At 65.5% G+C, this 57,671-nt stretch carries 43 protein-coding genes, 1 tRNA gene, 3 rRNA genes and 1 pseudogene (2 of these 48 running past the window's edge); 14 read left to right on the plus strand and 34 right to left on the minus strand.

All coding sequences use genetic code 11. The features are described from left to right. Together AC6JAM_RS00770 and AC6JAM_RS00775 are read left to right on the plus strand one after the other, a co-directional pair. Window positions 1-441: the 3' portion of an alpha/beta hydrolase gene (locus AC6JAM_RS00770; RefSeq protein ID WP_497933783.1), read on the plus strand. The gene continues 366 nt to the left of window position 1, outside the view; only the last 441 of its 807 coding nucleotides appear in the window; its start codon lies beyond the left edge, outside the window; the stop codon is at window positions 439-441. Next, window positions 428-1,054, plus strand: coding sequence for a hypothetical protein (locus AC6JAM_RS00775; RefSeq protein WP_497933784.1), 627 nt, complete (start codon window positions 428-430; stop codon window positions 1,052-1,054). Before AC6JAM_RS00770 ends, AC6JAM_RS00775 begins: the two co-directional genes overlap by 14 nt. Window positions 1,055-1,094: 40 nt before the next feature. Here AC6JAM_RS00775 and AC6JAM_RS00780 read toward each other — a convergent pair whose 3' ends face one another. Then, complete coding sequence (locus AC6JAM_RS00780) at window positions 1,095-2,183, minus strand: ROK family glucokinase (RefSeq protein ID WP_026266105.1); 1,089 nt, start codon at window positions 2,181-2,183, stop codon at window positions 1,095-1,097. 171 nt (window positions 2,184-2,354) lie between these two features. On the opposite strand from AC6JAM_RS00780, the gene AC6JAM_RS00785 reads away from it, so the two are divergent. Beyond that, window positions 2,355-4,163: an AMP-dependent synthetase/ligase gene (locus AC6JAM_RS00785; RefSeq protein WP_134164412.1), complete on the plus strand. Its 1,809-nt coding sequence runs from the start codon at window positions 2,355-2,357 to the stop codon at window positions 4,161-4,163. A gap of 66 nt (window positions 4,164-4,229) precedes the next feature. On the opposite strand, the gene AC6JAM_RS00790 is transcribed toward AC6JAM_RS00785, so the two are convergent. Next, window positions 4,230-7,628 carry a pyruvate carboxylase gene (locus AC6JAM_RS00790; protein WP_018771497.1) on the minus strand — a complete coding sequence of 1,133 codons (3,399 nt, stop codon included), beginning with the start codon at window positions 7,626-7,628 and terminating at the stop codon, window positions 4,230-4,232. Between the two features lie 302 nt (window positions 7,629-7,930). On the opposite strand from AC6JAM_RS00790, the gene AC6JAM_RS00795 reads away from it, so the two are divergent. Then, entirely contained in the window at window positions 7,931-8,749 is an 819-nt protein-coding gene (locus AC6JAM_RS00795) for a ParA family protein (RefSeq protein WP_056389727.1), read from the plus strand. Between the two features lie 74 nt (window positions 8,750-8,823). On the opposite strand, the gene AC6JAM_RS00800 is transcribed toward AC6JAM_RS00795, so the two are convergent. From AC6JAM_RS00800 to gcvH, 5 genes are all read right to left on the minus strand, one after another. After that, window positions 8,824-9,417 (minus strand): MerR family transcriptional regulator, encoded by a 594-nt coding sequence (locus tag AC6JAM_RS00800; protein ID WP_018763528.1) that lies wholly within the window; start codon window positions 9,415-9,417, stop codon window positions 8,824-8,826. A 234-nt stretch (window positions 9,418-9,651) separates the two neighbouring features. Beyond that, window positions 9,652-10,155 carry a bifunctional nuclease family protein gene (locus AC6JAM_RS00805; RefSeq protein ID WP_018771495.1) on the minus strand — a complete coding sequence of 168 codons (504 nt, stop codon included), beginning with the start codon at window positions 10,153-10,155 and terminating at the stop codon, window positions 9,652-9,654. After that, window positions 10,155-10,871: a transcriptional regulator FtsR gene (gene ftsR / locus AC6JAM_RS00810; protein WP_018771494.1), complete on the minus strand. Its 717-nt coding sequence runs from the start codon at window positions 10,869-10,871 to the stop codon at window positions 10,155-10,157. Before ftsR ends, AC6JAM_RS00805 begins: the two co-directional genes overlap by 1 nt. Window positions 10,872-10,894: 23 nt before the next feature. Then, entirely contained in the window at window positions 10,895-11,371 is a 477-nt protein-coding gene (locus AC6JAM_RS00815; RefSeq protein WP_018771493.1) for an FHA domain-containing protein, read from the minus strand. Between the two features lie 155 nt (window positions 11,372-11,526). Further along, window positions 11,527-11,913 (minus strand): glycine cleavage system protein GcvH, encoded by a 387-nt coding sequence (gcvH, locus tag AC6JAM_RS00820; protein WP_018763524.1) that lies wholly within the window; start codon window positions 11,911-11,913, stop codon window positions 11,527-11,529. A 168-nt stretch (window positions 11,914-12,081) separates the two neighbouring features. Between gcvH and AC6JAM_RS00825 the strand changes: the two genes are divergently transcribed. Together AC6JAM_RS00825 and AC6JAM_RS00830 are read left to right on the plus strand one after the other, a co-directional pair. Further along, complete coding sequence (locus tag AC6JAM_RS00825; protein WP_018771492.1) at window positions 12,082-12,951, plus strand: Fpg/Nei family DNA glycosylase; 870 nt, start codon at window positions 12,082-12,084, stop codon at window positions 12,949-12,951. Between the two features lie 152 nt (window positions 12,952-13,103). Further along, complete coding sequence (locus AC6JAM_RS00830) at window positions 13,104-15,047, plus strand: polysaccharide deacetylase family protein (RefSeq protein WP_497933786.1); 1,944 nt, start codon at window positions 13,104-13,106, stop codon at window positions 15,045-15,047. A 74-nt stretch (window positions 15,048-15,121) separates the two neighbouring features. On the opposite strand, the gene AC6JAM_RS00835 is transcribed toward AC6JAM_RS00830, so the two are convergent. The 10 genes and pseudogenes from AC6JAM_RS00835 to AC6JAM_RS00880 form a co-directional block, all read right to left on the minus strand. Next, window positions 15,122-15,198, minus strand: a tRNA-Pro gene (locus AC6JAM_RS00835). Between the two features lie 136 nt (window positions 15,199-15,334). Then, window positions 15,335-16,882: a ribosome biogenesis GTPase Der gene (gene der / locus AC6JAM_RS00840; RefSeq protein WP_018772027.1), complete on the minus strand. Its 1,548-nt coding sequence runs from the start codon at window positions 16,880-16,882 to the stop codon at window positions 15,335-15,337. Between the two features lie 10 nt (window positions 16,883-16,892). Beyond that, a pseudogene (locus AC6JAM_RS00845) lies at window positions 16,893-17,571 on the minus strand (lysophospholipid acyltransferase family protein). A gap of 31 nt (window positions 17,572-17,602) precedes the next feature. Further along, window positions 17,603-18,316, minus strand: coding sequence for a (d)CMP kinase (gene cmk / locus AC6JAM_RS00850; protein ID WP_018772025.1), 714 nt, complete (start codon window positions 18,314-18,316; stop codon window positions 17,603-17,605). Further along, window positions 18,316-19,425 carry a prephenate dehydrogenase gene (locus AC6JAM_RS00855; protein WP_497933787.1) on the minus strand — a complete coding sequence of 370 codons (1,110 nt, stop codon included), beginning with the start codon at window positions 19,423-19,425 and terminating at the stop codon, window positions 18,316-18,318. Before AC6JAM_RS00855 ends, cmk begins: the two co-directional genes overlap by 1 nt. A gap of 3 nt (window positions 19,426-19,428) precedes the next feature. Then, window positions 19,429-20,637 (minus strand): pseudouridine synthase, encoded by a 1,209-nt coding sequence (locus AC6JAM_RS00860; RefSeq protein ID WP_497933788.1) that lies wholly within the window; start codon window positions 20,635-20,637, stop codon window positions 19,429-19,431. Window positions 20,638-20,774: 137 nt separating this feature from the next. Further along, window positions 20,775-21,500 carry an SMC-Scp complex subunit ScpB gene (gene scpB / locus AC6JAM_RS00865; RefSeq protein WP_497933789.1) on the minus strand — a complete coding sequence of 242 codons (726 nt, stop codon included), beginning with the start codon at window positions 21,498-21,500 and terminating at the stop codon, window positions 20,775-20,777. Next, window positions 21,497-22,312, minus strand: a complete 816-nt coding sequence (locus tag AC6JAM_RS00870) for a segregation and condensation protein A (RefSeq protein ID WP_018772021.1) — start codon at window positions 22,310-22,312, stop codon at window positions 21,497-21,499. The genes scpB and AC6JAM_RS00870 overlap by 4 nt, the downstream gene beginning before the upstream one ends. A 7-nt stretch (window positions 22,313-22,319) precedes the next feature. Continuing rightward, window positions 22,320-23,219 carry a ParA family protein gene (locus tag AC6JAM_RS00875; protein WP_026266195.1) on the minus strand — a complete coding sequence of 300 codons (900 nt, stop codon included), beginning with the start codon at window positions 23,217-23,219 and terminating at the stop codon, window positions 22,320-22,322. A gap of 243 nt (window positions 23,220-23,462) precedes the next feature. Next, the gene (locus AC6JAM_RS00880) at window positions 23,463-24,809 is read right to left on the minus strand and encodes a C4-dicarboxylate transporter DctA (protein WP_018772019.1); all 1,347 of its coding nucleotides are present in this window, start codon (window positions 24,807-24,809) and stop codon (window positions 23,463-23,465) included. A gap of 158 nt (window positions 24,810-24,967) precedes the next feature. Here AC6JAM_RS00880 and AC6JAM_RS00885 point away from each other — a divergent pair, with 158 nt between their 5' ends. Together AC6JAM_RS00885 and AC6JAM_RS00890 are read left to right on the plus strand one after the other, a co-directional pair. Then, on the plus strand, window positions 24,968-26,602 hold the full coding sequence (locus tag AC6JAM_RS00885; protein ID WP_018772018.1) for a sensor histidine kinase: 1,635 nt from the start codon (window positions 24,968-24,970) through the stop codon (window positions 26,600-26,602). Then, complete coding sequence (locus AC6JAM_RS00890) at window positions 26,599-27,312, plus strand: response regulator (RefSeq protein ID WP_018772017.1); 714 nt, start codon at window positions 26,599-26,601, stop codon at window positions 27,310-27,312. The genes AC6JAM_RS00885 and AC6JAM_RS00890 overlap by 4 nt, the downstream gene beginning before the upstream one ends. A gap of 39 nt (window positions 27,313-27,351) precedes the next feature. On the opposite strand, the gene AC6JAM_RS00895 is transcribed toward AC6JAM_RS00890, so the two are convergent. After that, the gene (locus AC6JAM_RS00895) at window positions 27,352-29,256 is read right to left on the minus strand and encodes a propionyl-CoA synthetase (RefSeq protein WP_497933790.1); all 1,905 of its coding nucleotides are present in this window, start codon (window positions 29,254-29,256) and stop codon (window positions 27,352-27,354) included. Window positions 29,257-29,429: 173 nt separating this feature from the next. On the opposite strand from AC6JAM_RS00895, the gene AC6JAM_RS00900 reads away from it, so the two are divergent. The 4 genes from AC6JAM_RS00900 (at window position 29,430) to AC6JAM_RS00915 (ending at window position 33,718) form a co-directional block, all read left to right on the plus strand. After that, the gene (locus AC6JAM_RS00900) at window positions 29,430-30,086 is read left to right on the plus strand and encodes a GntR family transcriptional regulator (RefSeq protein WP_018772015.1); all 657 of its coding nucleotides are present in this window, start codon (window positions 29,430-29,432) and stop codon (window positions 30,084-30,086) included. Next, window positions 30,079-31,599: an MmgE/PrpD family protein gene (locus AC6JAM_RS00905; protein ID WP_223994707.1), complete on the plus strand. Its 1,521-nt coding sequence runs from the start codon at window positions 30,079-30,081 to the stop codon at window positions 31,597-31,599. Before AC6JAM_RS00900 ends, AC6JAM_RS00905 begins: the two co-directional genes overlap by 8 nt. Continuing rightward, complete coding sequence (prpB, locus tag AC6JAM_RS00910; protein ID WP_497933792.1) at window positions 31,600-32,502, plus strand: methylisocitrate lyase; 903 nt, start codon at window positions 31,600-31,602, stop codon at window positions 32,500-32,502. Window positions 32,503-32,578: 76 nt separating this feature from the next. Then, window positions 32,579-33,718 carry a bifunctional 2-methylcitrate synthase/citrate synthase gene (locus AC6JAM_RS00915; protein WP_018772012.1) on the plus strand — a complete coding sequence of 380 codons (1,140 nt, stop codon included), beginning with the start codon at window positions 32,579-32,581 and terminating at the stop codon, window positions 33,716-33,718. Window positions 33,719-33,790: 72 nt separating this feature from the next. Here the strand turns inward: AC6JAM_RS00915 and AC6JAM_RS00920 are convergent, their stop codons facing one another. Then, window positions 33,791-34,273, minus strand: coding sequence for an 8-oxo-dGTP diphosphatase (locus tag AC6JAM_RS00920; protein ID WP_018772011.1), 483 nt, complete (start codon window positions 34,271-34,273; stop codon window positions 33,791-33,793). A 347-nt stretch (window positions 34,274-34,620) separates the two neighbouring features. Here AC6JAM_RS00920 and AC6JAM_RS00925 point away from each other — a divergent pair, with 347 nt between their 5' ends. After that, window positions 34,621-35,037, plus strand: a complete 417-nt coding sequence (locus AC6JAM_RS00925; protein WP_018772010.1) for a hypothetical protein — start codon at window positions 34,621-34,623, stop codon at window positions 35,035-35,037. Window positions 35,038-35,084: 47 nt separating this feature from the next. On the opposite strand, the gene xerD is transcribed toward AC6JAM_RS00925, so the two are convergent. From xerD to AC6JAM_RS01000, 15 genes are all read right to left on the minus strand, one after another. Beyond that, window positions 35,085-36,098, minus strand: a complete 1,014-nt coding sequence (xerD, locus tag AC6JAM_RS00930) for a site-specific tyrosine recombinase XerD (RefSeq protein WP_056389686.1) — start codon at window positions 36,096-36,098, stop codon at window positions 35,085-35,087. Continuing rightward, a complete protein-coding gene (locus tag AC6JAM_RS00935) occupies window positions 36,098-36,757 on the minus strand; it encodes an NUDIX domain-containing protein (RefSeq protein WP_488314796.1) in 660 nt (219 codons plus the stop codon). The genes xerD and AC6JAM_RS00935 overlap by 1 nt, the downstream gene beginning before the upstream one ends. 27 nt (window positions 36,758-36,784) lie before the next feature. After that, window positions 36,785-38,590, minus strand: coding sequence for a CTP synthase (pyrG, locus tag AC6JAM_RS00940; RefSeq protein ID WP_497933796.1), 1,806 nt, complete (start codon window positions 38,588-38,590; stop codon window positions 36,785-36,787). A 28-nt stretch (window positions 38,591-38,618) separates the two neighbouring features. After that, window positions 38,619-40,358, minus strand: a complete 1,740-nt coding sequence (gene recN / locus AC6JAM_RS00945) for a DNA repair protein RecN (protein ID WP_497933798.1) — start codon at window positions 40,356-40,358, stop codon at window positions 38,619-38,621. 4 nt (window positions 40,359-40,362) lie between these two features. Next, window positions 40,363-41,388 carry an NAD kinase gene (locus AC6JAM_RS00950; RefSeq protein WP_142073643.1) on the minus strand — a complete coding sequence of 342 codons (1,026 nt, stop codon included), beginning with the start codon at window positions 41,386-41,388 and terminating at the stop codon, window positions 40,363-40,365. A gap of 13 nt (window positions 41,389-41,401) precedes the next feature. Beyond that, a complete protein-coding gene (locus AC6JAM_RS00955) occupies window positions 41,402-42,217 on the minus strand; it encodes a TlyA family RNA methyltransferase (RefSeq protein ID WP_056389681.1) in 816 nt (271 codons plus the stop codon). Beyond that, the gene (locus AC6JAM_RS00960; RefSeq protein ID WP_497933801.1) at window positions 42,217-42,528 is read right to left on the minus strand and encodes a hypothetical protein; all 312 of its coding nucleotides are present in this window, start codon (window positions 42,526-42,528) and stop codon (window positions 42,217-42,219) included. Before AC6JAM_RS00960 ends, AC6JAM_RS00955 begins: the two co-directional genes overlap by 1 nt. Before the next feature lie 9 nt (window positions 42,529-42,537). Continuing rightward, a complete protein-coding gene (locus AC6JAM_RS00965; RefSeq protein ID WP_056389678.1) occupies window positions 42,538-43,527 on the minus strand; it encodes an HAD-IIA family hydrolase in 990 nt (329 codons plus the stop codon). A gap of 5 nt (window positions 43,528-43,532) precedes the next feature. After that, window positions 43,533-45,455: a tetratricopeptide repeat protein gene (locus AC6JAM_RS00970; protein WP_497933803.1), complete on the minus strand. Its 1,923-nt coding sequence runs from the start codon at window positions 45,453-45,455 to the stop codon at window positions 43,533-43,535. A 454-nt stretch (window positions 45,456-45,909) separates the two neighbouring features. Next, window positions 45,910-46,026 (minus strand): 5S ribosomal RNA (gene rrf, locus AC6JAM_RS00975). Between the two features lie 172 nt (window positions 46,027-46,198). Further along, a 23S ribosomal RNA gene (locus tag AC6JAM_RS00980) occupies window positions 46,199-49,328 on the minus strand. 516 nt (window positions 49,329-49,844) lie between these two features. Continuing rightward, window positions 49,845-51,367, minus strand: a 16S ribosomal RNA gene (locus AC6JAM_RS00985). Together the 16S, 23S and 5S rRNA genes form the textbook arrangement of a ribosomal RNA operon. Window positions 51,368-51,863: 496 nt before the next feature. Beyond that, entirely contained in the window at window positions 51,864-53,177 is a 1,314-nt protein-coding gene (gene tyrS, locus AC6JAM_RS00990; protein ID WP_018771549.1) for a tyrosine--tRNA ligase, read from the minus strand. Window positions 53,178-53,211: 34 nt separating this feature from the next. Further along, complete coding sequence (locus AC6JAM_RS00995; RefSeq protein ID WP_497933806.1) at window positions 53,212-55,440, minus strand: HelD family protein; 2,229 nt, start codon at window positions 55,438-55,440, stop codon at window positions 53,212-53,214. Between the two features lie 81 nt (window positions 55,441-55,521). Next, window positions 55,522-56,181, minus strand: a complete 660-nt coding sequence (locus tag AC6JAM_RS01000; RefSeq protein WP_497933808.1) for a DNA-3-methyladenine glycosylase — start codon at window positions 56,179-56,181, stop codon at window positions 55,522-55,524. A gap of 128 nt (window positions 56,182-56,309) precedes the next feature. Here AC6JAM_RS01000 and AC6JAM_RS01005 point away from each other — a divergent pair, with 128 nt between their 5' ends. Beyond that, window positions 56,310-57,671, plus strand: partial view of an AlkA N-terminal domain-containing protein gene (locus AC6JAM_RS01005; protein ID WP_134166024.1) — the 5' portion only. 117 nt of this gene lie beyond the right edge of the window; 1,362 of the gene's 1,479 nt are visible here — the first part of the coding sequence; its start codon is at window positions 56,310-56,312; its stop codon lies beyond the right edge, outside the window.

Below are 57,671 nucleotides of genomic sequence, written 5' to 3' on the forward strand. Positions count from 1 at the left end.
GTGATTGACGATCCCCGGGCGTCGCTGGCCGGGCTCCTCAAACTGGTGCTGAAAAGCACCCCGTCCATCGGCAATGACATCCTCAAGGCAGGTGTGGACGAGGGCGCGTATGCCCGCACCCCTGTGGCCGCGGCCCATGAGCTCAACAAAATGTTCAAGGACACTGTCCGGCTCCTCCCACGGGTCACGGCACCTGTCCAGGTGTACCGTTCCGCTGTGGACCACGTGGTGTCCGATGCCAGCATGGATGTCCTCCGGCGGGGCCTGGCACACGCGCCCCTGGAAGTGGTCCGGCTGGAGAACAGCTACCACGTCGCCACGCTGGACAACGACGCCGACCGCATCTTCGAGGGGTCGGTGGACTTTATCCGCCGGGTGCTGGCATCCGGGCCCGCCAGCCCGGCCGGACCGGGACAGGAGGTCCGCAGTGAACAGGCCTGATTCGGAGCAGCCGGACCAGGGTGCCAACCAGGACGACGCCGTGTGGCTTGAGTTGGTGGCGCGGCTCGAATCGGACACCGTGGCCATTCGGCCCGACACTCCTGTATCCGGGGAGCAACCGCCCACCGGGATTGTGCCCAATGGAACTGTGCCCCATGGAACCGGGCACAATGAAACTGCGCCCACCGGAAGTGGACCTACCGCGCCCGAAACGCCTGGCCCGTCCTCCTTCCGCGACTTCGATCCCTTGGGCCTGGCCGGGAGGCCGCCGGCCGAACCGTCTGCGGCGCAGCGCCAGGCGTCAGGTGGGCCGGACGGTCCTACGGCAAGCGGGTCCCCGGAGGGACCGCGGGACTATGAGGTGGACGACGACGGCGAGGAGTTCGTGCCGGAGGAACCGCCCAGCCTGGCCGGCACCGATCCCCTGACCATGCTGGCCTGGCTCGGCGCCGTAGGTGGACCGGTGGCGCTGCTGCTGTCGGCAATGTTCTGGCGCACGGCGCCCCTGCTGGCCATCGTCGGCATTGTTGCCGTGTTCGTGCTGGGGACGGTGTACCTGATCATGAAGCTGCCCGAAGAAAAGAACGGCGACGACGACGGCGCGAGGGTCTAGCGCAGCTCCTCCTGGGCCACCGCCGGACCAGCCGCCGTCGTCAATTGCGGACGCGGCTGCTGACGCGCGAAAGGTCGGCCGCGCCGATGAGGCCGGCGTTGGGGCCCAGGGCCGCCAACTCGATCCCTGCGGCCGGGCGGAATCCGCGGCCCGTCAGGTTCCGCGCGAACGCTTTGCGGGCCGGCTCCACCAGCAGGTCGCCCGCCGAGCAGAGCCCGCCGCCGATAACGAAGAGGCCCGGGTCCAGCGCCGCCGCCAGGTTGGCCAGCCCCAGGCCGAGCCATTCGCCAACTTCCTCGATCAGCTCCCGTGAGGCCGGATCGCCGGCCAGGGCCAGTTCGGTCACGATGGCTCCGGTGATGGCCTCGGGATGTCCGCCCACGGCTGCCAGCAGGTCGTGGGCCACCGGCGAGTTCGACCGGGCCAGGAGCCTGGCTTCGCGGCCCAGGGCGTTGCCGGAGGCGTATTGTTCCCAGCATCCGCGGTTGCCGCATTCGCAGCGGTGGCCTCCGGGCATGATGATCTGGTGGCCGAACTCCCCTGCCACGCCGAACCGGCCACGTTCCACCCTGCCGTCCATCACCATGGCGCCCCCGATGCCGGTGCCCAGCGTGATGCAGACCAGCCGGTCCTCTCCCTGCCCGGCGCCAAAGCGCCATTCGGCCCAGGCCGCGGCGTCGGCGTCGTTGGTCAGCAACACCGGACGGCGGAGGAGCCGCTGGAGGTTCTCACGCAGCGGTTCGTTGCGCCAGGCCAGGTGCGGGCTGAAGAGCACGGTCCCACCGGCCAGGTCCATCCACCCCGCAGCACCGATGCCCACGGACCAGATACGGTGCCCCCGGCCGAGTTCCTCCACCAGTTCCACGATGACCTGCTCCACTGCCCGTGGGTCGGTGCCCGGGGTGGACCGGCGGGCTTCACTGAGGATCCTGCCTTCCGCGTCCACCACCCCGGCGGCCACCTTGGTCCCCCCGATGTCTATGCCGATGGCCAGCCCCTTGCGGCCAAGGCGAAGGTGCCCGCCCACACTTCCGTGCAACTGTCCGGCGCGGTACGTGGCGGGACGGCGGCGCCAGGGCGCTGGTCTTTTGAGGGGGCCGGCCTGATCGCCGGACGACGGTCCGTACATAGTGCACCATTCTAGGCGGGCGGAAGGATTGTCTTGACATACAGTCCCCCATGCAGCGCCCATTGACGGCTAAGTTACTCGCCAGTAGGTTTGTGTACTGCACAGTTACGGCAGGGGTACTAGTCTTTAGGCAAACCCCTGCGCGGGACTTCAGATATCAAAGGAGCTATAGTGCGCGAATTCAGTGTTCCGCCCCTGGTTGTTGTCCCTCCGGAAACCAACATCACCGACCTGGTGCTGCGGCAGGCAGCCAAGCCCAGCAACCCGGCACTGTTTTCCCGCCTGGACTCCGCAGGCTCGTGGCGCGACGTGTCCGCCACCGAGTTCCTCGCCGACGTGAAGGCGCTGGCCAAGGGGCTCATCGCCAGTGGGGTGGGGGCGGGCGACCGCGTTGGCATCATGTCCCGCACCCGTTACGAGTGGGCACTCGTGGACTTCTCCATCTGGTTCGCCGGGGCTGTGTCGGTGCCCATCTATGAAACCTCGTCCCCTTCCCAGGTTGCCTGGAACCTGGGCGATTCCGGCGCTGTGGCGGCATTCGGCGAGTCCGCCCATCACGAAAACGTCATCCGGCAGGCCGTCACCGCCGAAGGACTCACGGCAGTGCAGCATGTGTGGCAACTCGAGGGCCAAGGCCTCGACAGCCTTCGCGAGGCAGGCCGCGACGTCAGCGATGAAGAGCTGGAGTCACGACGCAGTGCAGCCGGCCTCCACGACATTGCCACGATCATTTACACGTCGGGCACCACAGGGCGTCCCAAAGGCTGCGAACTCACGCACGGCAACTTTGTGGAGCTGTCCGACAACGCACTGGCCATCATCGGTGAAATCGTCCACGAGAACGCCAAGACCATCATGTTCCTCCCGCTGGCCCACGTGTTTGCCCGCTTCATTTCGGTGCTGGCCATGGCGGCCGGTACCACCGTGGCCCACACTCCGGACATCAAGAACCTCCTGGCCGACCTGCAAAGCTACGAGCCGACATTCATCCTTGCGGTGCCCAGGGTCTTTGAAAAGGTCTACAACTCCGCGCTGACCAAGGCGGAGGACGGCGGCAAGGGCGCCATCTTCCACCGCGCCGCCGAAACTGCCATCGCGTTTTCCAAAGCCCGCCAGGACGGACACGTGGGGCTGGGCCTGAAGCTGCGGCACGCACTGTTCGACAAACTGGTGTACGGCAAGCTGCGGGCGGCGATGGGCGGACACGTTGCCCACGCGGTGTCCGGCGGCGGCCCGCTTGGCGAGCGGCTGGGACATTTCTTCCAGGGCATCGGGATGCAGGTGCTGGAGGGCTATGGCCTCACCGAGACCACCGCCCCCATCACGGTCAACACCCCGTCCCGGATCAAGATCGGTTCGGTGGGCAAGCCCCTCCCGGGAAACGCCGTGAAGATTGCCGACGACGGCGAGATCCTGGCCAAGGGGGTCTGCGTGATGCGGGGCTACTACCGGCGGGACGACCTCACAGCAGAGGCGTTCACCGATGGCTGGTTCCACACCGGTGACATCGGCCGGCTGGACGATGAAGGCTTCGTCTGGATCACCGGCCGCAAGAAGGAGATCATCGTCACCGCGGGCGGCAAGAACGTCATCCCCGCGTTGCTCGAAGACCAGATCCGTGCCGACGCCCTGGTGTCGCAGGTCCTGGTGGTGGGTGACAACAGGCCGTTCATCGGGGCCCTGGTGACCCTCGACCAGGAAGCGCTGCCAGGGTGGCTCCAGCGCCACGGCCTTCCGGCGGACACTACCCTTGAGCAGGCGGCGGGCAACCCGGTAGTGAAGGCAGCAGTGCAGGACCTGATTACCGCGGCAAACACCTCAGTTTCCCAGGCCGAGGCCATCAAGTCCTTCCGCATCGTCCCGGCAGACTTCACCGAAGCCTCCGGGCACCTGACCCCCTCCATGAAGGTGAAGCGGGCGCAGGTGATGAAGGACTTCGAAACCGTCATCGAGGAGATGTACTCCGCGCCGCGTTCCTGACGTCCCACAACAAAGGAAGGGTCCTTCACCTTGTGAAGGACCCTTCCTTTGTTGTGCAGCCTTACCCTACTCTTCGATGACCAGCAGCAGGTCCCCGCCCTGGACCTGCTCCACCGCTGAGATGGCCAGGCGGGAAACCTTGCCGCCCACCGGCGTCGTGATGGACGCCTCCATCTTCATGGCCTCGATGGTTGCCACCGTGTCGCCCGCGTTGACGGAATCCCCGGGCTTGACCGTGACGGTAACGGCACCGGCGAACGGTGCGGCCACCTGCCCGGGCTGGGCGGGATCGGCCTTCTCGGCGGCCTTGACGTTGCTGACCACCGACCGGTCGCGCACCATGACCGGGCGGGACTGGCCGTTGAGGGTGCACATGACGGTGCGCATGCCCTTCTCGTCCGGCTCCGAGACCGCCTCCAGGGAAGCAATCAGCCGGACACCGCGCTCCAGCTGGATCTCGTGCTCGGTGCCGCGCTGCAGCCCGTAAAGGTAGTCGCGGGTATCCAGCACGGAGATGTTGCCGTAAGTCTCCACGCTCTTCAGGTAGTCCTTGGTGGGACCGTCGAAGAGCAGCCGGTTCAGCGTGCGCTGGCGGGTCTTGGAATCGGACTTCAGTGCGGCGCTGTCCTCGGCGCTGAGTTCCACGTCGCGGACCTTCACGCTGCGGCCCTGGAGGGCCTTGGTGCGGAAGGGCTCCGGCCAGCCTCCGGGAGGATCACCGAGCTCGCCGGACAGGAAGCCGATCACCGAGTCCGGAATGTCGTAATTCTGCGGATTCGCCTCAAAATCAGCGGGATCGGCGTTCAGGCCCACCAAGTGCAGGGCGAGGTCGCCCACTACCTTAGACGACGGCGTCACCTTGACCAGGTGCCCCAGGATGCGGTCCGCAGCCGTGTACATGTCCTCGATGGCTTCGAACCGCTCCCCCAGCCCCAGCGCCATGGCCTGCTGGCGCAGGTTGGACAGCTGGCCGCCCGGGATCTCGTGCTTGTACACGCGGCCGGTGGGGCCGGGCAGGCCCGACTCGAACGGTGCGTACACGCGGCGGACGGCCTCCCAGTACGGCTCGAGCGAGCTGACGGCGTCCAGGCTGATGCCGGTGTCCCGTGGAGTGTGGGCAAGGGCGGCGACAAGGGCCGACGCCGAGGGCTGGCTCGTGGTGCCGGCCAGGGATGCGGAAGCCACGTCCACGGCATCCACACCCGCGTCGACGGCGGCCAGCAGCGTGGCCAGCTGGCCACCGGCGGTGTCGTGCGTGTGCAGGTGGACCGGCAGGTCGAACCGTTCGCGGAGGGCAGCCACGAGCCTGGCGGCAGCTGCGGGACGGAGCAGGCCGGCCATATCCTTGATCGCCAGGATGTGGGCTCCGGCGTCGACGATCTTCTGGGCCAGCTGGAGGTAATAGTCCAGCGTGTAGAGTTTCTCCTCCGGGTCCAGCATGTCGCCCGTGTAGCAGAGGGCCACCTCGGCGACGGCGGTGCCGGTGGCGCGCACGGCACGGATGGCGGGTGCCATCTGGCTGACGTCGTTCAGGGCGTCGAAAATGCGGAAAATGTCGATGCCGGTGGCGGCCGCCTCGTTGACGAACGCCTCGGTGACCTCCTCCGGGTACGGTGTGTAGCCAACGGTGTTCCGGCCGCGCAGCAGCATTTGGATGCAGACGTTCGGCATGGCGGCGCGCAGGGCAGCGAGCCGGTCCCAGGGGTCCTCCCCCAGGAAGCGCAGCGCGACGTCATAAGTTGCTCCACCCCAAGCTTCCACGGACAGCAGCTGTGGAAGGAGCGCCGTGACGGCCGGACCGGCGGCAACGAGGTCCCGGGTCCGGACGCGCGTGGCCAGCAGGGACTGGTGCGCATCGCGAAAGGTGGTGTCGGTGACGGCCACGGCGTTCTGCTCCCGCAGCGCCTTCGCGAAGCCTTCCGGCCCCAGCTCGAGGAGTTTCTGGCGCGAACCCGGTGCTGCCGTTATGCCTTTGACGTCAGGCAGCTTCCGGGCGGGATTGGAGTGCACGGTCAATTCACCGTTGGGCTTGTTGACGGTGACGTCGGCCAGCCAGGTGAGGAGCTTCGTACCGCGGTCTGCCGAAACGCGGGCCTTGAGCAATTCAGGGCGCTGGTCAATGAAGTTCGTGGCCACATCCCCGGCGATGAAGTCGGGATCGTCCAGCACTGCCTGGAGGAAGGGGATGTTCGTGGAGACACCCCGGATGCGGAATTCGGCCAGGGCACGGCGGGCCCGGGCCACTGCTGCCGGGTAGTCCCGGCCGCGGCACGTGAGCTTGACCAGCATGGAATCAAAGTGGGGGCTGATTTCGGCGCCGGAGTAGACCGTGCCGCCGTCCAGCCGCACGCCGGCACCGCCGGCCGAACGGTAACCGGTGATCTTTCCGACGTCGGGCCGGAAACCGTTGGCGGGATCTTCCGTGGTGATGCGGCTCTGCAGTGCTGCGCCGCGCAGCTTGACGGAGTCCTGTGACAGGCCAAGGTCGGCGAGGGTCTCGCCGGAGGCGATCCGCATCTGGGCCTGGACCAGGTCCACGTCCGTGACTTCCTCGGTGACCGTGTGCTCCACCTGGATGCGCGGGTTCATTTCGATGAAGACGTGCTGGCCTGCCCGCTCGCCTTCTGTGTCCACCAGGAACTCGACGGTACCGGCGTTGACGTAGTTCAAGGCCTTGGCGAACTTCACCGCATCGCGGTAGAGGGCCTGGCGGATGCCTTCATCCAGGTTGGGGGCCGGAGCGATCTCGATGACCTTCTGGTGCCGCCGCTGGATGGAACAGTCGCGCTCGAAAAGGTGCATGACGTTGCCTTCGGCGTCCGCGAGGATCTGCACCTCGATGTGCCGCGGGCGCAGGACAGCCTGCTCCAGGAACATGGTGGGGTCACCGAACGCCGCGTCCGCTTCGCGCATTGCCGATTTCAAGGCCTCGGGCAGGGCCTCGCGGGTATCCACCCGGCGCATGCCGCGGCCGCCGCCGCCTGCCACAGCCTTGGCGAAGATGGGGAATCCGATCTCATCGGCCGCGGCCAGGAGCTCGTCCAGGTCCTTGGACGGCTCGCTGGACTTCAGGACCGGCACACCCGCCTCGCGGGCCGCCTTCAGTGCGGCAACCTTGTTGCCCGCAAGCTCCAGCACCTCGGCGGGCGGACCCACGAAGGTGATGCCGGCTTCCTTGGCCGCACGCGCCAGGTCCGGGTTTTCCGACAGGAAGCCGTAGCCCGGGTAGATGGCGTCCGCGCCGGACTCCTTGGCCACCCGTACCACTTCTGCGACGTCGAGGTATGCCCGGACGGGGTGGCCTTCCTCGCCAATCAGGTACGCCTCGTCCGCTTTCTGGCGGTGGATCGAGTTTCGGTCCTCTTGGGGAAAAACGGCAACGGTCTTGGCGCCCAGCTCGTAGCCGGCGCGGAAGGCCCTGATCGCGATTTCACCGCGGTTGGCCACCAGAATTTTGGAAAACATGCTTCTCCTGCATCATTGCGGGGTGGATCGATGAGTGGTCACAGTGTCTAGGACCTACAAGGACAAACACAAATCTTTGTGGCAACAGTCACAGATTTTCCCGTCATGTCCCGATCGCTTTCAGCCTGGCTGGCGGAAACCGCCCCGGCAGCACAGTCGGTGCCATGCCGACGCCCGGTAAAGCAGGATTCGCCGACGCATCAACATATGATGAGTAGGGCGGCAGGACCGTCCGGCTTCGGCTCTGCCGAGGCAAACATTACCCCCAACACGGCATCCGGCGTTAGGTTTTGGTCTCTCAAGTGCAAGTAGTCAGCATCAGCAGCCTCAAGGGTGGAGTCGGCAAGACTTCCGTCACCACAGGATTGGCGTCTGCGGCGCTTGCCGCCGGAGTCCGCACGCTGGTGGTGGACCTGGATCCGCACGCCGACGCCACCACGGCCCTCGGCGTTCAGCCGGGCGACCAGTTGGATATCGGCCGGATGCTGAAGAGCCCACGAAGGGCGAAACTGGCCGGGAACGTGGTGCGCAGCAGCTGGGCTGACCGCACCCCCTCCAACGGCGCCGGGCCCGCTGTCCTGGATGTCGCCGTCGGCTCTGCCTACACCGGAATCTACGACCGGCCGGACCTTGGCCGCCGGGACCTCCGCAGGCTTTCCGCCGTGCTCGCCGGCACGGAAGAGTACCAGCTTGTCCTCATCGATTGCCCGCCGTCACTCAACGGCCTGACGCGCATGGCGTGGGCTGCCAGCGACAAGGTCGCCCTGGTTGCCGAACCTGGCCTGTTCTCGGTTGCCGGCACGGAACGCACCATGCGGGCCATCCAGCTGTTCAAGCAGGAGTTTGCGCCCAATCTGTCACCGGCGGGCATCGTGGCCAACCGCGTCCGCAGCGGCTCTTCCGAGCACACCTACCGCCTGGCGGAGATGGAGTCCATGTTCGGCGAACTCCTGCTGAGCCCGCGGATTCCCGAACAGGCCAACTGGCAGCAGATCCAGGGCGCGGCGCACCCCGTCCACCACTGGCCCGGGGATTCAGCCAAGTCCGCGGCCGGTTTGTTCGACGAACTGCTGTCCACCCTGATGGCGTCCGGCAAGGGTCTGCGCAGCCGCGCCCGCTAGGACCTCACGTCTTAAACAATCAGGGCGGCCCTCCAACTGGAGGGCCGCCCTGATTGTTTACGTGTAAGAACCGGTCAGCTGATCTTCCGGGCGGCGCGCCGCTTGCTCAGTTCATCGTCCGGAAAGGACTGCTCGGCGGCATGCTCGCTGGGCAGGGACGCGAGGCTGCCTTCCACCTCGCGCCAGACGCGTCCCACGGCAATGCCGAAAACGCCTTGGCCGCCCTGCACCAAATCAATGACTTCGTCCGCGGACGTGCACTCGTAGACACTGGCGCCGTCGCTCATGAGCGTGATCTGGGCCAGGTCCTCGACGCCGCGTTCCCGGAGGTGTTCAACGGCGGTGCGGATCTGCTGAAGGGAAACGCCGGTGTCGAGGAGCCGCTTGACCACCTTGAGCACCAGGATGTCCCTGAATCCGTACAACCGCTGGGAGCCGGATCCTGCCGCGCCGCGGACGGCCGGCTCAACCAGGCCCGTCCGGGCCCAGTAATCGAGCTGGCGGTAAGTAATGCCTGCTGCCTTGCAGGCCGTAGGACCGCGGTAGCCGGCGTCCTCGTCCAGTACGGGAAGGTCCTCGGTGAACAGGAGGCCCTGGGCACCGCTCACGGGCACAGCAACACCAGCCGTGGGCTGTTTCAGCCCGCCTGCTTCGCCTTTGGGACTCACCTGGATCCTCCTTGTCGTACGCTCCCGGGAACTTATAACGGCAAGCCTTGGCATGAAGACCATGCGTGTAATTATTCCGCGGGGCGCACTTTCCAGTGTGACTTGCGCGGCTGCCGTAAGCAAGGGAACTTGATACTTCGACGTTAGGCCCGGCAGGTCCCGAGGTCAAAGACCTTCGGGGGTTGGAAGAGGCGTGTCGAAACTTTCAGGCTTAACTTTAACCTTAACGTGACCTTAGCCGTCGAAATCCTCAGGTTCCACATCGTCAAGGAACTCGCGGAAGCGGCGCAGTTCGCGCTCCTCATCCACGGTGGGGCCGGGCTCTGTATCCTCGCCTTCGTCGTGCTCAGTGATGCGGACGCCGGCCTCATCCATCACGGAGTCGGCGCACCAGATCCGGCACTTGGCGCGGAGCGCCACCGCAAGGGCATCAGACGCCCGCGAGCTCACCGTGGTCCCATTTTCGAACTGCAGCTGCCCGTAGAAGATGTTGTCCTCCACCGCGACGATGTTGACACTGACCACTGAGTGGCCCAGGGACTCCACGACGTCCACCAGGAGATCATGGGTCATGGGCCGGGGCGGGACCACACCCTGCTGGGCAAGGGCGATGGCGCTGGCTTCCGGGGTGCCGATCCAAATGGGGACGTGGCGTTCGCCGTGCATCTCCTTGAGCAGGACCAGCGGCTGGTTTGAAGGCAGTTCGATGCGAACGCCTACAATCTCGACTTCAATCATCAGATGTCCATGCGTGAGATGTGGTCCTGCACCAGGGCCCGGTGCAGGGTGAGGCAAAGATCGCTGATCTCGCGGGCCGCCTCTGCCGCGCGCGCCTGTGATGCAGAGTCCTTGCGCGAGGCAAGCGGCGCCACAGCGCGTTCCACCAGGCCGAATTCCCGTTCGGCCGCGGCCTGGAAAGGCCGCAGGTGCCTTGGTTCCAGCCCGTGGCTTTCCAGCTGGACGCACGCGCGGGCCACCTGGAGGGCATGTTCGTCGAACTGGCCGCTGCTGTGGCTGATGAGGCCGAAGCTCAGGAGCGACTGCAGCAGGGGCACGCTGGCGCCGGATTCGGTGCGGAGCTGTTCCTCGCTCAGTTTCCGGCCGCGGTTCTGAAGTTCGGCGGCCAGCTCGTCGGAGACTATGCGCGGGGAAACCACGACGCCGGGAGGCAGGTTCTCCGGCCGTTCCCCCCTGTCAATGGCGTCAAGGTAGTCCTTGATGACTTTCAGGGGCAGGTACTGGTCCCGCTGCAGGGCCAGTACGAAGCGCAGCCGCTCCACGTCACCGTCGGAATACTGGCGGTAGCCAGCAGGGGTGCGGCGTGGGTTGATCAGTCCCTTTTCCTCAAGGAACCGGATCTTCGACGCGGTCATGCCAGGGAAGTCGGCGCTCAGCTGGGCGAGAACTTCGCCAATGTTCAGGACCTGGGGGCCCCGGCGTTCCGGTTGTGCCATTGCCACAGGCAGCGGTCCCCGGGTCAGCTGCGGCCTGCAGCCGTGGCAGGGCTCAGGTAGAAGGTGAGGCGGAATTTGCCGATCTGGACTTCGCTGCCGGACCTCAGCTCAACGCGGTCCACGCGGTCGTGGTTGACGTAGGTGCCGTTGAGGCTGTTCATGTCCACGACTTCGAAGCTGCGTGCCGTGCGCCGGAATTCGACATGGCGGCGCGAAACCGTGACATCGTCCAGGAAGATGTCCGCGTCCGGGTGGCGCCCCGCGGTGGTCACGTCCGAATCCAGCAGGAACCGGGCGCCGGCATTCGGCCCGCTGTGGGCCACGAGGAGCGCGGAACCGGCGGGCAGGGCTTCCACCGAGTTGCGCTCTTCCGAGGACAGCCTGGGCGCGATGGTGGGTTCATCGGTGATGGGGGTCAGATGGATCGAGGTGGTCTCCGACGCCTTAGCCGCACCCGTGCCGTAATCCCCATCGGCAGGGTTGTGTCTGTGGCCAGCCATGGATTCCTCCTCTGTGACGCTGCAGGCGCAAACCTGCAGCCAACGTTTGCTCTCCGGCCCTGCCAGCAGGTCCGGCGCCGGCTCCCGATCCGGGGGCTGACGTGCGAAGACGCTTTGCCTGCGGCGCGGGGCCGGACCGGAATTACCGGTTAGCTTTAGCCTACCTGTTGTTCGTACTCGGATGCACTGAGCAGGGACTCAACTGCATCCGGTTCGGCGAGTTTGACCTCGATGAGCCAGCCGTCACCGTAGGGATCGGTGTTGATCAGGGCCGAATCGCTGTCCAGGGAGTCGTTCCGGGCCACCACTTCGCCGGAAACGGGTGCGTAGATGTCGCTCACGCTCTTGGTCGACTCGACCTCGCCAACCACTTCGTTCGCCGTAATCTTCGTGCCGACTTCGGGCATCTGGGCGTAGACGACATCTCCAAGGGCGTCCTGGGCAAAGTCGGTGATTCCCACGCGGACCACGCCGTCGGCATTCGGGGCCGTGACCCACTCGTGTTCGGCGGTGTAGGACAGGTCTTCGGGAATGTTGCTCATGGGTGGCCTTTCATCGGGGTACGCGCCAATGTCAAAAAGGGGCCCGTAAAACGGGCCGCCGCTGAAAGTATAGGCATAACTGCCGGGGCCGGCGCGGGCGTTTCTGACAAGATGGGACCCATGAGTGCAAGCACCGGTTCAGCATGCCGGGGACAGGAAAGGTAGGCCATGCCGGAACTGCCTGAAGTCGCCGGTCTGGCCGCGTTCCTTGATGAACAGCTGCGGGGCTGCGTTGTAGCGAAACTCCAGATTGTCTCGTTTGCCGTGCTCAAGACGGCCGATCCGCCGTTCAACGCCATCGAGGGCCGCACCGTGTCCGGTGTCCGCCGGTTCGGAAAGTTCATCAGCATTGACACGGACGGCATTTCCCTGGTGTTCCATTTGGCGCGCGCGGGCTGGGTGCGCTTCACGGACTCCCCCGCCGACAGCCAGCTCAGGATGGGCAAGGGCCTCATCGCAGTGCGGGCTGCTTTCTCCGGTCCCGACGGGCCGCGCGGGCTGGACCTGACGGAAGCGGGCACCAAGAAAAGCCTGGCCGTCTACGTCGTGCGGGATCCGCAGGACGTGCCGGGCATCGCCACGTTGGGCCCGGATCCGTTTACCGAGGCGTTCGACGCCGACATGCTGGCTGCGATCCTGGCCGGCAGTTCGCAGCAGATCAAGGGACTGCTGCGCAGCCAAAGCGTGATCGCCGGCATCGGCAACGCTTACAGCGACGAGATCCTCCATGCCGCCCGGGTCTCTCCGTTCGCCATCGCCAAATCCCTGGACCGGGAGACGGTGCAGGTGCTGTACGACGCCATCCACAGCGTGCTGGGCGAGGCACTGGCCGAAGCAGCCGGCAAGCCGCCCAAGGACCTCAAGGACGTCAAACGCAGCCACATGCGGGTTCACGCCCGGACCGGACAGCCCTGCCCCGTCTGCGGCGACACGGTACGGGAAGTCTCATTCGCGGACACTGCCCTTCAGTACTGCCCCACCTGCCAGACCAAAGGCAAGATCCTGGCCGACCGCAGGACTTCGAAGTTCCTGAAGTAGGAAGATCCGGCACCCAAGGCATCCCGCGGCTGCGGACGGTGTCGCGGGTGACCGGATTGCGGTTCGGGACCTCTGGCCCTGCCCCGGCACACCCCTGGGGCGTAGCGTCTTGACCAAGGCTCGCATGTCTCGGTCACCACGAAGGGGTCACAATGCGCAGGTCCCGCCCCACAGTCATCGGAATGGCCTTGGCCCTCGCCCTCGGCGGTGGTCTCGGGGGCACGGCCCTGGTGCCCGCCGCGGCCGCCGTACCAGCGGTGGCGGTGCAGCGGAGCGGTCCGGCGTCGATGGCGGTCCAGCAGGCCGGTGACGACGCGATTGTCCAGCATTACGAGCAGCTCGGCGGCAGCGCATCGTTCCTCGGCACGCCAGTCGGGAGCGCGTACGACATCGCTGGGGGCCGCGCCCAGGATTACACGGCCGGCGCCATCTACTGGAGCCCCGGCACCGGAGCCCACGAGGTCCATGGGGCAATCCGCGGACGCTATCTCGCCTTCGGCGGACCCGCAGGCCTCCTGGGCTTCCCACTCACCGACGAGACCGCCACCCCGGGCGCCGCCGGCCGATACAACGACTTCGCCGCAGGATCCATCTACTGGAGCCCCGCCACCGGAGCCCACGAAGTGCACGGGGCAATCCGCGGACGCTATCTCGCCTTCGGCGGACCCGCAGGCCTCCTGGGCTTCCCACTCACCGACGAGACCGCCACCCCGGGCGCCGCCGGCCGATACAACGACTTCGCCGCAGGATCCATCTACTGGAGCCCCGGCACCGGAGCCCACGAGGTCCATGGGGCAATCCGCGGACGCTATCTCGCCTTCGGCGGACCCGCAGGCCTCCTGGGCTTCCCACTCACCGACGAGACCGCCACCCCGGGCGCCGCCGGCCGATACAACGACTTCGCCGCAGGATCCATCTACTGGAGTCCCGCCACCGGAGCACACGAAGTGCACGGGGCAATCCGCGGACGCTATCTCGCCTTCGGCGGACCCGCAGGCCTCCTGGGCTTCCCACTCACCGACGAGACCGCCACCCCGGGCGCCGCCGGCCGATACAACGACTTCGCCGCAGGATCCATCTACTGGAGTCCCGCCACCGGAGCACACGAAGTGCACGGGGCAATCCGCGGACGCTATCTGGAGCTCGGCGGGCCGGCAGGCGTGCTCGGATTCCCGCTGACGGACGAGACAGGCACCCCCGACGGGGTCGGCCGGTACAACCACTTCAGCGGCTCGAATGCCGGCTCGTCGATCTACTGGTCGCCCGCCACCGGAGCCCACGAGGTGTACGGCGCAATCCGGGCCCAGTGGGCGGCCCTCGGCTGGGAGCGCAGCCGGCTCGGCTACCCAACCAGCGGCGAGTACGGCATCACGGGCGGCCGCCGCAATGACTTCCAGCACGGTTCGCTCCTGTGGCACTCGGCCAGCGGCAGGATCGAGGTCATCTACACCAGCATCCCGCCGGCGCTCTTGGGCGTGGATCTTGAGCGCATTCCGACTGCGCAGAAGGTTGTCGCGCTCACGTTCGACGCCGGCGCCAACGACGCCGGCCTCCGATCGATCCTCGCCACCCTCGCAGCCAACGGCGTCCCGGGCACGTTTTTCCTCACCGGAGACTGGGTCAACCAGTTCCCCTCCGCCCCGGCGCTGATCTACAACGCGGGGCATCGGATCGGCAATCACTCCATGACCCACCCGGACTTTACCGCCCTGACGGACGCCCAGATCACGGCTGAGATCAGCAGCGCGCAGAGGACCATCGAGGCCGCTGGAGGCGACCCGCTCCCGTTCTTCCGCTTCCCGTTCGGCGCCCGCGATTCCCGCACGATTGCAGACGCCAACGCCGCCGGGTACGCGGCAATCCGGTGGACCGTCGACACCTTGGGTTGGCAAGGCACCATGAACGGAACGCGCGGCCCGGGCTTTGTCGTCCAGCGCATCATGGCTTCCGCACAGCCCGGGGAGATTGTCCTGATGCACCTCGGCTCGAACCCCGACGACGGTTCAACGCTCGACGCCGCGGCCCTCCCGCAGGTGATCTCCCAGCTCCGGGCGGCAGGCTACGGCTTCGTCACCCTCGACGCCGCCCTCGGCTAGCTGGGCCACCGACGGGCTGGTCCATATCCCACCAACGCAAAAGCCGCGGAAACCCTAAGGTTTCCGCGGCTTTCTGGTCGGGCTGACAGGATTTGAACCTGCGACCCCTTGACCCCCAGTCAAGTGCGCTACCAAGCTGCGCTACAGCCCGCTGGTTCCGCCGTTCTCCGCTGAACTCAACCCGAGGGTTTTCGTCAGCAGTCCGGCCGAACCACCTAGAAGAGCTTACACGATCCGGAGGGGTGCCTGTGACACTTTCCGGTGATCAGCCCCAAGGTGTGTCGCAATTAACGCTTCCGGCCACGCTTCTCGCGCACGCGCATGCTGACCTCAATCGGGGTTCCCTCGAATCCGAAGGTCTCCCGCAGGCGGCGCGTGATGAAACGGCGGTACCCGGGGTCCAGGAATCCCGTGGTGAACAGCACGAATTTGGGCGGGCGGCTGGAGGCCTGGGTGCCAAAGAGGATGCGGGGCTGCTTGCCGCCGCGGACCGGGTGGGGGTGGGCGGCCACGAGCTCACCCAGGAAGGCGTTGAGGCGCCCGGTGGCGATCCGCTTGTCCCAGTTCTCCAGGGCAAGGTCCAGGGCCGGGACCAGGCGGTCCTTGTGCCAGCCGGTCTTTGCCGAAATGTTGACCCGCGGCGCCCATTCCACATGGGCCAGGTCCTGCTCGATCTCGCGCTCCAGGTAACGGCGGCGTTCATCGTCGAGCAGGTCCCACTTGTTGAATGCCAGGACCAGCGCGCGGCCGGACTCGATGGCCAACTGCAGGATGCGCACGTCCTGTTCGCTGAGGACCTCGTCCACGGCGAGGAGCACGACGGCGACCTCCGCCTTCTCGAGCGCGGCCTGCGTCCGAAGTGAGGCGTAGTAGTCAGCGCCCTGCGCCATGTGCTGGCGGCGGCGGATGCCGGCGGTGTCCACAAAGCGCCAGGTGCGGCCGCCGAGTTCAATGAATTCGTCAACGGGGTCACGCGTGGTTCCTGCGGTGTTGTCCACCACTACGCGCTCGGATCCTGCAAGCTTGTTCAGCAGCGAGGACTTGCCCACGTTGGGGCGGCCGATCAGGGCGATACGGCGCGGGCCGCCTGAGCGGTCTGTTCCCTCGATCGTTGAGTATTCAGGGAGCACGTCCATGACGTGGTCCAGGAGGTCCGCGACACCTCGGCCGTGAAGGGCAGAGACGGGGTAGGGCTCGCCGAAACCGAGGCCCCACAATGCGGCGCTGTCCGCTTCCTGGGCGAAGTCGTCCACCTTGTTGGCCACCATGATGACCGGCTTCTTGCTGCGGCGCAGCATCTTCATGACGCCTTCGTCCGTGGCGGTGGCGCCCACTGCGGAGTCCACCACGAAAAGCACGGCGTCGGCGAGTTCCACGGCCATCTCGGCCTGCTCGGCGACGCGGGCGTGGATGCCGCGGGCGTCGTGCTCCCAGCCGCCGGTGTCCACCAGCGTGAAGTTGCGGCCGTTCCAGTTCGCGGAGTACATGACCCGGTCACGGGTGACGCCCGGGGTGTCCTCCACCACTGCTTCGCGGCGGCCCAGGATGCGGTTCACCAGCGTGGACTTCCCCACGTTTGGCCGGCCGATGATTGCCAGGACGGGATCCAGCTTGACGGGACCGTCAAAGTCCTCGTCGCCGTACTCCCCGCTCAGCAGGGCGGCATCGTCCTCGTCAAGCTCGTAATCCTCCAGGCCGGCCCGGAGGGAGGCGGCACGCAGCTCCGCTTCGTCGTCGCCAATCGCTGCCAGCCGTTCGGCAACCTGGTCGGTGCCGGTGGGAGTGTATTCGTCGTCGGTGCCGGAAGGCCCGGAAGTCTGGGTGGTGTCGCTCATTGCACTGTCCTTAGTGGTCATCTGCCGGCGTCCCCGGCTACTGCTGTCAAGTCGTTGTGGTCAGCGGAAGGCAAAGGCTGCCCGCTGAGTTGGATAGCGTCCTGGACGTGCCCGGCCAGCGCTGCACGGATGTCCTGCGCCGCCCTGTCCATTGAAGCACGCCCGCTTTCACCGGCCCGGCGGGCCAGGGTAAGGGCTGATCCGAAGCTGACGTGGAATCGCCGCCCCGGCCGCGGGACGAAGTCCAGGTGCTCGTCGCCCTGCCGGGTGCCCAGGATGGCCACCGGAACAACCGGTGCCCCGGAGTTCAGCGCCAGCCAGGCCACGCCCCCGTTGATGTCCGCGGCTGCCCCGCTCCCCCGCGTCCCTTCCGGAAGAATCCCAACGCAGCGTCCGGCGTCGAGCACGTCCTTGCAGCGCTGCAGCGCCGCCCGGTCACCCTGCCGGTCCACCGGAAGCTGCCCGGAGGCGGTGAGTACCCGGCCCAGGAAGCCCTGGAACATCTCCTGTTTTACCAGGATGTGCATGGGCCGCGGCGCCGCGCCGAACATGACCGGCCCGTCGAGGAAGCTGATGTGGTTGGCTGCGAAGATCACCGGACCGCCGGTGGGGACGTTGCTCCTGCCCGTCACCGTGGTCCGGTAGACCACGTGGTCCAGGATCCATCCCACCGGCCTGCTCCACGCCATGGTCAGTCGGGTTGGCACACCCGCCCGGGCCTCAGTCACGGTTGAGGACCTTTGTAACGATCACGAGGGCGGCATTGACGGTCTGCTCGAAGTCCAGGTCCGAGGAGTCCAGCGTGACCACGCCGTCTGCCGCCTGGGTGAAGTTCACCACGGTTGAGTCCCTGGCATCCCGGTGGGTCACCTGGGCTGCCAGCTGTTCGGCGTTCTGGGTACCGCCCAGCTGGATGCCGCGCCGGCGGAGGCGGGCTTCCTCGCTTGCGGTGAGGAGCATGCGCACCTCGGCTCCGGGCGCGACGACGGTGGTGATGTCCCGGCCTTCCACCACCATTCGGCGGTGGTGCTTTTCAATCAGGTCCCGCTGCCTGCGGATCAGTTCGGTCCGGGCACCAAGCGTGGTGGCCACGGAGCTGACCGCGGCGGAAATTGCCGGTTCGCGGATGGCATCGGTGACGTCCACGCCGCCTACCCGCACGTATTCCTCCTGGGGGCTGGTGCTCAGTTCCAGCGCAAAGTCCCGGGAGGCCTGTTCCACGGCCGGCGTGTCATCAAGGTCAATCCCCTGGTTTACGCAGTACCAGGTCAGTGCGCGGTACATCGCTCCGGTGTCCAGGTAGGCCAGCCGCAGCCTGCGGGCAACCTCCTTGCTCACGCTGGATTTACCGGAGCCGGACGGTCCGTCGATGGCAACCACCAGCGGCCGGCCGATGCGCAGGGCGCGCATGGTCTCGAGGAGTTCCTGTGTCATTACTGAAGTACCCGCCATCCGCGGTCGTTGAGAGCTTCGATCAGGTGGTCGTGCTTGTTCGGCAACACAGACAATTCCACCATGCCAACGTTCTGTCCGGAGGAATGGTCCAGCCGAAGATCCTCGACGTTCACACCGATTTCACCGATCTCGGTGAGCAGCTGCGCGATCTGGCCGGGCTTGTCATCCACCAGGACGGTGAGCCAGGAGTATGCCTGCGGCGGGCCGCCGTGCTTGCCGGGAATCCGGGCCTGGCCGGCGTTGCCCTCACTGATCAGCTGTGCCAGGTCCAGCCGGGCTCCCGGTGCCGTGGGCTGTTCCAGGGTTCCGATGAGGCGGTTCAGGTCCTCGCGGACGCCGTAGAGGATCTCCACGACCTTGGCTGCATTCCCGCCGAGGATCTGCACCCAGAGGGTGGGATCGCTCGCGGCAATCCTGGTGACGTCGCGGAGGCCGTTGCCGGCCAGCGACAGGGCGTGCAGTGGCGTTCCCTGGAGGCGGCTGGCCAGCAGGGATGACATGACCTGGGGCAGGTGCGACACCAGGGCCACTGCTTCATCATGTTCGTCCGCCGTGAACTGCGAGACAACCGCTCCAAGATCCGAGGCAAGCGACCGTGCCACTTGCAGGGCAGCGCCGGAGGTCTCCCCGGAGGGGCACAGCACCCAAGGCATGGAGGTGAACAGCTCGCCGCGGGCGGCCACCGGTCCCGATTTTTCCCGCCCGGCCATGGGGTGGGTGCCCACGTACCGGGTGAGGTCGGCACCGAGGCTGCGCAGACGGGCCAGGATGTCAGCCTTGACGCTGGCTATGTCCACCACGACGGCGTCGGGGTAGTCAGCCAGCGCCTGGCACACGACGCCGGCCGTCACGTCCGGCGGGGCGGCAGCCACAACCAGTTGCGGTTTGCGGCTGCCCAGCTCGGACAGGGGACGCCCGGCACCGATGTCCACCGCAACCGCCTGGTTGGTGGGTGACGGGTCGGAAAGGAACACAGGTACGCCACGCCCCCGCAGGCCCAGCCCAATGCTGGTGCCCAGCAGTCCGGTACCAATCACCACCACCGGGCCATCCAGGTGGCCGCGGCCCTGGCTTTTGAACGCGGACATGCGTCAGAGTCCTACGGATGCCAGCAGGTGGCCGACTTCCTGCTTGCCCAGGTTGCGGATGCTGCCCTGGCGCTGGTCCCCGAGTCCGATGGGGCCCACCTTGACGCGGACCAGCCGCTGGACCGGGAAGCCGACAGCATCAAAGAGGCGGCGGACAATCCGGTTCTTACCCGAGTGGAGCACAACCTCGATCAGCACGTGGCCCGGGGTGGAGTCCACCAGGCGGAAGGAGTCAACGGACGCGAACCCGTCCTCCAGTTCCACGCCGGCTTTCAGCTGGGCGCCTACGCCCTGCGGGAACGGCCCGCGCACCTGCACCAGGTAGGTCTTGGGAACCTCGTAGGACGGGTGGGTCAGCCTGTTGGCGAGTTCGCCGTCGTTGGTCAGCAGCAGCAGGCCTTCGGTGGCGACGTCGAGCCTTCCCACATGGAAGAGGCGTTCGCCGGTGTTCTTGTTGCTCTTCAGGAAGTCGCTGATGCACGGCCGGCCCTCGGGATCCTCCATGGTGGACACCACGCCCTTGGGCTTGTTGAACACCATGTAGACCAGGTTCTCGTCCAACTGGATCCGCAAGCCGTCAACATGAATGACGGCGGTCTTGGGATCGACGCGCATGCCGAGTTCCGTAACCACCCGGCCGTCCACCTCAACGCGGCCCTCGGCGATCATTTCTTCGCAGACGCGCCGGGATGCGACTCCGGCGGACGCCATTACTTTCTGGAGGCGCACGCCGTCTGCATCATGGAGTTCGGACTGCGGAACGTTACCGCGGGGGCCCTTCTTCCGGCCGGGCTTGCGGACCGGACCCAGGTTCTGGCCGAAGCGTTCGCTGCCGAATGCACGGGAAGCGGCTGTCCCGGGTGCACCGGTACGCGGCTTGGGCTTGAGGGCACCGGGAGTTCCGGGAGCTTTCTTGGCGCCGGGCTTGCGTGCCGCGGGCTTGCGCGACGACGGCTTGGCGCCACGGGCGCCCTCCGATGCCCGTGCCTGCTGGTCCCCCGCCAGATCGGGGTCGATGAAGCGTTCCTCGCGCGGCTTGGGGGCGCGGTGGGGCCGGTCCCCGCCGAATCCTGCTGCCCGCTTGGCTGTTCCGCCGCGGGAACCGCCGCTGAAGCCGCCGCCCTGTGCGCTGCGCTGCTGGGAGTTGTTGCGCTCGTTGCCGCCGCGTCCCGAACTGTTACGTGGTGAACCCTGGCGTCCCGCCTGTGTCATGACCCGTCCTTCAATGTGTTTTGGCCGGCAGAGATGTCCAAGGACAACCCTAGCCAGCCGCGCAGACTTCGTCTGCCCTGATAGAAAACCTGATAAACAAACTGCTCATGAGACCGCTGCCGGCAGAAGGGTCCTGCCTACATGGTCCCGGCGTCGTAGAACTCTGCGATCCCGTCGAGTCCCGGAAGGTGCGGCGACAGCTGGGGCAGGTCCTCCACTGAACTGATTCCCATCCGTTCAAGGAAATAGGAGGTGGTCCGGTAGAGGATTGCGCCGGACTCGGGATCCGTTCCCGCGTCCTCGATCAGCCCGCGCTGGGCAAGCGTCCGTACGACGGAATCAACATTGACACCGCGAATTGCAGACACCCGGGCCCGGGAAACGGGCTGGCGGTACGCGATGACTGCCAGCGTTTCCAACGCCGCCTGGGTAAGCCTGGCGGTCTGCCCCTCAAGCACATATTTGCCGACAATGTCGGCAAACTCCGTGCGCGAGTAGATCCGCCAGCCACCGGCGATGTTCCGCAATTCAAAACCCCGGGGGCTGGAACCAATGCCAGTGTGGCTGGCATCCTCGATCTCCGGGGCTTTAACAGTATAGCCGTTATACTCACGCTGCAGTTCTGCCAGCAGGGAGCGGACCGCTGTGACCGTCAGGCCTACCCCGGCTGCCAGCTCTTCCTCCGTGGCGGGTTGGTCCAGGACCATGAGCACCGCTTCGAGGGCAGCCTTGGCACCGCCGGGGAGGTCGTCGAAGTCCGGGCCGTGGTCCGCGTCCTCCCGTGGCGCCGTGTCCTCCGGCTTCCCTGTGTCCTCAAGCATTGTCCCGCCTTCCACGGCCAGGTCCTGCGGCTTGGAATTCACGCCTGCTCCTCATACTCTTCGCTCAGGTTTTCCGCCGACCAGTCGCGGCCTTCGGCTGTCCAGTGGATGGCAAGCTCGGACAGCGGGGACAGCTGATCGAACGACACGGCCCGGTCCCGGAACAGTTCCAGGAGCGCCAGGAAGCGGGCCACCACCACCAGGGTGGAATCGGCGTCGGCAATCAGGGAACGGAAGGTCTGGGGCGACTCCTGTTGCAGGCGAAGCCCCATCATCCGGGCCTGTTCCTTGACGCTGACGTTGCTCCCATGCAGGTGGCCGAGTGCCACTTGCGGCGGCTGGGCGGGCGCTTTGGGCCGGAGCGCGGCCTCGGCCAGCGCGGCGAACTGTTGCGGCGTGTGTTTCCACACCAGTTCAGGGAGCATCGACGCGAAGTGCTCCTCCAGGGCCACCTGGCGTGGAAAGCGCCGGCCTTCCTGGTGCAGGGTTTCGCCCAGGATTCCTGCCACCTGCTTGAAAGCCTTGTACTGCAGCAGCCGGGCAAAGAGGAGGTCCCGCGCCTCCAAAAGGGCGATGTCCTCGTCGTCCTCCACCTCACCCGCGGGAAGGAGCCGTGCCGCCTTGAGGTCAAGCAGCGTGGCGGCGATCACCAGGAATTCGCTCGCCTCGTCCAGGGCCCACTCTTCACCGAGCCGCTGCAGTTTACGGATGTACTTGATGAACTCATCCGTGACGGTGGCAATGGCCACTTCTGTAATGTCCAGCTGGTGTTTGGCGATCAGCCCCAGAAGGAGGTCGAAGGGACCCGTGAAGTTGGCCAGCCGCACCTCGAAGCCGGGTTTGGATTCGGCCACGGCGTGGTTAGGGTGCGCCGCCGCGGGAGATCAGCTCCTTTGCCAGCCGGCGGTAGGCGTCGGCGCCCACGTGGTTTCCGGCGTAGCTGGTGATGGGCTCCGCGGCCACGGTAGCGTCTGCGAACTTGATGGAGCGCTTGATGACAGTTTCGAAGACCTTGTCGCCGAACGCCTCCACCAGACGGGTGATCACTTCGCGGCTGTGCAGTGTCCTTGCGTCGTACATGGTGGCCAGTACGCCGTCCACCTGAAGGCGAGGGTTCAGCCGGTCCTGGACCTTGTCGATGGTTTCGACCAGCAGCGCCACGGCGCGAAGGGCGAAGAACTCGCAAATGAGCGGGATGATGACGCCGTGGGCTGCCGTGAGGGCGTTGACGGTCAGGAGGCCCAGGGAGGGCTGGCAGTCGATGAGGACGACGTCGTAATCGTCTTCGACTTTCTTGAGCGCACGGTCCAGGACCTGTTCGCGCGCCACCTCGTTGACCAGCTGGACTTCCGCGGCGGAGAGGTCGATGTTGGCGGGCAGCAGGTCGACGTTCTCGACGCCCGTGTGGTGGATGGCGTCACGGATATCCACCTTGCGGTCCATCAGGACGTTGTACACCGTGAGGTCCAGCTCATGCGGGTTGACACCAAGGCCGGCGGAGAGCGCGCCCTGGGGGTCGAAGTCCACCAGGAGGACGCGGCGGCCGTACTCGGCGAGCGCCGCGGCGAGGTTGATGGTGGAGGTGGTCTTCCCCACGCCGCCCTTTTGGTTGACCATGGCGATGACGCGGGCCGGACCGTGGGAGGACAGCGGCGCGGGTTCCGGGAACTCCCGGTATGGGCGCCCGGTGGGCCCCATCACCGCGTTTTCCAGGTCGAATTCCGTGCCCTCCAGAGTTGCTGAACCCTGTTCGCTGCTCACGTATCTGTCCACACTTTCGATGACGGTGATTTCCTGCCGCTGGCTCACCAGCGCCGTTCGTTCTGCTCCCTAGGTTACAGCGCCCGACACGGCATTCGACGGAACTTGACTTTCCGCGAATGTTGAGCCTTGACCCTCTAGCTGAGGTCGAAGGTTGCTCTGCCGGGGAACGCTGCCGGGGAATGCAGGACCGCCCCCGCAGCATGGCTGCGGGGGCGGTCTCGTGGGGTGTCCTGGCGGTGGCTAGGCCTTGGCAGCCTCGCGGGCGCCCTCTTCCTTGGGTGCCATTTCGCCGTGATGGTGGACCATCATGGTTGCCTCGTCGAAAGGTTCTTCGCCGGACAGCACCCGGCCAACCTGGCCGCCGTCGATCTCCTTGACCCAGGTGCCGATCAGGACGGTGGCCACCGCGTTGCCCGTGAAGTTGGTCAGGGCGCGGGCCTCGGACATGAACCGGTCGATGCCGACGATCATGCCCACGCCGCCGAGCAGTTCGGGCTTGTGTGCCTGCAGGCCGGCCGCGAGGGTTGCAAGGCCGGCACCGGTCACACCGGCGGCACCCTTGGAGGCGATGATCATGAACACCAGCAGGGAGATCTGGGCGCCGAGGTCCAGCGGGGTGCCCATGGCGTTGGCCACGAACAGGGACGCCATGGTCAGGTAGATGGCGGTTCCGTCCAGGTTGAAGGAGTAGCCGGTGGGAACGGTGACGCCGACGACCGGCTTGGAGACGCCGAGGTGTTCCATCTTGGCGATCAGCCGCGGCAGTGCCGCTTCCGAGGACGACGTGGAGAAGATGATGAGGTACTCACGGGCCAGGTACTTCATCAGCTTGAAGATGTTGACGCCGGCAACCACCTGGAGCAGGCCGCCCAGGATCACCACGATGAACAGTGCGCAGGTGATGTAGAAGGCGATCATCAGGGTGAACATGCTGACGATGGCCTGCACGCCGGTTGCGCCCACGACGGCGGCGATGGCACCGAAGGCACCTACCGGAGCGAGCCACATGATCATGATGAGGATGCGGAACACCAGTGCCTGGCCGTAGCCGACAGCCTTGAGGATCGGGGCACCCTGGGCGCCCATCTTCTGCAGCGCGAAGCCAACCAGGATGGCTGCCAGCAGGGTGGGCAGCACGGGGACGTCACTGGGGATGATGCCCAGCAGGAAGTCCACGGTGCTGTCGGTCGCCGCCTTCTTGTTGGGGTCGTACGGCGTCAGCTTCAGGCCCTCGCCGGGGTGGATGATGTTGCCTACCACCAGGCCGATGGCCAGGGCGAAGGTTGACATGATGATGAAGTAGCCCAGTGCCAGGCCGCCGACCTTGCCGACGGTGGCTGCCTTGGCGATGGAGCCGATGCCCAGGACGATGGTGCAGAAAATGACCGGTGCGATCATCATCTTGATGAGCTTGACGAAGCCGTCGCCCAGGGGCTTGAGGGACTTGCCCACCTCCGGGAACAGCAGGCCCACCACCGCGCCGAGGACGACGGCGGCGATAACTGCGATGTAGAGGTAGTGGGACTTGTCCAGTCCCTTGCGCCGCGGGGTCGCGGTCTCGAGCGACTCTCCTCGTTGAGAAGCCATGATGTGTCTCCTTGTGGATATTCTGATAGACGTTGCGGCGCAGTCTCTGGGCTCAACACGTCCGTCCAATGTGATATCCATCATTGGGCACCCCGTGATCCAGCTCACCGTTGCGTTCATATTGGTCGCGGTATCGGCAGGGTCCAAGGGAGGCAGGCATGATCCACCGCTGGAGTATCGCCCGCCGGCTCTTCCTGGCGAACCTGCTGATCGTCGTGTCGTTTATCGCCATCGTGGGAACGGCCGCCTACGTGGACGCGCGGGACCGGACGTATGACGAAGCGGGCCGCCGGATGGAAGGCGTGGCTGCCTCCATCGCCGCCAATCCCCTGGTGCTCCAGGCTGCTGCCACGCCGGACCCGTCCGCCGTCCTGCAGCCGTATGCCAAAGACGTCACCACCGCGGCCCACGTGGACTTCATCACGATCATGGCGCCGGACCGTACCCGCTGGACCCACCCGCGGGACGAGGAGCTGGGCCGGCCCTACATCGGCTCCATCGATGAAGCACTCCGCGGCCACACCTACACCGAAGTGACGGCAGGTACGCTGGGCCCGTCGGTGCGGACCATTGTTCCGGTCAAGGATTCTGCGGGGACAGTCAAGGCCCTCGTAGCGGTGGGTGTTACCGTCCGCAGCGTCGATATCGCCTTTGCCGGGCGCCTTCCCGTCCTGCTGGCCGTCGGCATGGCCCTCCTGGTGGGCGGTTCACTGGCGTCGTGGCTGCTGGGCAGGTACCTGCGGCGGGTTACCCGGGGCTGGGGTCCCGAACAGCTGGCACAGCTGTTCGCCTACTACGAGTCGGTGCTGCACTCGGTCCGGGAAGGGCTGATCCTGATCGATGCCCGGAAGCGCGTGGTGATGTACAACGACCAGGCTGCCGAGCTGCTGGGCCTGGCCGACACCGGCAACAATGACCCCACCCGGCCCCCATCGCTGGCAGACCTTCCCCTGGACGACGAACTGCGCAGCCTGTTCGAGTCCGGGCGGACCACCAAGGACGAGATGGTCCTGACCGGCTCCCGCGTGCTGGTGGTCAACCAGGGGCCGGCCCGGGGTCCCGAGGCCCGGGGCACCCGCGGGAAGGTCCCCGTCTACGGGACCGTGGCCACCCTCAGGGACCGGACAGAAATCGAAGCGCTGGGCAACGAACTGCAGACCATGCGCACCCTTTCCGACGCGCTGCGCGCCCAGACCCACGAGCACGCCAACCGGCTGCACACCTTGGTTTCGCTCCTGGAACTCGGCCGGACCAGGGAAGCCCTGGACTTTGCAACCCAGGACCTGGCCCTGAGCCAGCAGCTGACAGATGACATGGTGAGTTCGATCGATGAACCGGTGGTGGGCGCCCTGCTCATGGGAAAGGTGGCCGAGGCCCACGAACGCGGCGTCCAGCTGGATCTCTCCACCCTGGGCTCCGGCACGGCACCCGGGGTGGCCGTCCAGGACCTGGTGACGATCCTGGGCAACCTGCTGGACAATGCCATCGATGCCGCCGCCGATGCACCCCCTCCGCGGAGGGTGGTGCTGACGCTGGAGGCCGATGAAGAAGGCCTGGACATCGCCGTCAACGATTCCGGAACGCCCATCGACCCCACCGATGCGGAAAAGATCTTCAGGCACGGATTCAGCACCAAGCCTGCGGGGGCCGGGGGCCGGGGCATCGGCCTGGCCCTGGTGCGGCAGGCGGTGCAGCGTTTGGGCGGTACGCTGGCCATCAACGGCCGGCGCGGCGCCAAGTTCGAAGTATTCCTGCCTGCAGCGGTGTCCGCGGAGAAGGAGCACAGACAGTGAGCAACATCCGGGTCCTCGTCGTCGAAGATGAGGCCATCGCTTCGGCAGCGCACGCGGCCTACGTGGGGAGGCTGGAAGGATTCGAGCTCGCCGGGACAGCCCCCGACGGCCAGTCGGCCCTGCGGCTGCTGAACGAATTCGTGGCCGCGGGAGAGCCCGTTGAACTGGTCCTGCTGGACATGAACCTGCCCGACCTGCACGGCCTGGACATCGCCCGCCGGATGCGTTCGGCGGGGATCCTGGCGGACATCATTGCGATCACCGCCGTGCGCGAACTGGCGATCGTCCGCAGCGCCGTGGCAATCGGCGTGGTCCAGTACCTGATCAAGCCCTTCACGTTCGCCACGTTCTCCGACAAGCTGGAAAATTACCGCCAGTTCCGGCAGCAGTTGGCCGGTTCCGGCGGTGGCCCCGGCAAGGGGGGCGCCTCGCAAAGCGAAGTGGACCAGGCCTTTGCCAGCCTCCGGGCGCCATCCGAACTCCCGCTGCCCAAGGGACTCTCAACCTCGACGCTCGGATCCGTCCAGGAGTTCCTCCGGGGGCAGCCCGAAGCAGTGTCCGCCACGGAGGTCATGGACGCCCTGGGGATGTCGCGCGTGACGGCTCGGCGCTACCTTGAGTACCTGGCCGATGCGGGAACAGTTTCCCGGACCGCCCGCTACGGCACCCCCGGCAGGCCGGAGAACGAATACCGCTGGAACACCCGCTGAGCCGCTCGGGGTTGGACGTGCGCGCCCCGGCCATGCGCCTCAGCCAGCCTCCGCCTCCCCCGCCCGGAGTGCTCCGATCAATTGATCGATGACGCCTGGATCCTCGATGGTGGACGGAACGGTGTACTCCTCGCCGTCCGCTATCTGGCGCATGGTCTTGCGGAGGATCTTCCCCGAACGGGTCTTGGGCAGTGCATCCACCACTGTCACCTGTTTGAAGTCCGCAACCGCACCAATGTCCCGCCGGACCAGTGCCACTAGATCCTTGGCCAGGACGTCTTCGGCGATGTCCACCCCGGTTTTGAGCACGACGTAGCCGCTGGGACGCTGGCCCTTCACGGGGTCGGCGAGGCCGATCACGGCGCACTCCGCAACGGCCGGATGCTGGCCGATCACCTGTTCCATGGCGCCGGTTGAGAGCCTGTGGCCGGCAACATTGATGATGTCGTCCGTACGGCCCATGACAAAGATGTACCCGTCCCGGTCCTGGTAACCCGAATCGCCGGTGGCGTAGCAGCCCTCGAAAGCCTGAAGGTAGGAAGAGATGTAGCGCTCATCATTTTGCCACAGCGTTGTGAGGGTGCCCGGCGGCAGCGGCAGTCCAAGCACGATGTTGCCCTCGGTGCCGGGTTCCACCTCTCCGCCTGCGCCGTCGAGGATCTGCAGCCGGAACCCGGGCATGGGCACGCTCGGGGAGCCGGCCTTGATGGGCAACTGCTCCAGGCCACGCGGGTTGGCACAAATGGCCCACCCGGTCTCGGTCTGCCACCAGTGGTCCACCACCGGCACGCCGAGGGCCCGTGATGCCCAATGGAAAGTGTCCGTGTCCAGCCTCTCGCCGGCAGTGAACAGGGTCCGCAGGCTGGAGATGTCGTACTTCCGCAGCAGCGACGCCGCCGGATCCGCCTTGCGGATGGCCCGGAGTGCCGTGGGCGCAGTGAAGAGCACATTGACCCTGTGGTCCCGGACCACGCGCCAGAATGCGCCGGCATCCGGGGTGCCTACGGGCTTGCCCTCGTACATCACCGTGGTGGCGCCGGCCAGCAGCGGGCCATAGACAATGTAGGAGTGCCCCACTACCCAGCCTACGTCTGACGCGGTCCACATCACGTCGCCCGGACCGACGTCGTAAATGTTCTCCAGGGTCCAGCGCAGGGCGACGGCGTGACCGCCGTTGTCCCGCACCACTCCCTTTGGCGTGCCGGTGGTTCCGGATGTGTAGAGGATGTAGAGCGGATCGGTGGCCTTCACCTCAACGGGAGCGGCAGGCTCTGCGGAAGCCATTTCCGTGTCCCAGTCCAGCCAGCCCGCATGGTCCGCAGCCTTGGACGCGAATCCGTCGCGCTCCTTGACCAATACGGGAAGGTCCGGCGTGCCCGCCAGTTCCAGCGCCTCCGCGACGGCCGGCAGATACTCAATGCGGCGGGCGGGTTCGATCCCGCCCGAAGCGGTCACCACCGCCGTGGGTGCGGCGTCCCGGATCCGGGCCGCGAGCTCCTTGGGCGCAAAGCCGCCGAAGACCACGGAATGGACCGCGCCCAGCCGGGCCGACGCCAGCATGGCGATAGCGGCTTCCGGGATCATTGGCATGTAAATCACCACGCGGTGCCCCTTTCCCACGCCATGGCCGCGCAGCACACCGGCAAAGCGCGCCACGGCGTCCGTGAGCTGGGCATACGTGTAGCGGTGCCGGGTTCCCAGCATGGCCGAGTCATGGATCAGGGCCACCTGCTCCCCGCGGCCTTCGGCGATATGCCGGTCAAGGGCGTTGTAGCAGGTATTCAGTGTGCCGTCGGGAAACCAGCTGTAGAGCGGTGCCCGCGTGGAGTCCAGCGCCTGCGCCGGAGGAGAGCTCCAGGCGATGTTTCCCGCGGCCTCCAGCCAAAAGTCGTCGGGCTCTTCGATGCTGCGCCGGTAACTGTCCCGATAGCCGGTGGTGACCATAACGTAATCCCGTCCACGACGTTGTGATGCAGCTCATGCTAGCTGGCGGAGTTAACCACCACAAGGGTCGCTGTATACAAGGAAGTCAATTTCTGGCATATTTTCTCAAAGGTCCAGTCTTTTGAGCCCAGTTGTGTATACACTGATGCAGTCAGCCGAGGAAGGAGACGAGCATGCGCGCCAGCGACAAGGCCTATGCCGCCCTGCGCGATGACATCATCGAATGGCGCCTGGCGCCGGGTACGGTCCTTGCCGAGGTGGAACAGTCCGAGCGTCTGGGCGTCTCGCGCACACCGCTGCGGGAAGCCTTGGGGCGCCTTACGGCGGAAGGCCTCACGACGGCAGGCGGCCGCGGCGTCGTCGTCACCGACATCTCCCTTGAGGACATTGACGAACTGTTCGAACTCCGCGAAACCCTTGAGGGCAGGGCGGCGGCACTGGCTGCGCGGCGCGGCGAGGCTGCGACGTTCGAGCGCCTGCAGCGCGAACTGCTCGAGGCTCCCGCATTGATTGGCGGTGACGAGCCGGCCCTGCATGACTACTACGAACTGGTGGGCCGGCTGGACACAGCAATCGACGCCGCCATCTCCAACTCCTACCTGGCCCAGGCCATGCGCAGCCTGCGCGTTCACCTGGTCCGGATCCGCCGGCTTGCCGCCGACGATGCCTGCCGGCTCACTGCCGCAGCCGCCGAGCATGCCGCCATCGCGGAGGCGATCGCGGCCGGCAACCCCAGGCTCGCCGAGGCGGCCACCATCGTCCACCTGCACCGAAGCCTCTCCCACGTCAAAGCAACCCACGCATCCCACCCGAAGGAGCACCATGGTTAAGGAACACCACGTCCGCGTCTATAAAAGCGAAGAAAACCTGCCCCGCGAGGACCAGCTGGCCTACAAAATCGCCCAGGTCGCCGCGGACCCGGTGGCTGTGTCTGACGACGTGACCGCTATGGTGATCAACCGCGTCATCGACAACGCCTCGGTGGCGATCGCTTCCCTGAACCGCGCGCCGATCGTCGCCGCCCGTGCCCAGGCGCTCACCCACGGCCCCAGCACCGGCGGCAAGGGGTCCAAGGTCTTCGGCATCGAGGACCGCGTGTCCCCGGAGTGGGCAGCCTGGGCCAATGGGGTGGCTGTCCGGGAACTGGACTACCACGACACCTTCCTCGCGGCCGACTACTCCCACCCCGGGGACAACATCCCGCCGATCCTCGCCGTCGCCCAGCACGTTGGCGCCAGCGGCCACGACCTGATCCGGGGCATCGCCACCGGGTACGAGATCCAGGTCAACCTGGTCAAGGCCATCTGCCTGCACAAGCACAAGATCGACCACGTGGCCCACCTCGGCCCCTCGGCCGCGGCCGGGATCGGCACCCTGCTTGGCCTCGATGTGGAGACCATCTTCCAGTCAGTGGGCCAGGCGCTGCACACCACCACCGCCACCCGGCAGTCCCGCAAGGGCGAGATCTCCACCTGGAAGGCCCACGCCCCGGCCTTTGCCGGCAAGATGGCCATCGAATCCGCCGACCGGGCCATGCGCGGCCAGACCTCCCCCGTGCCCATCTACGAAGGCGAAGACGGCGTCATCGCCTGGATGCTCGATGGCCCGGACGCCTCCTACATGGTCCCGCTTCCCACCCCGGGTGAAGCCAAGCGCGCCATCCTGGACACCTACACCAAGGAACATTCCGCGGAGTACCAGGCCCAGGCGTGGATCGACCTTGCCCGCAAGCTGCACCGCGAACACCCCGAGGTCACCGATCCGGCCAACGTCGAGTCAGTGCTGATCAAGACCAGCCACCACACGCACTACGTGATCGGCTCCGGCGCCAACGACCCCCAGAAATACAGCCCCACCGCGTCCAGGGAAACCCTGGACCACTCCATCCCGTACATCTTCACCGTGGCCCTGCAGGACGGGGCCTGGCACCACGTGGACTCCTACGCACCGCAACGCGCCGCCCGTCCGGACACCGTGGAACTGTGGCACAAAGTCAGCACGGTGGAAGATCCCGAATGGACCCGCCGCTACCACTCCCTGGACATCGCAGAGAAGGCTTTCGGCGGCTCGGTGGAGATCACGCTCAAGGACGGCACCGTCATCACCGACCAGATCGCCGTTGCCGACGCCCACCCGCTCGGCGCCCGCCCCTTCGCCCGGGAACAGTACATCAACAAGTTCCGCACCCTCGCCGCCGGGCTCGTGGAGGAGGCTGAGATCGAAAGGTTCCTCACCGCCGTCGAACGCCTCCCACAGCTCGCCGCCGGTGAGCTGGACCAGCTGAACATCACCGCCGCTCCCGGCGTCATCGACCTCGCGGCGGCACCGAAGGGACTGTTCTAGATGCTGTACTCAAAGACCACCCCGGAACAGAAGCGGGTCCGCTTCCGGGATCTGCTGGCCTCCGGGACCATCCAGCAGTTCCCCGGCGCGTTCAACCCGCTCTCCGCCCGGCTGATCGAGGAAAAGGGCTTCGCCGGGGTGTACATCTCCGGCGCCGTCCTCGCCAACGACCTCGGCCTGCCGGACATCGGCCTGACCACCCTGACCGAGGTAGCCACCCGGGCCGGGCAGATCGCGCGGATGACTGACCTGCCCTCGATCGTTGACGCGGACACCGGCTTCGGGGAGCCCATGAACGTGGCACGCACCGTCCAGGAACTCGAGAACGCAGGCCTGGCCGGCTGCCATATCGAGGACCAGTTCAACCCGAAGCGCTGCGGCCACCTGGACGGCAAGAACGTGGTGGACCAGGACACCGCCACCAAACGCATCAGGGCCGCGGCCGACGCCCGGCGGGACCCGAACTTCCTGATCATGGCCCGCACCGACATCCGCGCCACCGAGGGGGTGGAAGCCGCACAGCAGCGCGCCAGAGCCCTCGTCGAAGCCGGCGCCGACGCAATTTTCCCCGAAGCCATGAAGGACCTGGGCGAGTTCAAGGCCATCCGCGACGCGGTGGACGTGCCGATCCTGGCCAACATGACCGAGTTCGGCAAGAGCGACCTCTTCACCGTGGATGAACTGGCCGGCGTCGGCGTCAACATGGTGATCTATCCGGTGACGCTGCTCCGTAGTGCCATGGGGGCTGCTGAGCGTACTCTGGAATCGATCAAATCCGACGGCACCCAGGAGGCGCAGGTTCCAAACATGCTGACCCGTGCCCGGCTCTACGACCTCGTTGACTACGAGGCCTACAACCGCTTCGACACCGGCGTGTTCAATTTCCAGATTCCCGGAACATGACACCCGGCACCTGACACCCAATCGGAAGGCCGGCCTCCGCCGGACGAACAGGCTTTAGGAACAAAGGAGTTTCAGCATGGCTGAAAATGAGATCAAAAAAGGCCTTGCCGGCGTGGTGGTGGACTACACCGCCGTTTCCAAGGTCAATCCGGACACCAACTCCCTGCTCTACCGCGGCTACCCTGTCCAGGAACTGGCAGCGCGGTGCAGCTTCGAGGAAGTGGCGTACCTGCTGTGGAACGGTGAACTGCCCACCAAGGACCAGCTTGCCGAGTTCAGCGCGAAGGAACGCGCCGGCCGCGCCCTCGATCCGGTGGTGAAGCAGGTGATCGATACCCTTCCGGTCACTTCGCACCCGATGGACGTCTGCAGGACTGCTGCTTCCGTTATGGGGGCACGGCATCCCCTGACCGGGGATTCCTCCCGGGAAGCCAACATGGCCAAGGCCGTGGACCTGTTCGCCGCCATGCCCGCGGTGGTGGCCTACGACCAGCGCCGCCGCCACGGGCAGGATGTGGTGGAGCCCCGCGAAGACCTTGGCTACTCGGCCAACTTCCTGTGGATGGCCTTCGGCGAGGAGCAGGTGCCGGAGGTGGTGGATGCCTTCAACGTCTCGATGATTCTTTACGCCGAGCACTCCTTCAACGCCTCCACATTCACCGCCCGTGTGATCACCTCGACGCTCTCGGACCTGCATTCAGCCGTGACCGGTGCCATCGGCGCCCTCAAGGGTCCGCTGCACGGCGGCGCCAACGAAGCCGTCATGCACACCTTCGACGAGATCGGCATCCGGCAGGAGGAGTCCCTGGAGGAAGCAGCGGCCCGGGCCAAGGCATGGATGGAAGACGCCCTGGCGCAGAAGAAGAAGGTGATGGGCTTCGGCCACCGTGTCTACAAGCACGGCGACTCCCGGGTCCCCACCATGAAAGCCGCACTGGACAAGATGATCGCCCACTACGGCCGGCCGGAACTGCTGGGGCTGTACAACGGGCTCGAGCAGGCCATGGACGAAGCCAAGGCCATCAAGCCGAACCTCGACTACCCGGCCGGGCCCACGTACCACCTGATGGGCTTTGATACGCCCACATTCACTCCCCTGTTCGTGGCCAGCCGGATCACAGGCTGGACCGCCCACATCATGGAGCAACTGGACGCGAACTCCCTGATCAGGCCGCTGAGCGAGTACATCGGTCCGGAGGAGCGGCACCTCCCCTGACTCCTGGCAGGAACGTCCGACGGCGGCCCGGCACCCAGGTGCCCGGGCCGCCGTCGGCCGTTAATTGCCTGCTCAGTCCAGCAGGCTCTCGGATGAGGCGACTGATTCGTTGTCTGTGTGCATAGTGACCACCACGTTGATCCTTCGGCCTTCCAGAACCACCGGGAGCCAGTGGTCGGCGTCCTGCCACATGCGGTCCACGGGCAGCGTATCCACCCGGAACCACTCGGGCAGGATCTCGTCGCTGGGTGCCGGCTCGCCCTGCCAGGTCCGGGCGGTAAAGAGGGTGGTCCGCATATTCCATTCCGGGCGGGCCGGAAAGACGAAGTGGACCGATCCGGCGTCCGCCAGGTCCTCAACCCGCAGCACCACACCGGTCTCTTCCAGGACCTCCCGGATGACGGCCTGCGCGTCCGACTCCCCCGGTTCCACGTGGCCGCCGATGCCCACGATCTTGCCCCTGCCGAACCCGGTCTGTTTCAGCCCGAGGAGTACCTCGGGGCCGCCCGGCCCGTCACGGAGCAGGAAGCAAAGGGTCACAGAGGCTGTGGTCATGCCTTCAAGCCTATGGGGTCCGGGAGTTGTCATCGGGGAAGCGCCAAGGGACGCCGGATATGCCAAGCTCTAGGTGTGACTCCCGAAACAGGACACGGAATACGGCCCGCCAGGATTTCGGCCATTGACACCCGCCTGCCGGGGTGGCTGGTGCGCAACCCTTTGTATTGGGGCTGGGCCTGGGCCTGTGTCTGGACAGCGCTCATTCTTGCAGATGAGTTCGTGAACCTGGCTGGTTGGACGTGGTACCTGCTGGTGGCAGCAGCGGCCCTGCCCACGCTGCTCAGCACCCTGGCCGTTCTCCACGTGACTCCCCGGCAGCAGGTGAAAGCCGCCGGGAGTCGGTTTTGGGCCTGTTCTTCGTGCGGTTCCTGGCACTTGTTGCGGCCTTCATGGTCTGGGCCATCTCGGTGGTGTTGAGTGCGTCCATCTCAACCACTGTCCAAGCGGTGGCGGGAGACTCAGAGCGCGAGGTGACGGCTCTGGGCTTCACCCTGATGGCGGCCCTGGTGCCGCTGGTGGTAGCCGTCCTGTGGTTGGCGTTTGTCGCCCGGTGCGCCTGGTTCCTTCGGCGGCTTCGCGGCTGGCGGCAGGTGCCCACGCTCTCCCGCGTACCGAAATCCTTCCTCCGCGGCCGGCCACGGCTGCGCCGGGTGGTGATCGGCCTGGCACATCCCGGACTGATGTTGGTCGCCTGCATGGGAACTTCTGTGCTGGCTTTCCTGCTGGGGCCCGTGGAACTGACCATCGAGGCCATGTTCTAGCTGTCCGCGCGACCCTGGCGGCCGGACGTGCCCTGCCTGGCGGAACGTCAGCCCAGCGCGCGGGGATGAGCGGCCGCGTAGATTTCCCGGAGCGTATCAGCCGTGACCAGCGTGTACACCTGGGTTGTGGTCACCGATGCGTGGCCCAAAAGTTCCTGCACCACCCTGACGTCCGCGCCGCCTTCGAGCAGGTGGGTGGCGAAGGAATGCCGCAGCGTGTGCGGTGAGACGTCCCGGGTGATGTTGGCCTTCTCCGCCGCCGCCTTGAGGATGGTCCAGGCGCTCTGCCGGCTGATCCGGCCGCCGCGGGCATTCAGGAACAGCGCAGGCGTGCCCTTGCCCTTGGCAGCAAGCAGCGGCCGGCCGCGGACCAGGTAGGCGTCCAGCGCCCGGGCCCCGTAGGAGCCCAGCGGCACCAGCCGCTCCTTCGACCCCTTGCCGAACAGCCGGACAATGGCAGGCCCGGATTCCGGCCCGGCAAGAGAGATGTCATCAACGTCCAGTCCCACCGCTTCGCTGATCCTGGCTCCCGTGGAGTAAAGGAATTCAAGCAGGGCGCGGTCCCGCAGTCCGGCGGCCGTATCCGTTCCTGCCGCCTCCAGGATGCGGGTCACTTCGTCAACGCTGATGGCCTTGGGCAGCCGTTTACCTGCCATGGGTGGGTGGACGTCGCGGGCTGGATCGGCCGGCGTATAACCTTCGAGAGCCCAGAACTTGTGCAGGCCACGGACCGCCACCACCGTCCGGGCCGCGGACCGGACCCCCAGGGTGGAACCGCCGTCGGAACCGTCCGACAGGGCGCGGACGTAACCCGTGACGTGGTGCCGGGTGATGTCCTCCGGCCGGCCGCAGCCGGCTGCGGCAACATACCGGGCGTAGCGGGCCAGGTCCCGGCGGTAGGCTGCCAAGGTATTCGCTGCCAGTCCCCGTTCCACACCCATGTGCTGGAGGTAGTCGGTAATTGCACGGTCGATGGCGGAAGGTACAGGTGCCGGGGCAGCGGCAGCCTCCGCCGGGCCCGGTTCGACCGCCGGCGCTGCTTCAGCCGAAGGAGGCGCCATCAGCGCTGGCTGGGGTGGGCGGGCCAGGGGGCGTCGGCGGGGCGGAGGCCTTCATAGTCGTTGGCGCGGGCGGCAGCGGCAGCCAGGATCCCGACGACGGCGGACGGGTTGTGCAGGCGTCCGGCCAGGACGGACGCCACGGCATCATCCAGGCCAATCCAGTGGAACTCGATCTCCGCCTCCTCGTCCGTCCGTTCGTGGCGTTCGTGGTGCGGCACTTCGGTGAGGTCACGGGCCAGGTAGATACGGATGGCCTCGCTGGAGGATCCCGGGGAATTGAAGACATCCGCCAGGACGTTCCAGGTCCCGGCAGCAAGGTCCGCTTCCTCGGCCAGTTCGCGCGCCGCCCCCACTACGAAGTCTTCGCCTTCAACATCCAGCAGGCCCGCCGGAACCTCCCAGAGGTCCATGCCCACGGGGTGCCGGTACTGCTTCAACAGCAGGACCTGGCCCTCGGCGTTCATGGGCAGGACGGCTACGGCGCCGGGATGGTCGATGTAATCGCGGGTGAGGGCGTCCCCGGCGTCCGAGAGCTGGAAGGTGTCGCTGACGACATCCCAGATCCTGCCCTGGTAGACCTTCTCCGTTGACAAAAGACGGCGCGGGCTTGGTGCATCCGAAACCTGTTTGGCAGGGGTGGCTTCAGGTGTACCAGGCATCGCGCCGTCCTTTGTGTGTTCTATCGACTACTTAGCGGTAACGGTACCCGATGCCGCATGTTCGCCGGCCGGGGGCACAGCCGTGTCGGCAACGCCCTCCTGGCCTGCATCCTGGCCGCCCGCGTTCCGGTGGCCTGCGTTCTGGTGGTCAAGTGCAGCCTTGACCAGGCCGGCGAACAGCGGGTGCGGGCGGGTGGGCCGCGAGCTCAGCTCGGGGTGGGCCTGCGTGGCCACGTAGTACGGGTGCACGTCGGCGGGCAGCTCAACGAATTCCACCAGCTTGCCGTCCGGGGAAGTGCCGGAGAAGACCAGGCCCTTGTCCGCGATCTGCTGGCGGTACTTGTTGTTCACCTCGTAGCGGTGCCGGTGGCGTTCGCTCACGGTGGTCTTGCCGTAGGTTCCGGCGATGACCGAGCCTTCATCCAGTTTGGCTTCGTACAGTCCAAGGCGCATGGTGCCGCCCAGGTCGCCGCGGCCTTCCACGTACTCCAGCTGCTCCTCCATGGTGGCGATCACCGGGTACTTGGAGTCCGGCTCGAATTCGCTGGAGGAGGCACCCTCCAGGCCCACCACGTTGCGGGCGTACTCGATCACCATGCACTGCAGGCCGAGGCACAGGCCCAGCACGGGCAGCTTGGTTTCGCGGGCAAACTTCAGGGCGCCGAGCTTGCCTTCGAGTCCACGGATGCCGAAGCCGCCGGGAACGCAGATGGCGTCCACGCCGTCGAGGGCCTTGACGGCGCCTTCGAGGGTCTCGCATTCGTCGGACGGGACCCAGCGGATCTTGACCTTGGCCTCGTTGGCGAAGCCGCCGGCACGCAGCGCTTCGGTGACCGAGAGGTAGGCGTCAGGCAGGTCGATGTACTTGCCCACCAGGGCAATCTCGACGTGGTGCTTGGGGTTGTGGACGGCTTCAAGCAGCTTGTCCCAGCTGGTCCAGTCAACGTCTTTGAAGGGCAGGTCAAGGGCCCGGACGATGTAGGAGTCAAGGCCCTGTCCGTGCAGGGTCTTGGGGATGTCGTAGATGCTGGGGGCGTCCGCGGCGTTCACTACGGCGTCGATATCGACGTCACACATGCGGCCGATCTTCTCCCGCATGGCCTCCGGCACTTCACGGTCCGAACGGATCACGATCGCCTCGGGCTGGATGCCGATGGACCGCAGCGCGGCCACGGAGTGCTGGGTGGGCTTGGTCTTCAGCTCCTGCGAGGGGCCAATGTACGGCACCAGGGAGACGTGCAGGAAGAACACGTTTCCGCGGCCGATGTCCTGGCGGACCTGGCGGGCCGATTCGAGGAACGGCTGGGATTCGATGTCGCCAACGGTGCCGCCGATTTCGGTGATGATGACGTCCGGGGCGTTCTTGCCCTCGGCGGGCAAACGCATGCGGCGCTTGATCTCATCCGTGATGTGCGGGATGACCTGGACGGTGTCCCCCAGGTACTCGCCGCGGCGTTCCTTGGCAATCACCGTGGAGTACACCTGGCCGGTGGTGACGTTCGCGGACCCCTCGAGGTTTTCATCAAGGAAGCGCTCGTAGTGCCCGATGTCCAGGTCCGTTTCGGCGCCGTCGTCTGTGACGAAGACCTCGCCGTGCTGGAAGGGGTTCATTGTGCCCGGATCCACGTTCAGGTAGGGATCGAGCTTCTGCATTGTCACGGACAGGCCGCGTGCCCGGAGCAGGTGACCAAGGCTGGACGCCGTCAGTCCCTTACCAAGCGAGGACGCCACACCGCCGGTGACAAAGATGTGCTTCGTCGTCTTGGAGGAGCCCGGGAACCGGGAATTTACACGGGAATTTGATCGCTGCACCACGGAATTCGAGCCTATCATCAATTCGTCCCTCCCGTGGTTGTCCCTGTCAGGCCCGCTGGGGCAGGAGCTTGGCGTCATCCAGGAGTTCCTGGGCGTGGGCCTGCGCGGTTTCGGAGTCTTCCTGGCCGGCCAGCATCCGGGCGAGCTCACGGACCCGCTCCGGGCCGTCGAGGAGGCGGACGTCACTGGAGGTGAACCCGGTGGCGGTGCCGCCGTCGGCTCCCCTGACGGAAGTCTTGGTGACGGTGATGTGCTGGTCCGCGAACGCTGCCACCTGCGGCAGGTGCGTGACCACCAGCACCTGCACGTGGCGTGCCAGCATGGCCAGGCGGCGGCCGATCTCTACGGCGGCGCGGCCGCCCACGCCGGCGTCCACCTCGTCGAAGACAAAGGTGGGGACGGGATCGACGGCGGCAAGCACCACTTCGATGGCCAGCATGACGCGGGACAGCTCACCGCCGGACGCCCCCTTGCCCAGCGGCCGGGCCGGGGCGCCCGAATGCGGCCGCAGCAGGAAGCTGATGTCGTCCGCGCCGTGCGGGCCCAGCTGACCGGTCGGCTCGAGGTTGATCACCAGCGTGGCATCGGCCATGGCCAGGGCCTTGAGCTCCGCACTGACGCGGCCGGACAGGTCCTTTGCGGCCTTGGCGCGGATCTTGCTGATGCCCGCTGCCTGCTTCTTCAGCTCCGCCTCGGCGCGGACCACCTCAGCGTCCAGGGCCTCGATGCGGGACGAGTCGTCCTGGAGCTCGTCGAAGCGGACGCGCGCCTGCTCCGCCCACTCCAGCACCTCGTCGATGGTGGGGGCGTATTTCCGGACCAGTTTGGCCAGCGCAGCGCGCCGGTCCTCGATCTCGGCGAGCCGCTCCGGGCCCTCGGAGTCCAGGCTGGCCTGGTAGCTGGCCAGCTCGGCAGCGATGTCAGTAAGCAGGAAGCCCACCTCGGCCAGCCGGGCGGCTGCGGAGCCCAGCTGCGCATCGTGCTCGGACACGTGCTCCAGGGTCCGCTTGGCGGAGTCCACCAATGTGGTGGCGTCACCGGCTTCACCAAAGTCCTCGGCAATGAGTGCCTGGTGGGCGGTGCTCGCGGCGATCCGCAGTTCCTCCACGTTGGCAAGCTTCACGGCCTCGGCCTTCAGGAGCTCATCCTCCCCCGGCTGCGGATCCACCTCGTCAATCTCGGCAAGGGCAGCCTCCAGGGATTCAGCTTCGCGGAGCCTGTCGCGGGCGGCGCTGCGGAGGTTGTCCAGCTCGGCCTGGCTGGACTTCCACCGGCCATACAGCTCCTGGTACGCGGCCAGTGGACCGGCCAGGGTGTCGCCGGCGAACTTGTCCAGGGCTTCACGCTGCGCCGTGGCACTCTTGAGCCGGATCTGGTCCGACTGTCCGTGCACCACCACCAGGGTCTCGCCGATCTCAGCCAGTACGCCCACGGGTGCAGCACGGCCGCCCAGGAAGGCACGGCTGCGTCCATCCGCACCAAGGCGCCGGGCCAGGATCAGCTCTGCGCCGCCGTCGAACTCTTCCGCCTCGGCACCGGCGTCCAGGGCACGCGCAATGGCCGGGTGGCCGGCGTCGAGCTTCAGGACTGCTTCAGCGGTAGCACTCTTGGCGCCGCTGCGGACGGCCCCGGCATCCGAACGGGCGCCCAGCAGCAGGCCAACGGCGGTGACCACCATGGTCTTGCCGGCGCCGGTTTCGCCGGTTACGACGCTCAGTCCAGGGCCGAGCCGAAGCGTTGCGTCGGTGATGACGCCCAGATCGCGGATTCTCAGTTCTTCAAGCATGGATTCACTTTGCAGTCGACGGATCGGGATCGCTGTCGGGGTTCTCCACATGCGGCACGGGCAGCGGCGGCATGGGCCGCGGCGTCCGCACAATGGGAATGGGGCCGGTGTGCACGGCGTCGGACTTGGGGACCGGCCCGCGCCAGCCGTGGATGGGCAGCTCGAACTTGCGGACCAGCCGGGCTGAGAACGGCGTCTGGTGGGTGCGGGCCAGCCGGACAGGAGTGGCGGACTTGGTCACTTCCACCCGGGCTCCCGGCGGCAGGTCCACCGAGCGCCGTCCGTCGCACCACAACACGCCCTGGGCGTCGGTCCGGCCCAGCACCTCCACCGCAAGCTTCGACCTGGGCGACACCACCAGGGGCTTGGCGAAGAGCGCGTGGGCGCTGATGGGCACAATGACCAGGGCCTCCACCTCCGGCCAGACCACCGGACCGCCCGCCGAGAACGCGTAGGCCGTGGATCCGGTGGGGGTGGCCAGCACGATGCCGTCTGAGCCGAAGGACGTCAGCGGGCGCTCGTCCACCTCGGTCACGACTTCGAGCATGCGTTCGCGGTTGGCCTTCTCGATGGCGGCCTCGTTTAAAGCCCAGGTGTGCCAAATCTTCTGGCCGCGGACCCAGACCTGGACATCGATGGTCATCCGCTCTTCAACCGTGTACTCGCGGCTGGCAACCCACTCCACGGTCTGGGCAAGGTCCGCCCGCTCGCTTTCGGCCAGGAAGCCCACGTGGCCCAGGTTGACGCCCAGCAGCGGCACATCCACCTCACGGACCAGTTCGGCGGCCCGCAGGATGGTGCCGTCACCGCCAAGGACCATGACGAGTTCCACATCGGGCAGCTGGACGTGGTCGTGGAGGACCTCCACCGGCTGGGCCAGGTGCCCAAAGAACCTTTCCATGTCCCCCAGTTCGGACTCCTGCATCACGGGGACCATGCCGGAGGCGTGCAGCAGGGCGCAGGCTTCCCAGGCGGCTTTCAGTGATTCCTCGCGGCCGGTGTGGGCAAGGACCAGTACACGCCTGCTCATCAGGTTCCGCTCTCTAGTGGTTAGGCCAGATTTGTCCGAGCAACGCAGCGGCTGCTGCCTCTCGCTCTTCGATCTTAGGCAAGTCTTTGCTGATCCTGCGTTTTATCCACAGGAAGTATTCGACGTTTCCGTCCTGCCCCGGCAGCGGACTGGCCGCCAGCCCGCAAAGGTCCAGGCCGGCGTCGAGCGCTGCCCTGGCCACCTTCTCCACGGCCATCCGCCGCTCACGCTCCGAGGTGACCACGCCGGTGCGGCCCAGGCGGTCCTTGCCGATCTCGAACTGGGGCTTGACCATCAGCACCAGGTCCCCGCCTGGTTCGGTGCAGCCGGCCAGTGGCTGGACCACGAGGGTGAGGGAAATAAAGGACAGGTCGGCGACGGTCAGCGCTGCCGGGCCGCCAATGTCTTCCGGCGCCATGTACCTGACGTTCATGCCTTCATGGACGTCCACGCGGGGGTCGTCGCGGAGGTGCGGCACCAGCTGGCCGTGTCCGACGTCGACAGCCACCACGTGCGCGGCACCCCGCCGAAGCAGGACATCGGTAAAGCCCCCGGTGGAGGCGCCGGCGTCCAGGCACCTCTTGCCCGCCACCGAAACTTGGGGGAAGGCGTCGAGGGCCCCGGCCAGCTTATGGCCCGCGCGGCTGGCGTAGCTGTCCTGGTCATCGTGTTCGACGGCGAGGTCCCGGCTGTCATCAACCTGGAGGGAGGCCTTGGCGAGGACCTGGCCACCGGAGCTGACCTTGCCTTCGGCGATGAGCGTCGCGGCATGGGTGCGCGACCTCGCCAGCCCGCGTGCCACCAGTGCCTGGTCGAGGCGAACCGGCATCAGGCTGCACCCCCGCCGGGACCGGGCAGTGTGGAGCCGGTCCCGGTGGGGGCGGTCTTTGCGGGATCAGCACCTGCTGGATCGGCGTCTGCAGGATCGGTGTCTGCGGGATCGGCGTTGAGGGCGGCCAGCAGTTCATCGTGGAGGTCGTCGTAGACGGTCCCGTGGTCCGGGACAGGGAGCCCGGGCATGTCGAAAAGCCTGGCTACGGCCTGCGCAACCCGCGGATCGGTGAGGTCCATCCCGCCTGGCTGCGGCCACTCCGGGGCCGGCTGGGCTGTCGCGTCGTCCGGTTCGGTCAGCTCGGTCATTCAACCAGTCTAGTGATCCAGCCACACCAGCTTGGGCGCCTTCGGGGCTGCGGCGTCCGGCGTCGCCGCCCACCAGGCCGCACATGCGGCCCGCCAGGAGTCGAGCTGGTCCTGGCTGCCAATGATGCCCACGGCTCCGTTGGCCACGCGCGCCGTTGACTGGCCGCACGTATACGTGCCGTCGTCGTGCGTCACTTCGGGGTACGGGCGGTGCAGGCCGGCCAGGTTTTCGATGATGTAGTTGGGCCGTTCCGCAGACCTCGCGGCCAGAATGGTTTCGCGCGTGTCGACGCCGGTCAGGACAGCAACGGTGGCAAAGCCCGCGTTGTTGCCGCCCAGGATGTCCGTGTCCAGCCGGTCGCCGACCACCAGGGGACGCTCGGCCCCGAGGCGCTTGGCTGCCGAATGGAACAGCGGAGCTTCGGGCTTTCCAGCAACCTTGGGCTGCTGCCCCGTGGCAGCAGCGACAGCGGCAACCAAGGTGCCATTTCCCGGGGCGATGCCACGCGCCTGGGGAATGGACATGTCCGTGTTGGTGGCCACCCAAAGCGCCCCGGCGGACACCACGTAGGTGGCCTCTGCCAGGTCCTTCCAGCCGATGGTTGGGCTGAAACCCTGGACGACCGCGACCGGTTCCTCCGCCTGGCTGCCCACCGGCACCAGGCCCACCAGTTCAATTTCGCGGGCAAGCGCCGTGCTGCCCGTGATGAGGATCCTGGACCCTGGTGGAAGCAGCGAGGCCAGGAGCTCGGCTGCCGCCTGCGAGGAACTGACCACCTGGTTGTCCTCGGCGGGGGCACCAAGCTCACGGAGATGCGCTGCCACCTCCGCCGGGGAGCGGGAGGCGTTGTTCGTCACATAGCCCAGGCCGATACCCAGGCCGGAGAGCTGCTGCAGTGAATCCACAGCTCCGGGAATGGCGTGGGGCCCGGCATAGACCACGCCGTCCAGGTCGGCGAGCAGTGCGTCGAAGCGGGAAACCAGTGAAACGTCACTCATGCTTGTCAGTCTTCCCGGCGTTCTTCATCATGCTGGGTGGCACCGCTGTCCTCCGCTTCGGCATCACCGGCAGCTTCGGAATCCAGCTCGTCCCGTTCCACCGAGTCCTGGTCCGATTCGGCGTCGTCGGAGACGAAGTAGTCGGCGTCCTGGTCGTCCAGGTTGCTGTCCTGGGCTGCCTCCGCTTCGGTAGCGCGGGTGCTTTCAGCTTCGGCGTCTGCGTCACCGGCGGTGGGGGTTTCAGCGGGAGCTTCGGTTTCGGCGGCGCCGGAGGCACGCTCCAGCAGCCGGCGTCGGTCAGCCTCTTCCCGTGCCTCTTCTTCCTCGTCCCAGCCGAGGTCGATGATTTCGGGTTCCTGGTCCGCACCCTGGCCCAGCGCGTTTTCTGCCACGACCGCCTGGCGGTTCCACTTTTCCGACTCTTCCTGGCGTCCCACCGCTGCAAGTGCATCGGCGTAGGCACGGAAGAGTCGCGGGCTGTAGGAGAAGGCACGGTTGATGTCCAGCTGCGGGATCTCCAGTTCCGCTACTGCCGCGTCCAGCTGGCCCAGATCGGTCCGTGCACCGGCTGCCACGATTGCCAGTTCCACCTTGCCGGGCGCGTCAAGGTCCCGGGCTTCCTCCGAGCGGGCAACATCGAGGGCACGGTCGGGGCGCCCCAGGCCACGCTCGCAGTCGGCCATCACGGGGAGGTGCACGTTGGAACCACTGATCCGGCGGAAGGTGCGGAACTCGCGGAGTGCCTCACCGTAATGGCCGGCAGCATAGGCCGTCAGGCCAACGGCCTCGCGGACGGCTGCGAGCCGTCCGCCACGACGACTGGCGGCGAGGGCGTGCTGGAAGGCAAGCTCGGGCTCGTCGTCGATAAGGCGGCCGGCCATCACCAGGTGACGGGCAACCCACTCTGCGCTCTTGGGCTCAAGGGTCTTGATCTGGTGGTGCGTGGCTCGGTCCAGTTCCTTGCCCGTGACGTCCTCATCGATCTCGGGTGAGCGTTCCCGGTCAGGGCGGTTGGCGCTGCGAAGGTCTGCGGCGTTGGGCACGCGGACAGGGCGCTCCTCCTGGCGGTCGCGGCCAAAGCCGCGGGGGCCGGAGCCGCCACGGCCTGATTCGGCCCGGGAGTCGCCGCGGTCGAAGCTGCGCGGTGCGCGATCCTGCCTGTCACCAAACGGCTTGCGGTTCTCGCCACCGAAGCCGCGGCGGTCGCCTTCGCCTTCGCGGCGCGGACGGTCACCGAAAGGCTTCCGGTCACGGTCACCACCGCCAAAGCTGCGGCGGTCGCCCTCACCGTCACGGCGCGGACGGTCACCAAAGGGCTTACGATCACGGTCGCCGAAAGGCTTCCGGTCACGGTCCCCGAAAGGCTTCCGCTCACGATCACCGAAAGGCTTCCGCTCACGATCACCCTCACCGTCACGGCGCGGACGTTCGCCAAACGGCTTACGATCACGGTCGCCGAAAGGCTTCCGGTCGCGGTCACCCTCACCGTCACGGCGCGGACGGTCACCAAACGGCTTACGATCACGGTCACCAAACGGCTTCCGGTCACGATCACCGAAAGGCTTCCGCTCACCGCCACCAGTAGCACCGGTGAAACCACGACGGTCACCCTCGCCGTCGCGGCGGGGACGGTCACCAGACGGCTTACGATCACGATCACCGAAAGGCTTCCGCTCACCGCCACCAGTACCACCGGTGAAACCGCGACGGTCACCCTCGCCGTCGCGGCGGGGACGGTCACCAAACGGCTTACGATCACGATCACCGAAAGGCTTCCGCTCACCGCCGGCCCCGGAACCGCCGCGGGAGGGGCTGTTGCCGTCGCGGTCGGAGCGGGACCGGAATCCGCGGGGATCCCCGCCGGAGTTGTTGTTGCCGCGGAACGCGCCGCGGTCGTTGCCGCGGTTGCCCCCGTTGTGCTCGGCCATATGGATTCCTCCTGTTGTGAGCCGACCACTGGCGCAACTGCAGCCGCTCGTTTCGTTTCCTACGCAACCCGAAATCAAGCGCTTCGAAGTCCGTACATCTTCATCAATTCTAGTGGAGCCGCAAAATCCCAAGGGACAGCGGGCCCCTTGGGAGCGGTATCGTGGCCATCTTCACAGGCGACGCCCAATCACATCCTGCCCGTTGCTGCGGGATGCGCCATCACATCCTGCCCGTTCGCCGGCCACGCCTCATCACTTCGTGAGAGTCTTCTGTCGTGGCGCGGGACCTGGTGACGCGTCACCGGTGAGGGGACGAAAGCTGATGGCGCGTCACCCACAAACCGCACAGGACCTGATGGCGCGTCACCGGGCCCAGGTGCGGGATCGTGTTGTGGTGTCGGTGGGTTAAATGTGGGAGGCCCCAACCTGGTGGTTGGGGCCTCGACCAATGTGTGTCCGGCGGTGACCTACTCTCCCACACCCTCCCGGGTGCAGTACCATCGGCGCTGTGGGTCTTAGCTTCCGGGTTCGGAATGGGACCGGGCGTTTCCCCCACGCTATGACCGCCGTAACCCTTGTACCCGCCCGCCCGGTGTTTTGTTCGGGGGTGGGAAGTCTGGTGGTTACAACATTGTGGTGTTGTTATTCAGTTGTGTTGGTTCCGTGCCGTGACAACCCGTGTGTTGGGGGGTTGTTGGTTGGGAACCACATAGTGGACGCAAGCAGAGTTTGTATGTATCTGTGTGGTGTAAGTTGTTGGCCTATTAGTACCGGTCAGCTTCACGAGTCGTTAGTCCTCGCTTCCACATCCGGCCTATCAACCCAGTGGTCTGGCTGGGGGCCTCTCACACCCGAGGGTGTATGGAAATCTCATCTCGAAGCGAGCTTCCCGCTTAGATGCTTTCAGCGGTTATCCCATCCGAACGTAGCTAATCAGCGGTGCACTTGGCAGTACAACTGACACACCAGAGGTTCGTCCGTCCCGGTCCTCTCGTACTAAGGACAGCCCTTCTCAAATTTCCTGCGCGCGCAGCGGATAGGGACCGAACTGTCTCACGACGTTCTAAACCCAGCTCGCGTACCGCTTTAATGGGCGAACAGCCCAACCCTTGGGACCTACTCCAGCCCCAGGATGCGACGAGCCGACATCGAGGTGCCAAACCATGCCGTCGATATGGACTCTTGGGCAAGATCAGCCTGTTATCCCCGAGGTACCTTTTATCCGTTGAGCGACGGCCATTCCACAATGTACCGCCGGATCACTAGTCCCGACTTTCGTCCCTGCTCGAGATGTCTCTCTCACAGTCAAGCTCCCTTGTGCACTTACACTCGACACCTGATTGCCAACCAGGCTGAGGGAACCTTTGGGCGCCTCCGTTACTTTTTAGGAGGCAACCGCCCCAGTTAAACTACCCATCAGGCACTGTCCCTGACCCGGATTACGGGCCGAAGTTAGATGTCCAAAGTGACCAGAGTGGTATTTCAACGATGACTCCACCCGAACTGGCGTCCGGGCTTCAACGTCTCCCACCTATCCTACACAAGCCACTCCGAACACCAATACCAAACTATAGTAAAGGTCTCGGGGTCTTTCCGTCCTGCTGCGCGTAACGAGCATCTTTACTCGTACTGCAATTTCGCCGAGTTTATGGTTGAGACAGCGGGGAAGTCGTTACTCCATTCGTGCAGGTCGGAACTTACCCGACAAGGAATTTCGCTACCTTAGGATGGTTATAGTTACCACCGCCGTTTACTGGGGCTTAAATTCTCAGCTTCGCCTTGCGGCTAACCGGTCCTCTTAACCTTCCAGCACCGGGCAGGAGTCAGTCCGTATACATCGTCTTGCGACTTCGCACGGACCTGTGTTTTTAGTAAACAGTCGCTTCCCCCTGGTCTCTGCGGCCCCGATCCCCTCCACACCGCAAAGGGTGTATCAAGGTTGGGGCCCCCCTTCTCCCGAAGTTACGGGGGCATTTTGCCGAGTTCCTTAACCATAATTCTCTCGATCGCCTTGGTATTCTCTACCTGATCACCTGTGTCGGTTTGGGGTACGGGCGGCTAAAACCTCGCGTCGATGCTTTTCTCGGCAGCATAGGATCACCAAATCCCCCCAAACGGGGGTCCCATCAGATCTCAGGCACCATGAGTGGCGGATTTGCCTACCACTCGCCCTACATCCTTAGACCGGGACAACCATCGCCCGGCTCGGCTACCTTCCTGCGTCACACCTGTTAATACGCTTGCCTCCCGGGATCAGGTCCTGCGCTCCACCAAAACCCTCACACCACAAGGGCGCTCGGGCAGGCTTCGGGCAGTTAGTATCCCCCGCTCAGCATGGGCGGTTTTTCGCCGGTACGGGAATATCAACCCGTTGTCCATCGACTACGCCTGTCGGCCTCGCCTTAGGTCCCGACTTACCCAGGGCAGATTAGCTTGACCCTGGAACCCTTGATCATTCGGCGGACGGGTTTCTCACCCGTCTTTCGCTACTCATGCCTGCATTCTCACTCGTGTAGGCTCCACCGCTGGTTTACACCGCGACTTCACCGCCCACACGACGCTCCCCTACCCATCCACACGCCTGAACCACAAGGGCTTAGCTAAAATGTGAATGCCACAACTTCGGCGGTGTACTTGAGCCCCGCTACATTGTCGGCGCGGAATCACTTGACCAGTGAGCTATTACGCACTCTTTTAAGGGTGGCTGCTTCTAAGCCAACCTCCTGGTTGTCTGGGCAACTCCACATCCTTTCCCACTTAGCACACGCTTAGGGGCCTTAGTTGGTGGTCTGGGCTGTTTCCCTCTCGACTATGAAGCTTATCCCCCACAGTCTCACTGCTGCGCTCTCACTTACCGGCATTCGGAGTTTGGCTGACGTCAGTAACCTTGTAGGGCCCATTAGCCATCCAGTAGCTCTACCTCCAGCAAGAAACACGCAACGCTGCACCTAAATGCATTTCGGGGAGAACCAGCTATCACGAAGTTTGATTGGCCTTTCACCCCTACCCACAGCTCATCCCCTCCATTTTCAACTGAAGTGGGTTCGGTCCTCCACGACGTCTTACCGTCGCTTCAACCTGGCCATGGGTAGATCACTTCGCTTCGGGTCTAGATCACGCCACTCACACGCCCTATTCAGACTCGCTTTCGCTACGGCTGCCCCACACGGGTTAACCTCGCGACGTAACACTAACTCGCAGGCTCATTCTTCAAAAGGCACGCCGTCACCAGAATCAGACTGGCTCCGACGGATTGTAAGCACACGGTTTCAGGTACTGTTTCACTCCCCTCCCGGGGTACTTTTCACCTTTCCCTCACGGTACTGGTCCGCTATCGGTCATTAGGGAGTATTTAGGCTTATCAGGTGGTCCTGACAGATTCGCACGGGATTTCTCGGGCCCCGTACTACTTGGGATACTCTCACAGGCGGTACAAACACATTACGGTTACGGGACTAACACCCTCTCTGGCCGGCCTTTCAAAACCGTTCACCTATGCGCGCACATCACACCCCACCAGCCCGGCAGAACTGGTATGGAAAGTCCCACAACCCCGACCATGCAACGCCCGCCGGCTATCACACATGGAACGGTTTAGCCTGATCCGCGTTCGCTCGCCACTACTAACGGAATCACTATTGTTTTCTCTTCCTGCGGGTACTGAGATGTTTCACTTCCCCGCGTTCCCCCCACGCACCCTATGTGTTCAGGTACGGGTCACCGAGTCACTCGCGCGCTCGGCGGGGTTTCCCCATTCGGACACCCTGGGATCACAGTCCGGTTATCGACTCCCCCAGGCTTATCGCAGATTCCTACGTCCTTCTTCGGCTCCTAATGCCAAGGCATCCACCGTGTGCTCTTAAAAACTTGACCACAAAGATCAAAAACATTTCTCGAGAGAACCACAGAAACCAACCACACCCCAACACCCAAAGGGCATCAACAGCGCAGCCAGATCCAGGTTCATTAATCTTGGAAATTGCTTCTTATACAAGATGCTCGCGTCCACTATGTAGTTCTCAAACAACAACCCCACACCACACACCCCACACACCCACAACAGGCGCACGGAACGTCACGGCAGGGAAACCAGAAACAAACAAACCCGACAAGGAACCACCACGACCAAAGCCGCAGCAACCCCTCCCCGGCCCTGTTGCCTCAGGACCCAACAGTGTGCCAAACACTAAACCACGCATCCCTGCGCCCACCGTTCCAGAACCATCACTGGCTCGTACTAGACAAGACAAAAAAACACGCAGCCGCTATTTGCTGATATTCCACCCATGAGCACCCGCCACGGAACAATCGTCCATGCTGCGGGCTTGCTTCCTGACAACCCCCCACACCGGCATTCACCAGCACAGAAGAGTTGGAGGTGCTCCTTAGAAAGGAGGTGATCCAGCCGCACCTTCCGGTACGGCTACCTTGTTACGACTTAGTCCCAATCGCCAGTCCCACCTTCGACAGCTCCCTCCCACAAGGGGTTAGGCCACCGGCTTCGGGTGTTACCAACTTTCGTGACTTGACGGGCGGTGTGTACAAGGCCCGGGAACGTATTCACCGCAGCGTTGCTGATCTGCGATTACTAGCGACTCCGACTTCATGGGGTCGAGTTGCAGACCCCAATCCGAACTGAGACCGGCTTTTTGGGATTAGCTCCACCTCACAGTATCGCAACCCTTTGTACCGGCCATTGTAGCATGCGTGAAGCCCAAGACATAAGGGGCATGATGATTTGACGTCGTCCCCACCTTCCTCCGAGTTGACCCCGGCAGTCTCCTATGAGTCCCCACCATCACGTGCTGGCAACATAGAACGAGGGTTGCGCTCGTTGCGGGACTTAACCCAACATCTCACGACACGAGCTGACGACAACCATGCACCACCTGTAAACCAGCCCCAAAGGGGAAACCACATTTCTGCAGCGGTCCGGTTCATGTCAAGCCTTGGTAAGGTTCTTCGCGTTGCATCGAATTAATCCGCATGCTCCGCCGCTTGTGCGGGCCCCCGTCAATTCCTTTGAGTTTTAGCCTTGCGGCCGTACTCCCCAGGCGGGGCACTTAATGCGTTAGCTACGGCGCGGAAAACGTGGAATGTCCCCCACACCTAGTGCCCAACGTTTACGGCATGGACTACCAGGGTATCTAATCCTGTTCGCTCCCCATGCTTTCGCTCCTCAGCGTCAGTTAATGCCCAGAGACCTGCCTTCGCCATCGGTGTTCCTCCTGATATCTGCGCATTTCACCGCTACACCAGGAATTCCAGTCTCCCCTACATCACTCTAGTCTGCCCGTACCCACCGCAGATCCGGAGTTGAGCCCCGGACTTTCACGGCAGACGCGACAAACCGCCTACGAGCTCTTTACGCCCAATAATTCCGGATAACGCTTGCGCCCTACGTATTACCGCGGCTGCTGGCACGTAGTTAGCCGGCGCTTCTTCTGCAGGTACCGTCACTTACGCTTCTTCCCTACTGAAAGAGGTTTACAACCCGAAGGCCGTCATCCCTCACGCGGCGTCGCTGCATCAGGCTTTCGCCCATTGTGCAATATTCCCCACTGCTGCCTCCCGTAGGAGTCTGGGCCGTGTCTCAGTCCCAGTGTGGCCGGTCACCCTCTCAGGCCGGCTACCCGTCGTCGCCTTGGTAGGCCATTACCCCACCAACAAGCTGATAGGCCGCGAGTCCATCCAAAACCACAAAAGCTTTCCACCAACCACCATGCGATGGAAGGTCATATCCGGTATTAGACCCAGTTTCCCAGGCTTATCCCAGAGTCAAGGGCAGGTTACTCACGTGTTACTCACCCGTTCGCCACTAATCCACCAGCAAGCTGGCATCATCGTTCGACTTGCATGTGTTAAGCACGCCGCCAGCGTTCATCCTGAGCCAGGATCAAACTCTCCGTTGAAGTAAAACAAAAACAGACACAACCACAACCACCGGAAATAACGGCAGAAACAGCTGCACAAAATTTGAAACCAGCCAAAAACACCATGCACACCACGGGGTGGCGGCACAGCACAATCAACCAATTACATACATAATCGGTATCAACAAACTTGGCACACTATTGAGTTCTCAAACAACAGACACATTCGAATATTCCCGGATACAATTCAAAAGAATTTCATTTCCGTATTTCTTCGCTGCGATGTTTCCATCTTATTTCATTCATATTCACTTTCGCAAATCCGGATTTTCTTCCGGAATTCACTCGGTGGAATGAATCCGCCCAGCACAACGGGAAGCAATTTCTCCAATTCCACGCGGTGCGCGGCAAGAATTGCTTCTCATGATTTGGGGGTTTGTCACCACTCAGCGGCGGCGACTCAGAAAACAATACACGCCCCCCAGCGGCCGTGCAAATCGGCCGCCGAAGGGCGTGCATACGGACCGTGAAGGTGCTAGGGAACCAGCACCTCAACAGTGGCCAGGTTCTTCTTGCCCCGGCGCAGGAGCAGGTACTGGCCGTGCAACAGTTCAGACTCGGAGATCACGGCCTCCGGATCGGACACCTTCTCGTTGTTCACGTAGGCACCTCCTTCACCAACGGTGCGCCGGGCGGCGGACTTGCTTTCCGATAGACCGGACGCCACCAGCAGGTCGACGATCCCCATCCCGTCCACCTGCACCGTGGCCGAAGGAAGTTCGGAGGTAGCCGCCTGGAGCGTTGCCTTGTCCAGTGCGGCCAGGTCGCCGTTGCCGAAAAGCGCCGCTGAAGCGGCGATGACTTTTTCGGTGGCGTCCACGCCGTGCACCAGCGAGGTCACTTCGAAGGCCAGCTTCCGCTGTCCTTCCCTGGCAAAGGGACGCTCGGCCACGGAAACCGCGATCTCTTCGATCTCGGCCCGGGTGAGGAACGTGAACACCTTGAGCCGGTCCACAACGTCGGCGTCGGCGGTGTTGAGCCAGAACTGGTAGAAGGCGTACGGGCTGCACATGCCCGCGTCCAGCCAGATGGCGTTGCCCTCGCTCTTGCCGAACTTGGTTCCGTCGGAGTTGGTGATGAGGGGAGTTCCCAGGGCGTGGACGCTCTTGCCCTCCACCTTGCGGATCAGGTCCGTACCGCTGGTGAGGTTGCCCCACTGGTCCGAACCACCGGTCTGCAGCACACAGCCGTAGTCGCGGTAGAGCTGCAGGTAGTCCATGCCCTGCAGGATCTGGTAGCTGAACTCGGTGTAGCTGATGCCCTCGTCGGAGTTCAGGCGGGATGCCACGGCGTCCTTGCGCAGCATCGTTCCAACCCTGAAGTGCTTGCCCACTTCACGCAGGAAGTCGATGGCGCTCAAGGGCGCCGTCCAGTCCAGGTTGTTTACGATCCTGGCAGCGTTGTCACCCTCGAAGCTGAGGAAGCGGCTGACCTGGGCCTGCAGGTAGCCCACCCACTCCGCCACCGTGTCCTTGGTGTTCAGGGTTCGTTCAGCGGTGGGGCGGGGATCGCCGATCATACCCGTGGAGCCGCCAACGAGTCCCAGTGGCTTGTGCCCGGCCAGCTGCAGCCGCCGCATGACCAGGAGCTGGACGAGGTTTCCCAGGTGCAGGCTCGGGGCGGTGGGGTCGAAGCCGCAATAGTATGTGACCGGCCCGTCGGCGAGGAGCTTCTCAAGCTCTGCTTCGTCGGTGGACACATGGACCAGCCCACGCCACTTCAGTTCCTGCCAAATGTTGGCGAAAGTGGGATCGTTGCGCTGCGGTTCGAGGTTGTTCAGTTCTGGCACGCTTCCTAAGTTAGCAGTAACGCCCGGCGCCGGGTCAGCCGGCAATCCCGGCAGGCACGGGTTGCGAGGCAATCAGCCGCAGGCGCTGTGTTGCACGTGTCATGGCTACGTACAGGTCCCCCACCTTGCCGTGCTCATGGTTGAGCATGACGGATGGTTCCAGGACCACCACGCCGTCGAACTCCAGGCCCTTGGCCTCGCGCGGGCTGATCACCACGATGTCCTGCTCGTAGCTGCCGGCGCCGGTGCCGATCCGTCGCCCATACACGTCACGCAGTGCTGCTGTGGCCTGGGGCAGGAGGTCACCATCGGCGATCACGGCGAGCAGGCCGCCGTCGAGCGCGTCAAGTTCTTCCGGGAGGACCTCCACGAGCCGGCCGACCACCGCGCCGTTCCCTACTTCGTCGATGATGGGCGCCCAGCGCCCCTCACGAACGGCCTTCGGCGCGGAAACCACCAGGCCCGCCGCGTTGGCCATCCTGACGGCGGCTTCGGCGATCTGCGAGGGCGTGCGGTAGTTGACGGTCAGCTCCTCCAGCTGCCAGCGGTCACCGAACAGCGGAGCAAGCGCCCCCTGCCACGAGTTGGCTCCGGCCACAGAGCTGGTCTGCGCGATGTCGCCCACGATGGTGAAGGACTTCAGCGGGCAGCGCCGGACCAGGAGCCGCCACTGCATGGGTGAGAGTTCCTGTGCCTCATCCACCACGATGTGCCCGAAGGCCCAGGTGCGGTCGCTCGTTGCGCGTTCGGCAGCGGTTTGCCGCCCTTCCTGTTCCTGGTTCTGCTCGGCCAGTTCCTCCGCGGACATCAGGGGGTCCACGCCGGCGGCCTGCATGTTGACCAGGGTCTGCTTGGCGTTGGCAAGGTCGCGGGCACGGTCATGCTCCTGCTGGGCCAGTCCGCGCCCGGCGGCCGGGTCCAGCTCGCCGAGCAGTTCGGCGGCCTCGTCCAGCAGCGGCACGTCCGATTCCGTCCACGGGGCATCCGCGGGACGCTGCAGCAGCGCCCGCTGGGCCGGGGTCAGGTTGGGGGTGCAGAATTCCAGCACCTCCGGCTTGCTGAACAGATCCGAGATCAGCTTCTCCGGCGTCATGGGCATCCAGCACAGGTTCAGCGCAATCCGCACATCGCGGGCCGTCCGGACATCTTCGGCAAGGTACGAGCGGTCCGCGTTGTTGCCGAGGTTGCCGGCTTCGACGAGCTCGGTCATCTGTTCGGTCAGCTCGCGCAGCAGGATTTTCACGAACGTCACGCGTGCCTCGTTGTACGGCTTTCCGGTGGCGCGGGCACGTTCCCTTGCACGCCGGACCTGCCGGGGTGTGAGGGTGAGCTTGCGGCCGTCCACTTCAAGGATCCGGTTCTGCGCGGGGACGCGCATGCGGTTGGACACGGCGTTGGCCACGATCGCGGCCATGTCCAGGCGGCCCTTCAGGGCTGCCGCGTCCGCATCTGTTTCGGGAACGGCATTGATGCCGGGCATCAGGCGGCCCACGCTGGCCATGACGACACCGGTTTCCCCGAGCGAGGGCAGCACCCGTTCGATGTACTTCATGAACGACGACGACGGCCCCACCAGGAGCACGCCGGCACTTTTGAGGCGGTCACGGTGGGTGTACAGCAGGTAGGCGGCCCGGTGCAGGGCCACGGCGGTTTTGCCGGTGCCCGGCCCGCCCTGGACCACGACGGCGCCGGAAATGGAGGACCGGATGATGCGGTCCTGTTCCGACTGGATGGTGCTGACGATGTCCGACATGCGGCCGGTCCGCTTGGAGTTCAGGGCCGCGAGCAGGGCCCCTTCGCCCTGCAGCGATTCGTCGTCGGTAAGCATCCCCGCGTCCAGGACGTCGTCCTCGATCGCCTTGACGTCCCGCCCCTGCAGGATCAGGTGCCGGCGGCGGCGGACGCCCTGCCGGTCGAAGGCCGTGGCCTGGTAGAAGTGCCCGGCCTCGGGCGCACGCCAGTCCACCATCAGCCGCTGCAGGTCCTCGGTGGTAAGCCCGATGCGGCCAATGTACTGGGCTTCACCGGAGTCCAGGTCCAGGCGGCCGAACACCAGCCGGTCATCGACGGCGTCCAGCTGGGCCAGGCGGTCCTCATACAGTGCAGCGAACGCATCACGTTCCGAAACGTTCTGCATGGTGCCCACGGCTCCGGCGCGCCGGACCTGCGCCAGCTGGCGGCGCTTTTCCTCCCGGAGTTCCTCCAGCCGGGCATACAGGCCGGCTACATACTCCCGTTCGTGGGCCAATTCGGCGTCGTGCATTAACGTTCCCCTATCGCGAAAGACAGACCGTCCATTCTACAACCATTTCCGTTAACGCTTGTGAAACGTTGCAGCCGGCAGTCAACGTGCCGGCTGCTTCCGGATCCGGGGCTTGGCAGCCTTGTATTTGGAGACGGTGGGGTCGCCGGTGAGCCAGAACCGCCAGGCGTATTCCGCCGATCCCCCGGCGCCGGCCACGCCCACCCGCGGGCCCGTACTTACCGGACCGCCGCTGCAGGAGGGAAGCTCCAGGCCGAAAGGTGGAGCCAGCGCGTCCCGGCCACTGTCCGCCGTCGTCAATCCAAGCGCTTTGGCCAGGCGGGCCGGACCGCTGGCCAGGTCGGCGGGCGTTCTCGACGTGGGACGGCGCCGTTGTGCCAGTTCAAGTCCGTCCACCACCTCCCCTGCCCGCAGCAGCAGGGCGGACGCAACGCCTGCCGGGCCGCAGACAATGTTGGTGCAGTGGTGCATGCCGTAGGTGAAGTAGACGTAGAGGTGCCCGGCGGGGCCGAACATTGGCGCATTGCGGGGTGTCGGGCCCCGGTAGGTATGCGAGCCCGGGTCCGGATGGAGCGAATCCTCGGGCCCAAGGTAGGCCTCCACCTCGGTGAGCCGGATGGACACCGCGCCGTCCCGGGACTGGTGCGTCAGTACGGCGCCAAGCAGCTGCGGGGCGAGCTCGCGGGCATCTCCGGACAGGAAACTCCGGAGCGTCCCGGCGTCCGGAGCACTTTCGTTCATTGCTCGACTTTACCCGGATGCCGCCCGTTTCATCCGCCCGGCAGCCGCCCCGGCGCCGGATTCCCGCCCTCCACGGCCATGTCCGATTTCCGCTAGTACCGGCCGGGGTGGGCTGGCAGGATGGAGGAATGGACTTCTGGCAGCGCTACCGGGCAATCGATGCCCGCGACCCCCGGTTCGACGGCCAGTTCTATACCGCCGTCCGCACAACCGGGATCTACTGCCGCCCCTCCTGCCCGGCCCGCACCCCCAAGGCGTCCAACGTGACGTTTTACGAGACGTCCGCCGCGGCACACGAGGCGGGCTACCGGGCCTGCAAGCGCTGCCTGCCGGAGGCGGTGCCGGGAACCCCTGCCTGGAACGTGCGGCAGGACGTTGCGGGCCGGGCCATGCGGCTGATCAACGACGGCGTGATCAACCGGGACGGGGTGGCAGGCCTTGCGTCCCGCCTGGGGTACTCGCCGCGCCAGCTTAACCGGATCCTGGGGCAGGAACTGGGTGCCGGTCCCCTGTCGCTGGCCCGCGCTGCGAGGGCGCAGACCGCACGTACGCTGCTGGTGTCCACCTCCATGAAGCTGGCCGACATCGCCTTCGCGGCCGGCTTCAGCAGCGTGCGGCAGTTCAACGAGACCATCGCCGAGGTGTTCGACATGACCCCCACCGCACTTCGCAGGACAGTCCGGCACCCGGCCCCCGGTGGCGGCACGACGGCGCTGACCCTTGGCCTGCCCTACCGTCCGCCGTTCGATCCAGGCATCTTCTCCTTCCTTGCGGTCCGTGCCATCCCCGGCATCGAGGAGGGCACGGCCACCTCCTACGCACGGACCCTGCGGCTCCCCCATGGCGATGCGCGCTTCCAGGTGGCGTACGACGGCGGCACGCGGGCACGGCAGCTCACCCTCACCGTGGGTGCGGTGGACCTGCGGGACCTTCCGGCACTGCTGAGCCGCGTGCGGAGGCTGTTCGACCTGGACGCAGACCCCGAAGCGATCGACGGTGCCCTCACGGCCGACCCCAGGCTTGCCGCCTCCGTTGCCGGCGCTCCCGGAATGAGGATGCCGGGGGCGCTGGACCCGCAGGAACTGCTGGTGCGGGCCATGGTGGGCCAGCAGATCACGGTGGCGGCGGCCCGGACCGCACTGACCCAACTGTCCGCCGCCGGCAGTCCCAGCAGCACGGCCGGCGACGGCCTGGACAGGCTCTTCCCGACGCCGGCCCAAATAGCCGCGGCGGGCCACCTGCTGCGCGGGCCCAGGAGACGGACCGAATCGCTCCTCCAGGCGGCCTCGGCCATGGCCGCCGGAGAACTGGAGTTCGGCTATGGGGACGACCTAACCGGCCTGGGCGCCAAACTGCTGCCCTTGCCGGGGGTGGGACCATGGACCGTGGGGTACGTGGCCATGCGGGTCCTGGGCGCCCCGGACGTCTTCCTCGCCAACGACGCCGCCGTTCGGAACGGAATCCGCGCCATCGATAATGGTGACAGCGCC

This window comes from Arthrobacter sp. GmRoot5-12 (assembly GCF_059739365.1).

Bases quoted from the DNA above. Each gene is read 5' to 3' on its own strand.
- AC6JAM_RS01000 (WP_497933808.1), bottom strand. From the start codon at position 56,181: ATGAACGAAAGTGCTCCGGACGCCGGGACGCTCCGGAGTTTCCTGTCC.
- AC6JAM_RS00915 (WP_018772012.1), top strand. From the start codon at position 32,579: ATGGCTGAAAATGAGATCAAAAAAGGCCTTGCCGGCGTGGTGGTGGAC.
- AC6JAM_RS00900 (WP_018772015.1), top strand. From the start codon at position 29,430: ATGCGCGCCAGCGACAAGGCCTATGCCGCCCTGCGCGATGACATCATC.
- AC6JAM_RS00815 (WP_018771493.1), bottom strand. From the start codon at position 11,371: ATGGCTGGCCACAGACACAACCCTGCCGATGGGGATTACGGCACGGGT.
- AC6JAM_RS00895 (WP_497933790.1), bottom strand. From the start codon at position 29,256: ATGGTCACCACCGGCTATCGGGACAGTTACCGGCGCAGCATCGAAGAG.
- AC6JAM_RS00825 (WP_018771492.1), top strand. From the start codon at position 12,082: ATGCCGGAACTGCCTGAAGTCGCCGGTCTGGCCGCGTTCCTTGATGAA.
- AC6JAM_RS00970 (WP_497933803.1), bottom strand. From the start codon at position 45,455: ATGGCCGAGCACAACGGGGGCAACCGCGGCAACGACCGCGGCGCGTTC.
- ftsR (WP_018771494.1), bottom strand. From the start codon at position 10,871: ATGGCACAACCGGAACGCCGGGGCCCCCAGGTCCTGAACATTGGCGAA.
- AC6JAM_RS00780 (WP_026266105.1), bottom strand. From the start codon at position 2,183: ATGTACGGACCGTCGTCCGGCGATCAGGCCGGCCCCCTCAAAAGACCA.
- cmk (WP_018772025.1), bottom strand. From the start codon at position 18,316: ATGACACAGGAACTCCTCGAGACCATGCGCGCCCTGCGCATCGGCCGG.
- pyrG (WP_497933796.1), bottom strand. From the start codon at position 38,590: ATGATAGGCTCGAATTCCGTGGTGCAGCGATCAAATTCCCGTGTAAAT.
- recN (WP_497933798.1), bottom strand. From the start codon at position 40,358: ATGCTTGAAGAACTGAGAATCCGCGATCTGGGCGTCATCACCGACGCA.
- AC6JAM_RS00805 (WP_018771495.1), bottom strand. From the start codon at position 10,155: ATGATTGAAGTCGAGATTGTAGGCGTTCGCATCGAACTGCCTTCAAAC.
- AC6JAM_RS00830 (WP_497933786.1), top strand. From the start codon at position 13,104: ATGCGCAGGTCCCGCCCCACAGTCATCGGAATGGCCTTGGCCCTCGCC.
- xerD (WP_056389686.1), bottom strand. From the start codon at position 36,098: ATGGCGCCTCCTTCGGCTGAAGCAGCGCCGGCGGTCGAACCGGGCCCG.
- AC6JAM_RS00960 (WP_497933801.1), bottom strand. From the start codon at position 42,528: ATGACCGAGCTGACCGAACCGGACGACGCGACAGCCCAGCCGGCCCCG.
- AC6JAM_RS00885 (WP_018772018.1), top strand. From the start codon at position 24,968: ATGATCCACCGCTGGAGTATCGCCCGCCGGCTCTTCCTGGCGAACCTG.
- AC6JAM_RS00955 (WP_056389681.1), bottom strand. From the start codon at position 42,217: ATGCCGGTTCGCCTCGACCAGGCACTGGTGGCACGCGGGCTGGCGAGG.
- AC6JAM_RS00905 (WP_223994707.1), top strand. From the start codon at position 30,079: ATGGTTAAGGAACACCACGTCCGCGTCTATAAAAGCGAAGAAAACCTG.
- gcvH (WP_018763524.1), bottom strand. From the start codon at position 11,913: ATGAGCAACATTCCCGAAGACCTGTCCTACACCGCCGAACACGAGTGG.
- AC6JAM_RS00855 (WP_497933787.1), bottom strand. From the start codon at position 19,425: ATGTCCGCGTTCAAAAGCCAGGGCCGCGGCCACCTGGATGGCCCGGTG.
- AC6JAM_RS00950 (WP_142073643.1), bottom strand. From the start codon at position 41,388: ATGAGCAGGCGTGTACTGGTCCTTGCCCACACCGGCCGCGAGGAATCA.
- AC6JAM_RS00790 (WP_018771497.1), bottom strand. From the start codon at position 7,628: ATGTTTTCCAAAATTCTGGTGGCCAACCGCGGTGAAATCGCGATCAGG.
- AC6JAM_RS00965 (WP_056389678.1), bottom strand. From the start codon at position 43,527: ATGAGTGACGTTTCACTGGTTTCCCGCTTCGACGCACTGCTCGCCGAC.
- AC6JAM_RS00935 (WP_488314796.1), bottom strand. From the start codon at position 36,757: ATGCCTGGTACACCTGAAGCCACCCCTGCCAAACAGGTTTCGGATGCA.
- prpB (WP_497933792.1), top strand. From the start codon at position 31,600: ATGCTGTACTCAAAGACCACCCCGGAACAGAAGCGGGTCCGCTTCCGG.
- AC6JAM_RS00880 (WP_018772019.1), bottom strand. From the start codon at position 24,809: ATGGCTTCTCAACGAGGAGAGTCGCTCGAGACCGCGACCCCGCGGCGC.
- der (WP_018772027.1), bottom strand. From the start codon at position 16,882: ATGAGCGACACCACCCAGACTTCCGGGCCTTCCGGCACCGACGACGAA.
- AC6JAM_RS00995 (WP_497933806.1), bottom strand. From the start codon at position 55,440: ATGCACGACGCCGAATTGGCCCACGAACGGGAGTATGTAGCCGGCCTG.
- AC6JAM_RS00920 (WP_018772011.1), bottom strand. From the start codon at position 34,273: ATGACCACAGCCTCTGTGACCCTTTGCTTCCTGCTCCGTGACGGGCCG.
- AC6JAM_RS00860 (WP_497933788.1), bottom strand. From the start codon at position 20,637: ATGACACAGGCGGGACGCCAGGGTTCACCACGTAACAGTTCGGGACGC.